Annotated in this window: 51 protein-coding genes (1 of these 51 only partly in view); 34 read left to right on the forward strand and 17 right to left on the reverse strand. The window is 68.6% G+C overall.

All coding sequences use genetic code 11. The features are described 5' to 3' along the window. Window positions 1–380 precede the first annotated feature (380 nt). The 6 genes from BKH20_RS14380 (at window position 381) to BKH20_RS14120 (ending at window position 5,496) form a co-directional block, all read left to right on the forward strand. Window positions 381–1,319 (forward strand): 3'-5' exonuclease, encoded by a 939-nt coding sequence (locus BKH20_RS14380; protein WP_218638164.1) that lies wholly within the window; start codon window positions 381–383, stop codon window positions 1,317–1,319. A gap of 230 nt (window positions 1,320–1,549) precedes the next feature. Then, window positions 1,550–2,167, forward strand: coding sequence for a TetR/AcrR family transcriptional regulator (locus tag BKH20_RS11585; RefSeq protein ID WP_075371842.1), 618 nt, complete (start codon window positions 1,550–1,552; stop codon window positions 2,165–2,167). Window positions 2,168–2,375: 208 nt separating this feature from the next. After that, window positions 2,376–3,209 (forward strand): ABC transporter ATP-binding protein, encoded by an 834-nt coding sequence (locus BKH20_RS11590; RefSeq protein WP_178388603.1) that lies wholly within the window; start codon window positions 2,376–2,378, stop codon window positions 3,207–3,209. Next, complete coding sequence (locus BKH20_RS11595; RefSeq protein WP_075391183.1) at window positions 3,209–3,955, forward strand: ABC transporter permease; 747 nt, start codon at window positions 3,209–3,211, stop codon at window positions 3,953–3,955. The genes BKH20_RS11590 and BKH20_RS11595 overlap by 1 nt, the downstream gene beginning before the upstream one ends. A gap of 87 nt (window positions 3,956–4,042) precedes the next feature. Beyond that, a complete protein-coding gene (locus tag BKH20_RS11600; protein ID WP_075391184.1) occupies window positions 4,043–4,915 on the forward strand; it encodes an EamA family transporter in 873 nt (290 codons plus the stop codon). 158 nt (window positions 4,916–5,073) lie between these two features. Beyond that, window positions 5,074–5,496, forward strand: a complete 423-nt coding sequence (locus tag BKH20_RS14120; protein WP_143225006.1) for a UbiA family prenyltransferase — start codon at window positions 5,074–5,076, stop codon at window positions 5,494–5,496. A 145-nt stretch (window positions 5,497–5,641) separates the two neighbouring features. On the opposite strand, the gene BKH20_RS11605 is transcribed toward BKH20_RS14120, so the two are convergent. Beyond that, the gene (locus BKH20_RS11605) at window positions 5,642–7,192 is read right to left on the reverse strand and encodes an AlbA family DNA-binding domain-containing protein (RefSeq protein ID WP_075391185.1); all 1,551 of its coding nucleotides are present in this window, start codon (window positions 7,190–7,192) and stop codon (window positions 5,642–5,644) included. Between the two features lie 245 nt (window positions 7,193–7,437). Between BKH20_RS11605 and BKH20_RS11615 the strand changes: the two genes are divergently transcribed. From BKH20_RS11615 to BKH20_RS11645, 7 genes are all read left to right on the forward strand, one after another. Next, window positions 7,438–8,661, forward strand: coding sequence for a PhoH family protein (locus BKH20_RS11615; protein WP_430793398.1), 1,224 nt, complete (start codon window positions 7,438–7,440; stop codon window positions 8,659–8,661). Further along, a complete protein-coding gene (gene ybeY / locus BKH20_RS11620; RefSeq protein WP_004565094.1) occupies window positions 8,651–9,109 on the forward strand; it encodes an rRNA maturation RNase YbeY in 459 nt (152 codons plus the stop codon). The genes BKH20_RS11615 and ybeY overlap by 11 nt, the downstream gene beginning before the upstream one ends. A 7-nt stretch (window positions 9,110–9,116) precedes the next feature. After that, window positions 9,117–10,403, forward strand: a complete 1,287-nt coding sequence (locus tag BKH20_RS11625) for a hemolysin family protein (RefSeq protein ID WP_075391188.1) — start codon at window positions 9,117–9,119, stop codon at window positions 10,401–10,403. Further along, complete coding sequence (gene era / locus BKH20_RS11630) at window positions 10,396–11,691, forward strand: GTPase Era (protein ID WP_075391189.1); 1,296 nt, start codon at window positions 10,396–10,398, stop codon at window positions 11,689–11,691. The genes BKH20_RS11625 and era overlap by 8 nt, the downstream gene beginning before the upstream one ends. A gap of 156 nt (window positions 11,692–11,847) precedes the next feature. Further along, entirely contained in the window at window positions 11,848–15,411 is a 3,564-nt protein-coding gene (locus BKH20_RS11635; RefSeq protein WP_075391190.1) for a proline dehydrogenase family protein, read from the forward strand. A 165-nt stretch (window positions 15,412–15,576) separates the two neighbouring features. After that, window positions 15,577–15,816, forward strand: coding sequence for an antitoxin (locus BKH20_RS11640; RefSeq protein WP_070660555.1), 240 nt, complete (start codon window positions 15,577–15,579; stop codon window positions 15,814–15,816). Beyond that, window positions 15,803–16,150, forward strand: coding sequence for a type II toxin-antitoxin system PemK/MazF family toxin (locus BKH20_RS11645; protein ID WP_075391191.1), 348 nt, complete (start codon window positions 15,803–15,805; stop codon window positions 16,148–16,150). Before BKH20_RS11640 ends, BKH20_RS11645 begins: the two co-directional genes overlap by 14 nt. A gap of 7 nt (window positions 16,151–16,157) precedes the next feature. On the opposite strand, the gene BKH20_RS11650 is transcribed toward BKH20_RS11645, so the two are convergent. Genes BKH20_RS11650 through BKH20_RS11660 form a run of 3 tightly spaced genes read right to left on the reverse strand, consistent with a single transcriptional unit; the run spans window position 16,158 to window position 18,072 of the window. After that, on the reverse strand, window positions 16,158–16,382 hold the full coding sequence (locus tag BKH20_RS11650) for a helix-turn-helix transcriptional regulator (protein ID WP_075378154.1): 225 nt from the start codon (window positions 16,380–16,382) through the stop codon (window positions 16,158–16,160). A 2-nt stretch (window positions 16,383–16,384) separates the two neighbouring features. Next, on the reverse strand, window positions 16,385–17,221 hold the full coding sequence (locus tag BKH20_RS11655; RefSeq protein WP_075391192.1) for an ABC transporter permease: 837 nt from the start codon (window positions 17,219–17,221) through the stop codon (window positions 16,385–16,387). Further along, a complete protein-coding gene (locus BKH20_RS11660; RefSeq protein ID WP_075391193.1) occupies window positions 17,218–18,072 on the reverse strand; it encodes an ABC transporter ATP-binding protein in 855 nt (284 codons plus the stop codon). Before BKH20_RS11660 ends, BKH20_RS11655 begins: the two co-directional genes overlap by 4 nt. 382 nt (window positions 18,073–18,454) lie before the next feature. Here BKH20_RS11660 and leuA point away from each other — a divergent pair, with 382 nt between their 5' ends. From leuA to uppS, 3 genes are read left to right on the forward strand one after another with little or no spacing between them, the layout of a single operon-like run. Next, on the forward strand, window positions 18,455–20,236 hold the full coding sequence (gene leuA / locus BKH20_RS11665) for a 2-isopropylmalate synthase (RefSeq protein ID WP_075391194.1): 1,782 nt from the start codon (window positions 18,455–18,457) through the stop codon (window positions 20,234–20,236). A 21-nt stretch (window positions 20,237–20,257) separates the two neighbouring features. Beyond that, window positions 20,258–21,007 (forward strand): DNA repair protein RecO, encoded by a 750-nt coding sequence (gene recO / locus BKH20_RS11670; protein WP_075391195.1) that lies wholly within the window; start codon window positions 20,258–20,260, stop codon window positions 21,005–21,007. Between the two features lie 2 nt (window positions 21,008–21,009). Further along, the gene (gene uppS, locus BKH20_RS11675) at window positions 21,010–21,879 is read left to right on the forward strand and encodes a polyprenyl diphosphate synthase (protein ID WP_075391196.1); all 870 of its coding nucleotides are present in this window, start codon (window positions 21,010–21,012) and stop codon (window positions 21,877–21,879) included. 49 nt (window positions 21,880–21,928) lie between these two features. Here the strand turns inward: uppS and BKH20_RS11680 are convergent, their stop codons facing one another. From BKH20_RS11680 to BKH20_RS11695, 4 genes are all read right to left on the reverse strand, one after another. Beyond that, a complete protein-coding gene (locus BKH20_RS11680) occupies window positions 21,929–22,354 on the reverse strand; it encodes a Fur family transcriptional regulator (RefSeq protein WP_075391197.1) in 426 nt (141 codons plus the stop codon). Further along, on the reverse strand, window positions 22,351–23,241 hold the full coding sequence (locus BKH20_RS11685; protein WP_075391198.1) for a metal ABC transporter permease: 891 nt from the start codon (window positions 23,239–23,241) through the stop codon (window positions 22,351–22,353). The genes BKH20_RS11680 and BKH20_RS11685 overlap by 4 nt, the downstream gene beginning before the upstream one ends. Next, window positions 23,238–24,170 (reverse strand): metal ABC transporter ATP-binding protein, encoded by a 933-nt coding sequence (locus BKH20_RS11690; RefSeq protein WP_075391199.1) that lies wholly within the window; start codon window positions 24,168–24,170, stop codon window positions 23,238–23,240. The genes BKH20_RS11685 and BKH20_RS11690 overlap by 4 nt, the downstream gene beginning before the upstream one ends. Before the next feature lie 73 nt (window positions 24,171–24,243). After that, on the reverse strand, window positions 24,244–25,344 hold the full coding sequence (locus BKH20_RS11695; RefSeq protein ID WP_075391200.1) for a metal ABC transporter substrate-binding protein: 1,101 nt from the start codon (window positions 25,342–25,344) through the stop codon (window positions 24,244–24,246). A 228-nt stretch (window positions 25,345–25,572) separates the two neighbouring features. Here BKH20_RS11695 and BKH20_RS11700 point away from each other — a divergent pair, with 228 nt between their 5' ends. Together BKH20_RS11700 and BKH20_RS11705 are read left to right on the forward strand one after the other, a co-directional pair. Continuing rightward, complete coding sequence (locus tag BKH20_RS11700; RefSeq protein ID WP_075391201.1) at window positions 25,573–26,964, forward strand: glycine--tRNA ligase; 1,392 nt, start codon at window positions 25,573–25,575, stop codon at window positions 26,962–26,964. A gap of 103 nt (window positions 26,965–27,067) precedes the next feature. Beyond that, a complete protein-coding gene (locus tag BKH20_RS11705) occupies window positions 27,068–28,396 on the forward strand; it encodes a YibE/F family protein (RefSeq protein ID WP_075391202.1) in 1,329 nt (442 codons plus the stop codon). Window positions 28,397–28,441: 45 nt separating this feature from the next. On the opposite strand, the gene dusB is transcribed toward BKH20_RS11705, so the two are convergent. Further along, a complete protein-coding gene (dusB, locus tag BKH20_RS11710; protein WP_143225008.1) occupies window positions 28,442–29,746 on the reverse strand; it encodes a tRNA dihydrouridine synthase DusB in 1,305 nt (434 codons plus the stop codon). Between the two features lie 175 nt (window positions 29,747–29,921). Here dusB and BKH20_RS11715 point away from each other — a divergent pair, with 175 nt between their 5' ends. Next, entirely contained in the window at window positions 29,922–30,650 is a 729-nt protein-coding gene (locus BKH20_RS11715) for an SDR family oxidoreductase (RefSeq protein WP_178388604.1), read from the forward strand. A gap of 86 nt (window positions 30,651–30,736) precedes the next feature. Further along, complete coding sequence (locus tag BKH20_RS11720; protein ID WP_081379549.1) at window positions 30,737–31,237, forward strand: SixA phosphatase family protein; 501 nt, start codon at window positions 30,737–30,739, stop codon at window positions 31,235–31,237. A 28-nt stretch (window positions 31,238–31,265) separates the two neighbouring features. Here BKH20_RS11720 and serB read toward each other — a convergent pair whose 3' ends face one another. Both serB and glgC read right to left on the reverse strand, forming a co-directional pair. Continuing rightward, window positions 31,266–31,976: a phosphoserine phosphatase SerB gene (serB, locus tag BKH20_RS11725; protein ID WP_075391204.1), complete on the reverse strand. Its 711-nt coding sequence runs from the start codon at window positions 31,974–31,976 to the stop codon at window positions 31,266–31,268. 98 nt (window positions 31,977–32,074) lie between these two features. Next, window positions 32,075–33,319, reverse strand: a complete 1,245-nt coding sequence (glgC, locus tag BKH20_RS11730) for a glucose-1-phosphate adenylyltransferase (RefSeq protein ID WP_070660596.1) — start codon at window positions 33,317–33,319, stop codon at window positions 32,075–32,077. Window positions 33,320–33,609: 290 nt separating this feature from the next. On the opposite strand from glgC, the gene glgA reads away from it, so the two are divergent. After that, window positions 33,610–34,839, forward strand: coding sequence for a glycogen synthase (gene glgA / locus BKH20_RS11735; protein WP_075391205.1), 1,230 nt, complete (start codon window positions 33,610–33,612; stop codon window positions 34,837–34,839). A gap of 57 nt (window positions 34,840–34,896) precedes the next feature. Here glgA and BKH20_RS11740 read toward each other — a convergent pair whose 3' ends face one another. Next, window positions 34,897–35,631 carry a hypothetical protein gene (locus BKH20_RS11740; RefSeq protein WP_075391206.1) on the reverse strand — a complete coding sequence of 245 codons (735 nt, stop codon included), beginning with the start codon at window positions 35,629–35,631 and terminating at the stop codon, window positions 34,897–34,899. Window positions 35,632–35,752: 121 nt separating this feature from the next. On the opposite strand from BKH20_RS11740, the gene BKH20_RS11745 reads away from it, so the two are divergent. The 4 genes from BKH20_RS11745 to BKH20_RS11760 all read left to right on the forward strand — a co-directional run bounded on the left by BKH20_RS11745 (window position 35,753) and on the right by BKH20_RS11760 (window position 39,516). After that, entirely contained in the window at window positions 35,753–36,574 is an 822-nt protein-coding gene (locus tag BKH20_RS11745; protein WP_075391207.1) for an ABC transporter ATP-binding protein, read from the forward strand. Window positions 36,575–36,680: 106 nt separating this feature from the next. Next, a complete protein-coding gene (locus tag BKH20_RS11750) occupies window positions 36,681–37,148 on the forward strand; it encodes an NfeD family protein (protein ID WP_075391208.1) in 468 nt (155 codons plus the stop codon). Window positions 37,149–37,208: 60 nt separating this feature from the next. Beyond that, window positions 37,209–38,510: an SPFH domain-containing protein gene (locus tag BKH20_RS11755; RefSeq protein ID WP_075391209.1), complete on the forward strand. Its 1,302-nt coding sequence runs from the start codon at window positions 37,209–37,211 to the stop codon at window positions 38,508–38,510. Between the two features lie 145 nt (window positions 38,511–38,655). After that, window positions 38,656–39,516, forward strand: coding sequence for a TrmH family RNA methyltransferase (locus BKH20_RS11760; RefSeq protein WP_075391210.1), 861 nt, complete (start codon window positions 38,656–38,658; stop codon window positions 39,514–39,516). A 146-nt stretch (window positions 39,517–39,662) separates the two neighbouring features. Here the strand turns inward: BKH20_RS11760 and BKH20_RS11765 are convergent, their stop codons facing one another. Continuing rightward, a complete protein-coding gene (locus tag BKH20_RS11765; RefSeq protein ID WP_075391211.1) occupies window positions 39,663–41,804 on the reverse strand; it encodes a glucose PTS transporter subunit IIA in 2,142 nt (713 codons plus the stop codon). 375 nt (window positions 41,805–42,179) lie between these two features. Here BKH20_RS11765 and BKH20_RS11770 point away from each other — a divergent pair, with 375 nt between their 5' ends. The 4 genes from BKH20_RS11770 (at window position 42,180) to BKH20_RS11785 (ending at window position 46,264) form a co-directional block, all read left to right on the forward strand. After that, window positions 42,180–42,836: a hypothetical protein gene (locus tag BKH20_RS11770; RefSeq protein WP_075391212.1), complete on the forward strand. Its 657-nt coding sequence runs from the start codon at window positions 42,180–42,182 to the stop codon at window positions 42,834–42,836. A gap of 48 nt (window positions 42,837–42,884) precedes the next feature. Further along, a complete protein-coding gene (locus BKH20_RS11775) occupies window positions 42,885–44,543 on the forward strand; it encodes an ABC-F family ATP-binding cassette domain-containing protein (RefSeq protein ID WP_178388605.1) in 1,659 nt (552 codons plus the stop codon). Between the two features lie 239 nt (window positions 44,544–44,782). Continuing rightward, window positions 44,783–45,175, forward strand: coding sequence for a HesB/IscA family protein (locus BKH20_RS11780; protein ID WP_075371914.1), 393 nt, complete (start codon window positions 44,783–44,785; stop codon window positions 45,173–45,175). Between the two features lie 39 nt (window positions 45,176–45,214). Next, the gene (locus BKH20_RS11785; RefSeq protein WP_075391214.1) at window positions 45,215–46,264 is read left to right on the forward strand and encodes an FKBP-type peptidyl-prolyl cis-trans isomerase; all 1,050 of its coding nucleotides are present in this window, start codon (window positions 45,215–45,217) and stop codon (window positions 46,262–46,264) included. Between the two features lie 95 nt (window positions 46,265–46,359). On the opposite strand, the gene BKH20_RS11790 is transcribed toward BKH20_RS11785, so the two are convergent. After that, on the reverse strand, window positions 46,360–46,983 hold the full coding sequence (locus tag BKH20_RS11790; protein ID WP_070660647.1) for a superoxide dismutase: 624 nt from the start codon (window positions 46,981–46,983) through the stop codon (window positions 46,360–46,362). A 181-nt stretch (window positions 46,984–47,164) separates the two neighbouring features. Here BKH20_RS11790 and BKH20_RS11795 point away from each other — a divergent pair, with 181 nt between their 5' ends. Then, on the forward strand, window positions 47,165–47,608 hold the full coding sequence (locus tag BKH20_RS11795; protein ID WP_075391215.1) for a hypothetical protein: 444 nt from the start codon (window positions 47,165–47,167) through the stop codon (window positions 47,606–47,608). Between the two features lie 46 nt (window positions 47,609–47,654). Here BKH20_RS11795 and BKH20_RS11800 read toward each other — a convergent pair whose 3' ends face one another. Next, window positions 47,655–49,292, reverse strand: a complete 1,638-nt coding sequence (locus tag BKH20_RS11800) for a DEDD exonuclease domain-containing protein (RefSeq protein WP_075391216.1) — start codon at window positions 49,290–49,292, stop codon at window positions 47,655–47,657. 210 nt (window positions 49,293–49,502) lie between these two features. On the opposite strand from BKH20_RS11800, the gene BKH20_RS11805 reads away from it, so the two are divergent. From BKH20_RS11805 to BKH20_RS11815, 3 genes are all read left to right on the forward strand, one after another. Beyond that, on the forward strand, window positions 49,503–50,381 hold the full coding sequence (locus BKH20_RS11805) for a lysophospholipid acyltransferase family protein (protein WP_075391217.1): 879 nt from the start codon (window positions 49,503–49,505) through the stop codon (window positions 50,379–50,381). A 160-nt stretch (window positions 50,382–50,541) separates the two neighbouring features. Further along, window positions 50,542–51,771 (forward strand): pyrophosphate--fructose-6-phosphate 1-phosphotransferase, encoded by a 1,230-nt coding sequence (locus BKH20_RS11810; RefSeq protein ID WP_075391218.1) that lies wholly within the window; start codon window positions 50,542–50,544, stop codon window positions 51,769–51,771. Between the two features lie 318 nt (window positions 51,772–52,089). After that, the gene (locus BKH20_RS11815; protein ID WP_256693160.1) at window positions 52,090–53,439 is read left to right on the forward strand and encodes a class II 3-deoxy-7-phosphoheptulonate synthase; all 1,350 of its coding nucleotides are present in this window, start codon (window positions 52,090–52,092) and stop codon (window positions 53,437–53,439) included. A 77-nt stretch (window positions 53,440–53,516) separates the two neighbouring features. Here the strand turns inward: BKH20_RS11815 and pknB are convergent, their stop codons facing one another. Both pknB and BKH20_RS11825 read right to left on the reverse strand, forming a co-directional pair. Then, window positions 53,517–55,544 (reverse strand): Stk1 family PASTA domain-containing Ser/Thr kinase, encoded by a 2,028-nt coding sequence (gene pknB / locus BKH20_RS11820; RefSeq protein WP_075391220.1) that lies wholly within the window; start codon window positions 55,542–55,544, stop codon window positions 53,517–53,519. Window positions 55,545–55,643: 99 nt separating this feature from the next. Further along, window positions 55,644–56,804 carry a polyprenyl synthetase family protein gene (locus BKH20_RS11825; protein ID WP_075391221.1) on the reverse strand — a complete coding sequence of 387 codons (1,161 nt, stop codon included), beginning with the start codon at window positions 56,802–56,804 and terminating at the stop codon, window positions 55,644–55,646. Window positions 56,805–57,028: 224 nt separating this feature from the next. On the opposite strand from BKH20_RS11825, the gene BKH20_RS11830 reads away from it, so the two are divergent. Further along, window positions 57,029–57,042, forward strand: the 5' end (the start) of a protein-coding gene (locus tag BKH20_RS11830) for an RNA polymerase sigma factor (protein WP_075391222.1). The gene runs 1,633 nt beyond the window's last position; 14 of the gene's 1,647 nt are visible here — the first part of the coding sequence; its start codon is at window positions 57,029–57,031; its stop codon lies beyond the right edge, outside the window.

The raw sequence follows: 57,042 nt of genomic DNA on the forward strand, positions 1-57,042 counted from the left end.
ACCCCTATGAATAAGCCTCCTTGTTGCATCAGTCTAGTTTTCGTGCGTTTTCCATTCTTGAATCGTGCTACACTGCATATCATGCAGGACTTCCAGGGGTGGAGTCTGTTGTGTTGTGGTGGGAGTTTTGAACGATGGGGTTGCTTAGATTCCTTAAACGTTCGGCTTTGAGGTCTCAAGACCAACCTCAAAGTCAACCAAATTATTCTCTTAAGGGGTGGGTTAATCCTCATTGCAGATTAGGTCAAGCGAGCGATCTGGGTCAGGAGTGGGAAATGCCTTGTTATCGGGGTCGCAACATTTGTGATTGGGTTCCAGAAATATCGCGCGCAAAGCGAGAGAGTGAGTGGGATAGAGCCTTGTCGCTCGCTGTTGGTTGTATGAATGCGATGGCGGACGTTGCGGCACGAAACCCTAGTAATGCAATGGAGTACTATGTTATTCAGGTGGCAATTATTCAACACAAGATGAAGGCCTATGAGGATGAAATCTTGACTATTCAAGATTGGCTTTCTCTAGGTTATCCGGCTCCGCGCGCAGACTACCGTATAAATCTGCAGAAGCGGTTGGCGAAGGCTCAGGAGTTAGTGGCTAAGTCTGAAGGAAGGGATTCGTCTGGGTATCATGAGGAGTGGAAGCAGCTAGTCGAGGCAGGTAGGGCTGGTAGGCTTAAGAGCGCATCTGATTCCTATGTTTCAACAGGGTATTCGAAGGTTCATTCAGGGAGAGATGGTTATTCCAAGTCTTTGAGCCGTCAGTCTAACAGTGGACGATCTCGGACGTCTCTGTGGATTCCCACAACTAAAGAACTTAAAATTAGTTCGTTTGTTGCGGTTGATTTTGAGACCGCTAATCGAAATGCTATCTCTGCTTGTAAAATCGCTATGGTGTTGATGAATGAAGGTAAGGTGACTGATAGATATAGTACTTATCTTAAACCTCCTAGTGATTGTGATTATTTTGAGAATACTCGAATCCATGGGATTGGCAAGAAAGAGGTTTTGTATGCGCCGACTTGGCTGGATGTGTCTGCAGTCGTTTCTCGGTTTATCGGGGATTCTCCAGTGTGGGCGCACAACTCTTCATCTGATTCTAGAGTTTGGCGTGCACTTGATGAATATTATGGAACTCACACTCTCCCGACTCGATTTTATTGTTCTCTTCGGACCTCAAAGAAGATCATTCCCGGACTTGAGAACTATAAGTTACCTACTGTTTTGAGGAAGTGTGATCCATCTTATCGCTTAATCCACCATCGAGCTGAATCTGATGCGGAGGCGTGTGCGCGTATCGTGTGCGCTCTACAGCGATTGACGTAATGGTGATGAGACCACCGAGTCCTCTGGGGAAGTCTTCTCGTCCTGTCGTCTGACCGAGATGCTCGATTTCGTTGTCAGCAGGTGTGGCTCCGCTCTCTATCTTGTAGGTGTCCCTAAGTACCGTTGTCTGCATTGCTGCAGACAGCGCGGCGGATGGGAGGCGTAGCGCGGCTGCTTCCCAATGGGGCGGCTTGCAGGCATGCTCTGTCTATGAGTGAGACGAGTGAGCGATGAGTCCGCGGGGGCGGCGGCCGGCGGGGAGCCCGGACACGCGTGAGGCCATCCTGGCGGCGGCCCGCACCGCCTTCGCCCGCGACGGCTACCAGACCTCCCTGCGCGGCATCGCGCGCGACGCCGGCGTCGACCCTGCCCTGGTCCACCACTACTTCCCGGACCGCGCCACGCTCTTCGCCAAGGCCGTCATCGAGTCGACCGCCGGGGTTGACGCCAACCTCATGCACCGGGCGGCCTCCATCACCGAGCTCGAGCCCGAACGGCTGGGGGAGGGAATCGTGCGCGCCTTCATCGGCCTGTGGGACGACGCGGGCGCGGACCGCTTCACCGCAGTCATCCATGCCGCGCTCGGCCAGGGCAGTGACGTCGAACCTTTCCGTGATTTCATCGCCACCGGGGTTCTCTCGCCGATCGTCACCCACTTCTGTCCTGACCGCCCCCAGCTGCGCGCCCAGCTCATCGCCAGCCAGATCATCGGACTCGGCCTGGCCCGCTGGGTCGCCCGCATGGACCACATCGCCGGCCTCGACATCGAGGCGGTCGCCGCGCTCGTCGGCCCTACCATTCAGCACTACGCCTTCGACGACCTGCCCGACGTCACTGATCCCGTCTGATCATTGAGATCGGCTCGGTCTCCGAGCCGAGTTTTGTCCGTTTGGGACGGCTTTGAAGCTGCGTTTCTGGCCTGGGGCCCAGCTAAGCCACCCTGACCTGCACGGATGGGAACCGCTCTGGCTGAAGGGTTGTTCAAAGTCGTCCCATGTGGACAGTTTCCAGCCCCAGGCTCTGGACAGCGGGTCATCGTCGACCTATATTCATCACATGATGAAAAGCGATGAAGGAGAGGCGCCCCGGGAGTTGGGGGCCGGCAACCGATCGCACGACTCCAGTCGAGACATCACGTCCTGCGCCTCCTCGGCGCAGCCGGCCGTCACCGCGACGGACCTGCGCGTGAGTCGCGGGCGCAAGGAGATCCTCCATGGCCTGGACCTGAACCTGGCGCCCGGCACGATCACCGGTCTGCTCGGTCCCTCGGGCTGCGGCAAGACCACCCTCATGCGCACCGTCGTTGGGGTTCAGCGCTACCGCGGGCAGGTCGAGGTCCTCGGGCACGCCCCCGGTGCCGCCGTCGTGCGCGGCCGAGTCGGTTATGTCACCCAGGACCAGGCCGTCTATACCGACCTGACTGCCCGCCAGAACCTGCGCTACTTCGCCTCCCTAGCCGGTAGCCGGGCCCGCGACTTGGACGAGGTCCTCGACGTTGTCGGGCTGACCGCCCTGGCGGACCGGCCGGTGTCCACCTACTCCGGTGGTGAGGCCGGGCGAGTGAGCCTGGCCTGCGCGCTTGTGGCTGACCCCGACCTGCTTGTCATGGATGAGCCGACCGTCGGTCTGGACCCGGTTACCCGTGAGGAGCTGTGGACCACCTTTCACGCCCTGGCTGAGCGTGGCGCCACCCTCCTGGTCTCCAGTCACGTCATGGACGAGGCCTTCCGCTGCGACCAGGTCCTCCTCATGCGTCAGGGCCGCATCCTGGCCACCACCACGGCCAAGGACCTCCTGGCCAGCACCGGAGCGGACACGGTGGACGCCGCTTTCCTGGCCGTCATCGCCGACTCCGAGAGCCGGCTCGAGCAGAAGGGAGGGCAGCGCTGATGCGCCTGCGCACTTACCTGGCTACCACCCGCCGCATCCTGGCTCAACTGCGTGCCGACCGGCGCACGGTTGGCCTCATTTCGATCGTGCCCGCCGCGCTGCTGACGCTGCTGTACTTCGTCTACCGCGACTACCCCGGTGCGGACCTGCTGTTTAACCACATCGCCGTCTCCATGATGGCGATCCTGCCGATGACGGTCATGTTCCTGGTCACCAGCGTCGCCATGCTGCGCGAGCGCGTGAGCGGCACACTGGAGCGGCTGTGGACCACCCCGATCCACCGGGCTGACCTCCTGTTCGGCTACGCCACCGCCTTCGCGCTGACCGCCGTCATCCAGTCCCTCATCCTGTGCGCCGTAGCCGCCTGGGGCCTGGACGTGGACATCTCCGCCTCCTGGGGGTGGGTGGTGCTCACCGCCCTGGTCGATGCCTTCGTCGGGGTGTCCCTGGGGCTGCTGGTCTCGGCCTTCGCGCGCACCGAGTTCCAGGCCGTCCAGTTCATGCCGGTGGTCATCGCACCCCAGCTGTTCCTGTGCGGACTCCTGGTCAGCCGCGACCAGCTGCCGCGCGCCCTGGAGGTGGTCGGTGACGCCCTGCCCATGAGCTGGGCGGTCGACGCCGTCACCGAGCTCACCACAGCCAGTGAGCCCTCCAGTGATTTTTTCCGATACCTGGCCTACCTGGTCTGCTTCGGCCTGGTGGTCCTGGGGGTGGCGGCCTCCACCGTGCCGCGCAAGACCCGCTGAACCGGGAGGGGCCAGCAACCGCGGGCGCGAGGGTAAGGGCCTTCGTGCCCGCCGTGCCGTGGCGTCGGGCGGGGTTAGGGTTGCCTTATGTGGATTGTCTTTGCCTGCGGCTCAGCGCTTTTTGCCGGCATCACCGCCGTCCTGGCCAAGGAGGGGATCCGCACCACTGACTCGACTGTGGCGACGGCGCTGCGCACTGTCGTGGTGCTGGCGGGCGCCTGGGGCATGGTGTTTATCGTTGGCTCGCAGGCCGAGCTGGCCCACCTCGATGCCCGCAGCACCGGTCTGCTGGTGCTCTCGGGGCTGGCGACCGGGGCCTCCTGGCTGTGCTACTTCAAGGCGCTCCAGCTCGGTAGCGTCAGCAAGGTCGTGCCGATCGATAAGCTGAGCACGGTGCTGACGGTGCTGCTGGCCCTCATGTTCCTGGGGGAGCGGGTGAGCCTTATCGGTGCGCTCGGGGTTGTGCTCATCGCGGTCGGGACATTGTTGATGCTTGACGCCGATGACCTGCGCGGCCTGCCCCGGGCCGTGCGCGACGGTGGGGGCTGGCTGCTCTACGCGCTCGGCTCAGCCTTCTTCGCCGCACTCACCGCGATCCTGGGCAAGGCCGGCATCACTGGGGTGGAGTCCAATCTCGGTACCGCGATCCGCACCGGGGTGGTCCTGGTGATGGCCTGGGTGATGGTGGTCGTCACCGGCAAGCTTCGCGAGGTCCGTACTGTTCCGCGTGGTGAGCTCGGTTTCGTCCTGGCCTCCGGGGCTGCGACCTGTGCCTCCTGGCTCTGCTACTACCGAGCCCTCCAGGACGGCCCCGCCAGCGTGGTCGTCCCCATCGACAAGCTGAGCGTCCTGGTCACCGTCCTCTTCTCCACCCTCGTCCTGCGCGAGGCCGTCAGCAGGCGGTACCTCGTCGGGTTGGCGCTCCTCGTCGGTGGGACTCTGGCGATGCTAAGCCATTGATTTAACCTGTGGTACCTCGGAAAGTGGGGGAGTACGTTAATCGATCGATTCTAGATGCGGCACTTTAAAGTTAAATATAATTCAATCGTAGTTGAGTGATGGTTTTCACGTTGTCGTAGCTTGTTGTGGTTGCGCTTGCGGTTCTATGATCTATTGGTATGAGTGACACTACATCCCCTCAAGGTCCTGACTTAGTCAAAGATGTTGAGCTTGAAGAAAATACGCCCCTTCAAGGTTTTAACTGTAACGAAAATGCTAAGTATAAAAAAATTACCAAAAAGACCGATGAAGTTTTAGAAGATTATGGGTTTCCCTTGCTTTCTGATGATCATGAGAAGGCGCTAGCTGTAGCAACTTCACTGAAATTGAAGCGCGGGTTGCTCTCTTCTCTTGTTAATAGTGTCGTGGCGTCTATTCCGTTTTTTGTCGGATGGATCTTAGGGGGTGGAGGGCTTACTTCCGCTTATTGGTCGTTGTTGGGAGCTCTTGTCTTGGTGTCTCTAGCTGTTACTTTATTTCAGGATAAGGGTTCAAATGAATCTGCGGCTGCCGTTTTGGAAAAGCGCATAGAATCAGATTGAGAGAAGGATGGTTATTCGCTGGGTGAGACAAGCAGGCCTTAGGTTCGATCCAACACAGGTGATTGCTGTGGCTATGTATAACTCTTCTAGTCGTCCTCACCCTCCACAAAGGCTTCTGGTGAGATAACGTCGATGGTGTTGATGTTCACTCGGCATCTCCCAGGGGATGGCTGAGGTAGGTGCGTCCAGCGTCGGTGATTCGGTAACGCTGGAGACGGCTTGTGGGCTTGTCGGGGATCGTTCGTTCAACGAGCCCTGCATCGATCAGGGGATCGAGGTGGCGGCGTACATTGCGTGTCTCGTTACTCAGTCCCAGCCGAGACAGAAGGTCGGTGCGAGTCATCTCGACATCGTTGAGCAGGTAGAGGATCGCGGTCCGATGGTCATCCGCGTTCCTAGTCTCGTGACTTGGTGACTCGACTTGGTGACTCGACTTAGTGACAGACTGCTCCGACTTGGTGACTCGACTTAGTGACTGGCTGCTCCGACTTGGTGACTTAGTGCCTCGACCTAGTGACTCACCGTGTTCCCTGGCATCGGCAGGGTTGTGGCTGAGCACGCGGATCGTGACCCGCACGCGGTCGATGACCTCCTCGATGGTGGGCTCGGGCAAGCCGGCCTGGGCCACCTGCTCGAAGATGCGCTGGATGCCCGTACCCCACTGCTCCATGATCCCGGCTTCGCGGAAGATGCGCGCCAGTGCGGGGTTGCGCAGTCGGGACACCCGCCGCATGGTGTCGACGGTCATGCCGGGGAGGAGTAGCCCGGGGCTGTCGACCTGGACCCGGTCGTCATAGAAACCGATGCGGATCGGGGTACTGCTCTCGGCGTATGAGGCGTGAACGAGGGCGTTGACGATGACCTCGCGGATCGGCTCCACGGGGATGGAGTAGACATCGCGGCGGCGCACTTCTCCGAAGACGGCGGTCTTGTAAGCGTGCTTCAGCAGGAACTCCACGGCCTGGTCAACGGCCAACGGCATCGGTCCATGGATCTCAACCTGGTCGAAGATGTCCGTGCCGTGGGGGCCGCGCAACCGGCCGCACTGAACCCAGGCGGATGGCAGGAAGCGCGTGGGGTCGGGGCAGGCGCTGAGAATCCCGGCGTAGGTAGGAACGATCTGATCTCCTTGCCTCACTACGAGGCCGAGCGCCAGCAGGTTATCCGTGTCGGTGGCGCGGCCGCGCAGCTCGGCCAGAGCGCTCAGATCCAGGTCAGTCAGGGTGGCGCGTGGCTCGGGCAGGTTCTCAAAAGCGATGCCGTGAGCGTTGCGTTCAAGCTCGGCGACCAGTGCCGGATCGGCCTGGCGAGTGGAGCAACCGAGACGCACGTAGACGCCCGCTTCTGGCCCCTGTCGAGTGATGTAGTGGGGGCGTCGGGTACTCAGAGGAACATCGACGACGAGAACAGTCTTGTCGGCGAGCGGGACAAGATCGATGGCGGGAACCAACTGTGGCGAGATCCAGTCATCGATGAGACTGGCGACGCGCTCCCCCTCAGCGAGCGGGTCCTCAACACCGACCACGGTGCCATCATCCGCGATACCGATGACGAGGCGACCACCCGCGGAGTTCGCGAAGGCCGTGATGGTGCGCAGTGGCCCAGTGGGTGAGCTGAGATCCCGCTTGAGCTCCAGAGTCTTGCCTTCGCGGTCTACGAGTCGGCCGTCATTTCCAAGGGTGAGGTAGTCAGTCATACGAATCCTCGAAAGACATTACTGGTGCGGGTGCCGCCCGCGATTCGGGGCCCTGGGCCGACTGCAACAACACTAGCCGATTCGAGACGGAGAGTCGGGATCGGATGTAACGTACCGGAAGAATGTCGAGAGGGCCGGCAGGTCCGGATGACGATGAGGGCGTCATGATGTGGCTGCAGAGCGCGCGCGGCCCAGGGCAACGTGCCCTCGGCGTCTCCGGGGCCGATCATCTAGGATCGACAGTGATGACGACACCGCCCACCGCAGCAGCCGGTTCGCCGGCGATGACCTCCTCAGCCGATAGCCCCTTGAGTCCAGCAGGTTCCGCATCCCCGGCCGTCTCAACAATCGACTCGGCTGCCGCCCACTCCGCTTCCACAACTCTCGACACCGCGGTGGTCCGCACCCTCACCCTGCCCGAGGACGTCGCCCCGGTGACCCTCCTGGGCGCCCGGGACGAGGTGCTGCGCGCCATCGAGAAGGGCTTCACTGACGTCGACATCCACGTGCGCGGCACCGCCGTCACCGTCTCGGGCCCCGTTGCCCGCGTCGACACCGTCGTCGTCCTGCTCTCCGAGCTCATCGACGTCGCCCGCACCGGCACGCCCCTGACCGCGGACGCCGTCGAGCGCGCCGTCGGCCTGTTGGAGACCGCCGCCCGCCCCACCGAGGTTCTCACCGACGACATCCTCACCTCCCACGGCCGCACCATCCGCCCCAAGTCGCTCGGCCAGAAGGCCTACACCGACGCCATCGAGGAATCCACGATCACCTTCGGCATCGGTCCGGCCGGAACCGGCAAGACCTACCTGGCCATGGCCAAGGCCGTCGACGCCCTGGCCCGCAAGCGCGTCTCGCGCATCATCCTCACCCGCCCCGCCGTCGAGGCCGGCGAGAACCTCGGCTTCCTGCCCGGCAGCCTCACCGACAAGATCGACCCCTACCTGCGCCCCCTCTACGACGCCCTCCACGACATGCTCGAGCCCGAGGCCCTGCCCCGCCTCATGGCCGCCGGCACCATCGAGGTCGCGCCCCTGGCCTACATGCGCGGGCGCACCCTCAATGACGCCTTCGTCATCCTCGACGAGGCCCAGAACACCAGCCCCGAGCAGATGAAGATGTTCCTCACCCGCCTCGGCTTCGGCTCGCGCATGGTCGTCACCGGAGACATCTCCCAGGTCGACCTGCCCGGCGGACGCGAGTCCGGCCTCATCGTCGTACGCAAGATCCTCGGCGGCGTCGACGGCATCAGCTTCTGCGAGCTCGGATCGGCCGACGTCGTGCGTCACCGCCTCGTGGGCCGCATCATCGAGGCCTACGCCCGCCACGACGCCGAGGTCGCCGCCCAGGACGCCGCCGCCCGACCCGCCGGACCGCCTGGCCGCAGCGGCCGCAACAGCCAGTACCGTCGGGGGAGCAGCAACCGCCCCGCCCGGCCTTACTCGGAGAGGAACCCGCATGACCACTGAGGTCATCAACGAGACCACCACCGTCATCGACGCCGCCGAGTTCGCGGCCCTCGCCGACCACGTCCTGACCGCCATGCACGTCAGCCCCGCCGCCGAGCTCAACATCATGTTCATCGACCCCGAGCCCATGGAAGAGCTCCACGTGCGCTGGCTCGACCTGCCCGGCCCCACCGACGTCATGAGCTTCCCCATGGACGAGCTGCGCCCCGGCTCAGCCGACTCACCCACCCCCGCCGGCACCCTGGGCGACATCGTCCTGTGCCCGCAGGTCGCCGCCAAGCAGGCCCTGGCCGCCGGCCACTCCGCGGTCGAGGAGATGCTCCTGCTCACCGTTCACGGCATCCTCCACCTCCTGGGCTACGACCACGCCGAGCCCGAGGAGAAGAAGGAGATGTTCGACCTCCAGCGCCGCCTCCTGCTGACCTTCCTGGCCGAGCGCGGCAAGTGAGGCCCGCGTGACCGGCATCCCCACCGCCGCGCTCATCGCCTGCGCGGTGATCGTCCTGGCCCTGGGCGCCCTGCTCTCGGCCGGCGAGTCCGCCCTGCTGCGCTTCACCCGCGCCGCCGCCGACGACCTCATCGAGGAGGGCCGCCGCGGCGCCGCCCGGGTCCGCCACCTCGCCGAGCACCGCACCCGGGTCCTAGGCGCCCTCAGCATCGCCCGCGTCGCCGTCGACATGCTCGCCGCCGTCCTCATCACCCTGGCCGCATCCGGGCTCGTGCGCGCCTGGTGGCAGGTCCTGGCCCTGGCCCTGCTGGCCAACATCATCCTGCTGGGCGTCGTCGTCGGCTTCTCCCCACGCACCTACGGCCGGCGCAACCCCGCCGGCACCCTCCTGGCCCTGGGCGGCCTGCTCACCTGGGTCGACGTCCTGGCCGCTCCCCAGCGCCGCCTCGTCTCCCGCACCCGCCGCCCCGAGTCCGCCCCCACCGACGCCGAGACCCGCGAGGCCGTCAACGAGGACCTGCGCGAGATGATCGACGAGATCGGCGAGACCGACACCATCGAGGACGAGGACCGCGAGATGATGCGCTCGGTCGTCGAGCTCGGCCAGACCCTCGTGCGCGAGGTCATGGTCCCACGCACCGACATGGTCACCATTGACGCCCACAAGCCCGCCTCCGCCGCCATGCGCCTGTTCATCCGCTCCGGCTACTCGCGCGTCCCCGTCATCGGGGAGGACGCCGACGACGTGCGCGGCATCCTCTACCTCAAGGACGTCCTGCGCCGCCTGGCCGCCCACCCCGAGCACGAGGGCCTCGCCGTGGCCGGATTCGTCCGGGACGCCGAGTACGTCCCCGAGATGAAGCCCGCCGACGACCTCCTGCGCGAGATGCAGACCGGCCGCTTCCACATGGCCCTGGCCGTCGACGAGTACGGCGGTATCGCAGGCCTGGTCACCATGGAGGACCTCCTGGAGGAGGTCGTCGGCGAGCTCACCGACGAGCACGACCCCGAGCTGCCCGAGGTCGTCGAAGTCGCCCCCGGCACCTACCGCGTCCCCGCCCGACTCGCCCTGGACGAGCTCGGCGAGCTCTTCGACCTAGAGATCGACGACGACGACGTCGACACCGTCGGCGGCCTGCTCACCAAGGCCATCGGCCGCGTCCCCCTGCCCGGCGCCGCCGGAGACATCCAGGGCGTCCACCTCCAGGCCGAGGAGGCCACCGGCCGCCGCCGCCAGGTCTCCACTATTCTCGCCTCGCGCACTCCCGCCCCCGAAGAGGACACCGATGACTGACACCGCCGACCAGACCACCCCCGAAGCCCGCGACGACCAGTTCCAGGCCCCGGAGGAGGCCCCCGAGGAGCTGGTGGCCGAGCCCCTCGAGATGCCCGCGCCCGGCCCCGCCCCGGCCGGCTTCCGCTTCCCCACCGACGCCGAGCTCATGGACGGCCCCAACCCGCTCACCGACCCCGACGACGACGGCGAGGACGAGCCCGGCGACGAGGACGACGACTCCGACGACACCGACGGCTCCGATGACTCCGGCGCCATCCGGCTGGACGCGGACGGCTTCCCGATCCTGGACGAGGACGACGCGGACGAGAGCGCCGGTACCGCCGACTCTGCGGATTCGGCCCGTGTCGAGATCGTCGTCCCCGACGTCCCCGAGGACTTCCGCGCCGGCTTCGCCTGCATCGTGGGCCGCCCCAACGCCGGCAAGTCCACCCTCACCAACGCCATGGTCGGCGCCAAGATCGCCATCACCTCCGGGCGCCCCCAGACCACCCGCCACAACGTGCGCGGCGTCATCCACAAGGAGAACGCGCAGATCGTCCTGGTCGACACCCCCGGCCTCCACCGCCCCCGCACCCTGCTGGGCAAGCGCCTCAACGACCTGGTGCGTGAGACCCTCACCGACGTCGATGTCGTCGTCTTCTGCATCCCCGCCAACGAGAAGATCGGCCCCGGCGACCGCTTCATCACCCGCGACCTCGCCGAGCTGCGCACCCCCGTGGTGGCCGTGGTCACCAAGGCCGACACCGTCACCCGCGAGGCTCTGGCCGCCCAGCTCCTGGCCGTCAGCGAGCTGGGGGAGTGGGCCGACATCGTCCCGGTCTCAGCCCAGCGCAACGAGCAGATCGACGTCCTCGAGGAGGTCCTCCTCAAGTACATGCCCTTGTCCCCGCCGCTGTACCCCACCGGTGAGATCACCGACGAGCCCCAGCAGGTCATGATCGCCGAGCTCGTGCGCGAGGCCGCCCTGGAGGGCGTGCGCGACGAGCTGCCCCACTCCCTGGCCGTCGTCGTCGACGAGATCGCCGACCCCGACGACGAGCGCGAGGTCGGCCGCATCAAGGGCGCCGGAGGCCGCCTCCAGGTGCGCGTGAGCCTCGTCGTCGAGCGCGACTCCCAGAAGGCCATCATCATCGGCAAGGGCGGACGGCGACTCAAGGAGGTGGGCGTCACCGCCCGCAAGGGCATCGAGAAGCTGCTGGGGCGCAAGGTCTATCTCGACCTGCACGTGCGCACCGCCAAGGACTGGCAGTCCGACCCCAAGGCCCTGGCCCGCCTCGGCTTCTGAACCGCTCCACGCTGTCAGCGCAGCGCTACGGACGGCATCTAGGACCAAGGCAACTTGCAACACCTGCCGACTCGGTCTCCGAATCGGTCGCGTACAAGAGGTGTTGTCACGCACACTTGGAGGGTCCGATGTCACATCGACCTGGAGGCCACACGCATGACGAACAACGCCGTTCCCAGTCAGCCCCGCACCGACGCAGGACGCCGCTGCCCCGACGACCTGTGGGCACTGGGCGAGAAAGCCGTCGCCCGAGCACGCCGGTGGGCTGACGAGTCGGCATCCGAGCCGGTACCGCGCTCGGCCAAGCTCCTTTCCCGCATCCTTTCCGACCCCGAGGGCCTGACCTTCACCACCCGCTTCGTTGACGACGTCGTGCGTCCCACCGACCTCGACGTCGCCAGCAGCGCCCTCAAGCGCCTGTCGGCAGGGCGCACTGACTTCCTGCCGCCCGCCCTGGCCGGAGCCATGGGCCTGGGCTCGACCGCCTCCCGTCTCGCTCCGCGTACCGTCACCGCGGTCGCCCGGAGGGTCTTCCGGGAGATTGTGGGCGACCTCGTCGTCGACGCCACCGACAAGGGACTCGGGCCCGCCCTCGCCCGCCTGCGCAAGGGCGGCAACCGCCTCAACGTCAACCTTCTGGGGGAGGCCGTCCTGGGGGAGAAGGAGGCAGCCCGCCGACTGGCCGAGGTCTCACGCCTGGTCACCCGTGAGGACGTCGACTACGTCTCGGTCAAGGTCTCCGCCGTCACCGGCCCCCACAACCCCTGGGGCTTCGAGGAGGTCGTCGCCCACGGCGTCCAGGCCCTCCTGCCTCTCTACCGCCTGGCCCGAGACCACGGCACCTTCCTCAACCTGGACATGGAGGACTACAAGGACCTCGACCTGACCATCGCGGTCTTCACCGCGATCCTCGACCAGGAGGACATGCGCGGCTACGAGGCCGGCATCGTCCTGCAGGCCTACCTGCCCGACTCCCTGGGCGCCATGCAGCGCCTCCAGGAGTGGGCCGCCAAGCGTGTCGCCTCCGGCGGCTCGCGCATCAAGGTCCGCATCGTCAAGGGCGCCAACCTGTCCATGGAGAAGGTCGACGCCGAGATCCACGGCTGGGAGCTGACCACCTGGCCCTCCAAGCAGGCCACTGACACCAACTACAAGCGCATGCTCTCTTGGGCGATGACGCCCGAGCGCACCCGCAACATCCGCCTGGGCGTGGCCGGCCAGAACCTCTTCGACATCGCCTTCGCCTTCGAGCTGCGCGCCGCACGCGGCGTCGAGGATGACGTCGAGTTCGAGATGCTCTCCGGCATGGCCACCGGTATCCAGGAGGTCGTGCGCCGCGAGACCGGTCACCTCCTGCTGTACGTGCCCGTCGTCGACCCCCACGAGTTCGACGTCGCCATCTCCTACCTGGTGCGCCGACTGGAGGAGAACGCGGCTCCGGAGAACTTCATGTCCGGCGTCTTCGACCTGGCCAGCAACGAGGAGATCTTCGCCCGCGAGCGCGACCGCTTCCTGGCGGCCCTGTCCGACCTCGACCCGGACGCCCCGGTGCCGGTGCCCAACCGCACCCAGAACCGGCTCGCCGAACGGGAGGCGGGTATTCCTGAGGAGAGCGGGACGGTGGCCGATCGGGCCAGGAGGCCCTTCGTCTCCGAGCCCGACTCCGACCCGGCCCTGGCCGCCAACCGCCAGTGGGCCCGGGACATCGCCGCCGCCATCCCGGGCTCCACGCGGGGCGTGGCCGAGGTGGAGGTGGGCATCGCCCGCCTGGCTACCAACGCCGATGTGGACTCGCTGGTGGCCGTGACGGCTGAGGCAGCGGGCGTCTGGCAGTCCCTGGAGCCTGAGGAGCGGGCTGCCGCCCTGCACCGTGTGGGTGACGTCCTGGCCGCCCGGCGCGCCGAGCTCATCGAGGTCGCCGGCTCCGAGGCCGGCAAGACCATCGACCAGTCCGACCCCGAGGTCAGTGAGGCCATCGACTTCTGCCACCACTACGCGGAGTCCTCGCTGCTCCTGCACGATCCGGAGTACATGGTCGGGGCCCGTTTCGCCCCGGTGGGCGTCACCGTGGTCGCCTCGCCCTGGAACTTCCCGGTGGCCATCCCCACCGGGGGAGTGGCTGCGGCCCTGGCGGCCGGCAGCGCCGTCATCCTCAAGCCAGCCCCGCCGGCTCGACGCTGCGCGGCCGAGCTCGTGCGTGCTTTCCACGACGCCGGGATCCCCGAGGACCTCGTGGTGCTCGCTCCATTGGAGGATGGGGAGGTCTCACGCCACCTGGTGACCCACAAGGACGTTGACCGCGTGGTGCTCACCGGCTCCTATGACACGGCCCGACTCTTCCGCTCCTGGAAGCCGGACATGCACCTGCTGGGGGAGACCAGCGGCAAGAACGCCATCATCGTCACCCCCTCGGCCGATCCCGACATCGCCGTGCGCGACGCCGTCTACTCGGCCTTCGCCCACGCCGGCCAGAAGTGCTCGGCCTCCTCCCTGCTGGTCCTGGTCTCCTCAGCCGGAAACTCCGAGCGCATCGCCCGCCAGCTCGTGGACGCCACCGCCTCCCTGAGGGTCAAGCTGCCGCTGTCGCTGGACTCTCAGATGGGGCCGGTCGTCGTGCCCGACGACGAGAAGGCCGTGCGCGGCCTGACCACCCTGGGAGCCGGCGAGCACTGGGTCCTCAAGCCTCGCTACCTCGGTGACGGCCTGTGGACCCCGGGTATCCGCGTCGGGGTCGTGCCCGGCAGCGAGTTCCACCTCACCGAGTACTTCGCGCCGGTCATCGGTGTTATGCGGGTGGACACGCTTCAGGAGGCCATCGAGGCGGTCAACGCCGTCGACTATGGGCTCACCTCCGGGCTCCAGACCCTCGATGCGGCCGAGCTGGCCGTCTGGCTCGACTCGATCCAGGCCGGCAACGTCTACGTCAACCGCGGTATCACCGGGGCCATCGTGCGCCGCCAGCCTTTCGGCGGCTGGAAGCGCTCGGCCATTGGCTCGACGACGAAGGCCGGCGGCCCCTCCTACCTGCTGGGGCTGGGGGACGTCGAGCCCGCAGACGGCCAGGACGCGAAGGAGTCGGTAGGCCAGGACACTGCGGCGCTGGATCCGCGCGTGGCGAGCCTGTGCGATGCCGTCAGCGGCCAGCTGGGTGAGGCCGATCTGGCCGGGCTGCGCCGTGCCCTGGTGGCCGACGCCTCCGCCTGGAGGAGCGCCTACGGCGCCAACCGCGATGTCACGGCTCTGGCCTGCGAGCGCAACGTCCTGCGCTACCGGCCCACTGATGTCCTCGTGCGCGCTGGGGCGGGAACCGAGCTGGCCGACGTCGTGCGCGTCATGGCGGCCGGTGTGCGAGCCGGTGGGTTCGTCAGCCTGTCCGTGGCCAACCGTCTTCCTCAGCCGTTGCAGAACGCGCTGCTGGCCGCCGGCGTCCAGGTGGCGGTCGAGGACCAGGGTGCCTGGGACGCTCGCCTGGCTGAGCTCTCCGTCTCCGGTGGGCTGGGAACGCGCGTGCGCATCCTCGGCCCGCGTGAGGAGACCTCGGCCGCCCGCTGGAGCCAGGCCAGCCGGGTGACCGGCGGGAGCCCCGACATCGCCCTGTACACGGGGGCTGTGACGGCCTGCCCGCACTCCGAGCTGCTGCCCTTCCTGCGTGAGCAGGCGGTGGCCATCACCAGCCACCGCTTCGGCACCCCGCTGGACCTGGCTGAGGGCCTCCTGTAGGCCGGTCGGCGCCGGAACGCAGACACCTCGCCGAACCGAGTAACCGGGTGGTGCCCTCCCTGTCCGGGGAAGGGCACCACCCGGATTCGAGCAACGCCTCCGAGCGGCCTGATGAGGCTCGTTGCTCTCTTGCCCCTGACGATGCTACCTGAGTAGCATACAGGTATGAAGTTAAGCGTGAGCTTGTCGGAGAGTGACCTCATTCTGCTGGACCGATGCGTGGAGCGTGACGGTTTGGCGTCGAGGTCTGCTGGTATTCAGAATGCCATCCGCCTGCTCGGAAAAGCTGATCTTCAGGATGCTTACGCTGAGGCCTGGTCCTCCTGGGATGCCTCTGAGGATGCGACCGTCTGGGATAGTGTGGTTGCTGACGGGATCGATAGAGGTGAGGATGCTACGAGGTGAAATCCGCCTTGTCGATTTCGAGCCGTCTGTTGGCAGTGAGGCAAACAAGCGTCGACCTGCGCTCATAGTAAGTAACGACCATGCCAATGCGGCGGCCGCGCGCCTTGGTCGCGGTGTTGTGACGGTGGTTCCATTGACCAGTTCAACCTCGCGAGTTCTTCCCTTTCAGGTTTTCCTCCCCTTGGAGGCAACTGGCTTGCCCAAGGACTCAAAGGCTCAGGCGGAGCAAGTTCGATCGGTTGCCGTGGAGAGAGTTGGCGAGGTTGTCGGCTGGTTACCCAGTGGCCTGATGAAGCTGGTCAATGAGGCTCTGATTCTGCATCTCTCCTTGTGATGGTGTCTCACGTCAGGCGGGGGAACTCCTCCAGGGAGAAGACCGACTCCACGGGCACATCGAAGTAGCGGGCGATGCGCAGGGCCAGGTGCAGCGAGGGGGCGTACTCCCCGCGCTCGAGGTAGCCCACTGTCTGGTAGTGGACGCCGAGGGCCTCGGCCAGCTCTCGGCGACTCACCCGCCGGTCGGTACGCAGGACCGCGATCCGGTTGTGGACGACGTCGTCGGACATCGTCACAGACCGGCCTGGGAGCGAATGGTGGACTGCATGCGCGCCAGACTACCGATCGTCTCCTTGCGGAAGCTGCGCCGCACAATGAACGAGGCCCCCGCGAAGCCGAGAACCGTCCATGCCGCCAGGACCCCGACGGCGAGCACCGGTGAGAAGGATCGGCCCACCTCCCACGAGGGGTCGCCCACCAGTGCCCAGCGGGTCAAGTGCCCCGACCAGTAGGTCGGCAGCGTCAGCTGAACCGCCTGCAGCCAGGAGGGGAGCCGGTCCATGGGCATGAAGAAACCGCTCGTTCCGATAAGGGCGAACATGGGCAGGTAGGAGGCCATGAAGCTGTAGACGCCGCGGACGAAGGCACCCACGAGGAAGCCCAGCGGGGCAGTCGCAACGGCCGACAGCACCATAAGCGGCAGGCAGGCCAGCACCTGGGACGTACTCAGGGGCAGCGCCTCAACGAACAAGGCTCCCCCGAGAAGAATCGCGCCCTGGAAGACGAGGGTCTGAGTGATCGAGGACATCGTCTTACCGATCGCCCACGTCAGCGGGCCGTGGGGCAGGACGCGCACCCGCAGCAGGGCTCCACCGATACGGTCGACGTAGGCCTCGCTGGCGATCTGGAAGGTGATGAAGCAGCTGATCGTGCCAATGCTGCTGGCCAGGAACATGGAGCCGAAGGCCGCGTGGGCCGCGGTTGCGACCTGGCTGTTCTTGCCGACGATCACGATGGCGCTCACGGAGACCAGCAATGCGATGCCCGACCCGACGACGCCTGCTCGCAGGTCCAGGGCGGCCTGGCGACGGGCCGCCCGTAGAACTGCCAGAAAAGTGTGAGTGCTCATGACTGGGGCTCCTTGCTGCTGACGAGGGAGAGGTAGGTCTCCTCCAGAGTGGGGCGGGTAATGGTGAGCCCGGTGATGGCGTCGAGGTCGAGCTCCTTGACGAAGCGCTCGGGGCAGTGGGTTGTGTGGACGTGGCGGGTGCCGTCCTGGACCCAGGTGATCTCGGCGCCGCGATCGAGGCGCTCGCGCAGCGCCGTCACCGTGCCGTCGGCGAGGAACCGTCCCTCGTTCATGATGAGCACGCGGGAGGCCAGATGCTCGGCCTCAGCCAGGTCGTGGGTGGTCATGACGATGGTGGCGTCGTCGTCGACCCGGGCCAGAACGAGATCGTGCAGTCGCGCCTTGGAGACCGGGTCCAGTCCGGTCGTCGGCTCATCCAGGACGAGGAGCTCGGGTGAGGCCATGAGGGCGGCCGCGAAGTCAATGGTGCGTCGCTGCCCGCCGGAGAGCCTCGACAACCGGGAGTCGGCCTTCTCGCTGAGGCCGACGGCGTCGAGTACCTCGTTGACGCTGCTCACCCGGCTCGCCGCCGTCAGCTGGACTGAGCGGATCCACTCCAGCTGGTCCCGCACCCTCCACTTGGCATGGTCGGTCCAGCTCTGCTGGACCAGCCCGACCCTCGCCCAGAAGTCGGCACCCGCCCGGCGCGGATCGGTGCCGAGCACGCGCACCCTGCCGGCGGTCGGAGTCAGAGAGCCCAGCAGGTTCTCCACGAGGGTCGTCTTGCCGACGCCGTTGGGGCCGAGCAGGCAGACGACCTCTCCGGCCTCCACCGACAGGTCGATGCCGTGCAGCACCGGGGTGTCCGCGTAGGAGAACTCGAGGTTCTCCGTGGTGATGACTGGAGCCATCGCACAAACCCTCCTGAGTAGAACCGCAACTATATGTAGTATGTATACTACATCATGGTGTTGGTGTGCGTCAGAGTGCGAGACATGGCCCGCGGGGGAGCCCCTTCATCCTCTGTCTCACTCTGCGGTCCCATGCGACCCCCTTACCTGACGATGGGTCCTCATCGGGGTAGGGTCTACGCCGTGCGAGCGACTCCAGGCCACCAGGTGAGCCTCCTGCTTAGTCGCCGCGGCGGGGCCTGACAGGCCGGCACCCCGACCGCGGCTGACTCGTCCTGCTCGGCCACGTCCTTGATCGTGCCCCCGGATTCCCTCAGAGCCCCTCAGCTCCTGGAGGAATCGCCGTCGGAACCACGAAGCATCTGATCCCAGGAGAAACCCGATGCGCAACGCCCGCCCCGCCCCCCAGCAGCCCTCCGGTATGCCGTTCGCCAAGTACCGGCCCTTCCTCGACGTCGTCTCCATCGACCTGCCCGACCGCACCTGGCCGGATAAGCGCATCACCACCGCCCCCCGGTGGCTGAGCACCGACCTGCGTGACGGCAACCAGTCCCTCATCGAGCCCATGGGCCCCCAGGCCAAGCGCGCTATCTTCGATTTGCTCGTGACCATGGGCTTCAAGGAGATCGAGATCGGCTTCCCGGCTGCCTCCCAGACCGACTACGACTTCGTGCGCTCCCTGGTGGACGACGGCGCGATCCCCGAGGACGTCACCATCTCGGTGCTCACCCAGTCGCGCGGTGAGCTCATCGACCGCACCCTGGACGCCTGCGTCGGCATCCCGCGGGCCACAGTCCACCTCTACAACGCCCTGTCGCCCCTGTTCCGCAACGTCGTCTTCCGCATGGACCGCGACCAGATCCGCGAGCTCGCCGTCGACGGCACCCGCCAGATCATGGCCCGCGCCGAGAAGGTCCTCGACGAGGACACGATCTTCGGCTTCGAGTACTCCCCGGAGATCTTCGTGGACACCGAGCTCGACTACAGCCTGGAGGTCTGCCAGGCGGTTATGGACGTGTGGGAGCCCGAGGGGGACCGCGAGATCATCCTCAACCTGCCCGCCACCGTCGAGCGCGCCACCCCCAACGTCTACGCCGACCAGATCGAGTGGATGAGCCGCCACCTGCCTCGGCGCGAGTCCGTGTGCCTGTCCCTGCACAACCACAACGACCGCGGCTCGGGCGTGGCCGCCGCCGAGTTCGGCCTCATGGCCGGTGCCGACCGTGTTGAGGGCTGCCTGTTCGGCCACGGCGAGCGCACCGGCAACGTGGACCTGGTGACCCTGGCCCTCAACCTCTTCAGCCAGGGCGTGGACCCCATGCTCGACCTGTCCGACATCGGCGAGGTCCGCCGCACCGTCGAGCGGGCCACCGGCATGGACGTGCCCCCGCGCACCCCTTACGCCGGCGAGCTCGTCTACACCTCCTTCTCCGGCTCCCACCAGGACGCCATCAAGAAGGGCTTCGCCGCGCGCAGCACTCAGGTCAACGCCAAGAAGGCCGAGGGGCTGACCGACGTCGAGGCGGAGATCGCCGTCCCCTGGGCCATGCCCTACCTGCCCATCGACCCCCACGACGTGGGCCGCTCCTACGAGGCCGTCGTGCGCGTCAACTCCCAGTCCGGCAAGGGCGGGGTCGCCTACCTGCTGGGCACCACCCGCAAGCTCGAGCTGCCGCGCCGCCTCCAGATCGAGTTCTCCCGCATCGTCCAGCGCCACACCGACACCTACGGCGGCGAGGTCGACGGCGCCCGCCTGTGGTCGATCTTCGCCGACGAGTACCTGCCCGCCGCGGCCGCCCCCGAGGCCGATCTCAGCCGCTGGGGCCGCTTCGAGCTGCGCGGCGCCACCCTGACCTCCGCCGGTGACGACGAGGACTCCACCCTCACCGTCACCCTGGTCGACGGCGGAGCGGAGAAGCACCTGACCGCCGCCGGCAACGGCCCCCTGGACGCCTTCGTCACCGCCCTGGAGAGCACGGGCCTGAGCGTGCGGATCCTCGACTACGTCGAGCACGCTCTGAGTGAGGGGCGCGACGCGAAGGCCGCCAGCTACGTCGAGTGCGAGGTTGACGGCCAGGTCCTGTGGGGCGTGGGCATCGACCCCTCCATCACCACCTCCTCCTTCAAGGCCGTCATCTCCGCCCTCAATCGCGCCCTGCGCTGAGGGGCGTGAGAGACTGCGCCCGTGACGAGCAGGCTGTACCGGGATGAGGCGATCATCCTGCGCACCTACAAGCTGGGCGAGGCCGACCGCATCATCGTGATGCTCACCCGCCACCACGGCCAGGTGCGCGCCGTGGCCAAGGGGGTGCGCCGCATCACCTCCCGCTTCGGTGCCCGTCTGGAGCCCTTCTCCATGACCGATGTCCAGCTCCACGCCGGACGCAGCCTCGACGTCGTCACCCAGGCTGAGATCATCGACCCCTTCGGGCGGGCCGTGAGTGCCGACTACGCCATGTTCACCTGCGCCTCGACCATGGTGGAGACCGCCGAGCGGCTCAGCGCCGACGACGGTGACCTGGGCACCGAGGCCAGCCCCCAGCAGTACCTGCTGCTGGCCGGGGCCCTGGCCGCCATGTCCCACCGGCGCCACGCCCCCGGACTCATCCTGGACTCCTACCTGCTGCGGGCTCTGGCCCTGGGGGGCTGGGCGCCCTCGTGCTACGACTGCGCCCGGTGCGGCGTCCCCGGACCGCACCGGGCCTTCCACGTGCAGGCCGGTGGCGCGGTGTGCGAGTCCTGCCGCTCGGCCGGCGCCGTCGAGGTCGAGCCGGCCACGATGGCGCTCCTGGGCGCCCTGCTCTCCGGCGACTGGGCCGTGGCCGACGCCTCCGGCCAGCGCGAGCGGTCCCAGGCCTCCGGACTCGTCTCGGCCTACACGACCTGGTACCTGGAGCGGCGCCTGCGCTCCCTCGCACTGGTGGAAAGGGCATAACCATGACAGACGTCGCCAGAGACATGACGGTTGAGGCCGCCCCACCCCTGCACCGACCCGGCCTGACCCCGCCCGTGCTGCCGGCCGCCTCCCTGCCCCAGCACGTCGCCGTCGTCATGGACGGCAACGGGCGCTGGGCCAACGCCCGCGGCCTGCCCCGCACCGAGGGCCACCGGGTGGGGGAGGCCAATATGCTCGACGTCGCCGCCGGCGCCATCGAGATCGGAGTGAAAGAGCTGAGCGTCTACGCCTTCTCCACCGAGAACTGGCGGCGCTCACCCGGCGAGGTCCGCTTCATCATGGGGTTCGCCCGCAAGGTCCTGCGCGTCCAGCGCGATGTCCTCAACTCCTGGAACGTCAGGCTGCGCTGGGTCGGACGCACCCCGCGCCTGTGGAAGTCCGTTCTGCGTGAGCTGCGTGAGGCCGAGCGCGTCACCGCCGACAACACGGGCCTGGTCCTCAACCTGTGCATCAACTACGGCGGGCGGGCCGAGATCGCCGACGCCACCCGAGCCATCGCCGAGGACGTTGCCGCCGGCCGCCTCAAGGCCTCCTCCATCAACGAGAAGACCATCCAGCGTTACCTCTACTCACCCACCATGCGGGACGTGGATCTGTTCATCCGCACCGGCGACGAGCAGCGCACCTCCAACTTCCTTATGTGGTCCTCCTCCTACGCCGAGCTCTACTTCTCACCCCTGGCCTGGCCGGACTTCAATCGCACCGAGCTGTGGAAGGCCTGCGAGGCCTACGCCGGGCGCGAGCGCCGCTACGGCGGGGCCGTGGACAAGGTGCTGCACGAGGAGCCCACCGGCGCCGAGGACCCGGAGGGCGATGAGGCTGACGAGTCTCCGCGCCCCGACGCTCAGTAGCCAGTCGCCTGGCACAAGCCGGCTCGGGCACCGGGCCGATCAGACCTGTTCAGTCCTGTGAGGCGTCCTGGGCCGAGCAGGTGGAGCACAGGCCGAAGAACTCCGCCGTGTGCTTCATCTGGGTGAAGCCCTGCTGGGTCGAGACCCGCCCAATCCACTCCTCCAGCTCGCCGCCGGACACCTCCACGGTGTAGCCGCAGCGGCGGCACACGATGTGGTGGTGGTGCTCCTGCTTCTCACAGGCCCGGTAGAGGACCTCGCCCTCGGCGCTGCGCACCTGGTCCACCGCGCCGGACTCCGCCAGGGTCTGCAAGTTGCGGTAGACGGTGGCCAGCCCCACCTTGGTGCCCTCAGCCTCCAGGGCGGAGTGGATCTGCTGGGCCGAGCGGAACTCGTCGGTGCGGGCGAGGATGTCGGCAACGGCGGCGCGCTGGCGTGTGGCGCGGGGGCGCTGCGCCGTGCTGCTTGCGCTCATGATCTGCCTCCTGAGGTGATGTGGTGCCGTCGGGAGCGGCTGACGAGCTGCAGCAGTCCGGACAGGAGGGCGACGACGGCGTAGCCCCCTACTAGGAGTACCACGATCATGGCGCCGGGAGAGGCCGCCACCAGATAGGTGATCGTCAGACCTGACACGCAGGCCACCACGCCCAGCCCCATTGCCAGGTACATGGTGCGGGCGAAGGAGTGCGAGACGAGCTGGGCGATGGCCACCGGCACGATCATAACCGCTGAGACCAGCAGGGCGCCCACCACCCGCATGGACACGGAGACCGTCAGCGCCGCCACCACCGCCACCAGCACGTTGAGGGCACCGGTGGGCAGCCCGCAGGCGTGGGCGAACTCCTCGTCGTGGCACAGCGCGAACAGCGGGCCGCGCAGCCCCAGCCCCACCAGGAGCACCAATGTGGCCAGGGCGATGGTGAACCAGGCGTCGGAGACCGAGACCGTGGAGATCGAGCCGAACAGGTAGGAGTTGAGATTCGTCGTCGTCCCGCCGGCGACGCGAATGAGGATGACACCCCCGGCGATGCCCCCGTAGAACAGGATCGCCAGGGCCACGTCTCCCCGGGTACGGCCGTTGGCGCGAATGACCTCGATCATCACGGCTCCCAGCACGCTGATGATGATCGCCCCGGGCACGGCCCAGGCGTCGTGGGGAGTGACGTTGGCGGCGGCCCCGGCCAGCCACCCCAGGGCGATCCCGGTCAGGGCGATGTGCCCGATCCCGTCGCCCAGCAGCGCCAGGCCCCGCTGAACCAGGTAGGTGCCCACCACGGGGGCGGCCAGCCCCACCAGGACCGCCACGATGAAGGCGCGCTGGATGAGGGGGCTGGCGAGCATGTCGGAGACGAACTCGATCATGGGCGGGTGCTCCTACCGGGATGAGGGCGCGTTTCAGGCAGACGGTGGTCGAGGACGGGGGCGTGGTGAGCCGGAGGGCCGCCGGCGTCCGGGTGGTGGTGATCGCCACCGTCGCCGCTGTGAGCGCGGTGCGGGTCACCCTGCGGCGTGCTGGCCCCGCTGTCGCGAAGATGAGCGACCTCGTCGGCCGGGCCGTCGGCGACGAGCCGGCCGTCCTGCAGGAGGATCGCCCGCTGGACGACGTCGGCGAGCTCGCTCATCTCGTGCAGGACCGTCACCAGGGTCAGCCCCTGCGCGCGCAGCCCCTGGAGGATCTCGGCCAGGGACTCGCGGCTGGCGCGGTCGATGCCGGCCAGGGGCTCATCAAGGATGAGCAGCTCGGGGGAGCGGACCAGGGCCCGGGCGATGAGGACCCGCTGGGCCTGCCCACCGGAGAAGACCTGGACGTGGTCCGCGGCCCGGTGGGCCAGGCCGACGGCGTCGAGCGCGGCCATGGCCTTCCGCTTGGCGCTCCGCCCCCGATCGGCCCAGGGACGGCGCGGCCCCAGAAGCCCGGAGCGCACCACCTCCAGGGCGGTGGCCGGGACGCCGGAGCCGGCACCGATCCGCTGGGGAACGTAGCCGACGCGCTCCCAGGGGACCCTGCGGCGGTGCGAGGTGGGGGTGCCCAGTACCTCGATGCTGCCGCCGGACAGGGGCACCAGGCCCAGAACGGCCTTGACGAGGGTGGACTTGCCCGAGCCGTTGGAGCCCAGGATCGCCACGGACTCGCCGCCGCCCACGGCCAGGCTCACGTCGTCCAGGATGAGGGAGGAGCCCAGGACGACGCTGAGCTCGCGGACCCTGATGGCGAGCGCGGACGACGCCGCCCGGGGTGAGCCGGACGGCGTCGTCGCAGACGCTGGTGAAGGTGAAGATGATGAGGTCATACGGTTGTGATCATGCCAATCTGAGTGGACGTCACCTGCTCGGGATCCCGGGCTTGGCGGCTCGGGCTCGAGGCTACTTGCACACCATGGCGGACTTGAGCCGGTCCAGGTTGGTGGTCATGGCGTCGGTGTAGTCGCCTCGCTCGGGCTTGGACTCCAGGGGACTGAGGACGCTGGTCTCCGCCCCGGTCTCCGCAGCGATCGCCTTGGCGGGGGTGTCGGAGACCAGCTCCTCGGTGAAGATCGTCTTGACCCCCGTCTTCTCGACCACCGACTTGATGTTGGCCATCTCGGCGGGGCTGGGCTCGGCCTCCGGGTCGATGCCGGAGATGGAGGCCTGGGTCAGGCCGTAGCGCTCGGCCATGTAGCCGAAGGCGGCGTGGGAGGTGATGAAGGTCTTGTGCTGGCAGCTGGTCAGGCCCTGCTTGTACTGGTTGTCCAGGTTGGTCAGCGCCGTCTTGAGCTTGTCCAGGCCCGCCTTGTAGTCGTTGGCGTTGGCCGGGTCGATCTGGGCGAAGGAGGCCTCAAGGGCCTCGGCCACCTTGATCATGCGGTCCGGGTCGAGCCAGAAGTGCGGGTCGAGGTCGCCGTCGTGCCCCTGATCGCCCTCGGCGTGGCCGTGCTCATCGTGACTGTGCTCGCCGTGCTCGTCGTGCTCCGCCTCGCCGGCCTGTGCGGTGGCGGCGGCACTGGCCGTGGCGGAGGCACCGTCCGCGGCCTCCTCGCCGTGCTCGTGCTCCTCCTCAACCCCCTCGTGGTGGACGAGGTTGGCCGGCTTGCTCAGGTCCACCACGGTGGGTCCGGAGCCGACCTCCTTGACCGCCTTGTCCAGGGAGGGCTGGAAGCCGGGGACGTAGGCGATGAGGTCGGCCTTGCCCAGCTCGGCGGTCTCCTTGCCGGAGAGCTCGAAGTCGTGCGGCTCGACGTTGGAGGGGGTCACGGTGGAGACCTTGACGAGCTTGCCGCCGATGGCCTCGGCCAGGAACTGGATCGGGTAGAAGGACGTGGAGACCGTCAGGGTCTTGCCCGGGGCGATCGTGTGCGGTGCCGAGGCACTCGAGGAGCTCTCGCTCTTCAGGGCGCTGCACGCGCTCATGCCGGCAGCCAGCATCAGGGTGGCTCCGAGCGCCACGACGCGGTGGAGATGACGGGAACGAGCCTGTGAAACATTCATGCGAATCATTCTCATACTCTGGCGGTCCTGCGTCAAACTTGGGGCGAGTCCGCGCGAGCGCTGCTGAGAGCCGGCTTGAACGGAGGTCCGGCGAGCCTGCCCGGCGCGTGGGCGCGCATCCGTGGTGCGACGGGCCCCTCACCAACGCTCGGCGCCTGTCCGCCTAGACTGTTCCTACTCGTCCCCACCAACCAGGCGGGACCACGACTACTCCTGAAGGAGCATCCGTTGGCATCCACCCCTTCACGCCTCGACGCCGTCATCAACCTCGCCAAGCGGCGCGGGTTCGTCTTCCCCTGCGGCGAGATCTACGGCGGAACCCGCTCGGCCTGGGACTACGGGCCGCTGGGCGTCGAGCTCAAGGAGAACATCAAGCGCCAGTGGTGGCAGTACATGGTCCGCTCGCGCGACGACGTCGTCGGGCTGGACTCCTCCGTCATCCTGCCGCGTGAGACCTGGGTCGCCTCCGGTCACGTCGGCGCCTTCACCGACCCGCTCGTGGAGTCCCTGCACACCCACAAGCGCTACCGCGCTGACCAGCTCGTCGAGGAATACGCCGCCCGCAAGGGCCTCGACCCCGAGACCGTCACCCTCGACATGGTTCCCGACCCCGTCACCGGCCAGCCGGGCTCCTGGACCGAGCCGCGCGAGTTCTCCGGCCTGCTCAAGACCTACCTGGGGCCGGTCGACGACGAGTCCGGCCTGCACTACCTGCGCCCCGAGACCGCCCAGGGCATCTTCATCAACTTCGCCAACGTCATGAGCGCGGCCCGCAAGAAGCCGCCCTTCGGCATCGGCCAGGTGGGCAAGTCCTTCCGCAACGAGATCACGCCGGGCAACTTCATCTTCCGCACCCGCGAGTTCGAGCAGATGGAGCTGGAGTTCTTCTGCGAGCCGGGCACCGACGAGGAGTGGCACCAGTACTGGATCGACTACCGCAAGGCCTGGTACACCGACCTGGGCATCAGTGAGGACAACCTGCGCCTCTACGAGCACCCCGCCGAGAAGCTCTCCCACTACTCCAAGCGCACCGTGGACCTGGAGTACCGCTTCGGCTTCGCCGGCTCGGAGTGGGGCGAGCTCGAGGGTATCGCCAACCGCACCGACTTCGACCTGTCCACCCACGCCGAGCACTCCGGCAAGGACCTGTCCTACTTCGACCAGACCCGCTCCGAGCGCTGGACCCCCTACGTCATCGAGCCCTCCGCCGGCCTGACCCGCTCGCTCATGGCCTTCCTCGTAGAGGCCTACACCGAGGACGAGGCCCCCAACACCAAGGGAGGGGTGGACAAGCGCATCGTGCTCAAGCTCGATGCGCGCATCGCCCCGGTCAAGGCCGCCGTCCTGCCGCTGAGCCGTAAGGAGGAGCTGACCGGCCCGGCCAAGGAGCTGGCCGCACGCCTGCGCCGCTCCTGGAACGTGGAGTACGACGACGCCGGCGCGGTCGGCCGTCGCTACCGCCGCCAGGACGAGGTCGGCACGCCCTTCTGCCTGACCTACGACTTCGACTCGCCTGAGGACGGGGCGGTCACCGTGCGCGAGCGCGACACGATGACCCAGGAGCGCATCCCGCTCGAGGGTGTCGAGCGTTACCTGGCTGAGCGCCTCATCGGCTGCTGAGCCGCGCCGGACAGTCCGGCAGTCTCGCTGACCCGGCCACCATCCGGGTCCCGCCCCGTGTCCCTGGCTCACGTCAGGGACACGGGGCGGGCATGATGGGACGGTGAGCACCAACTCGACCTCCCCGAGCAACGAGTCCGTCCCCTCCGAGAGCCTTCCCGAGCCGCCGGTCGAGGAGGGGCGGGACAGCAGGAGCCACAACCGTCATAGCCGCAGCGGCCACAGTCACTCCCACTCCGGGCCCCTGGACCTGGATGCGGGGGAGGCCCGCCGGGTGCGGATCGTGCTCGGTGCCATCGTCGGTGCCCTGGTGCTGGCCACCGTCGTCGGACTGTTCGTGCTCTGGCCGGGCAAGAGCTCACTCATCGGCTCGCGCTCCTTCACCGCCGAGGGCGGCTCGGTGGGCAAGGCCACCATCACCTCCACGGACCTGTCGGGCTGTCAGAGCTCGGTGAGCGCCCTGACGGAGGTCAACGGCGTCAAGCCCGAGGAGTTCGCCAAGGGTCACGTGTGCGCCCGCATCACTGAGGGGGAGGGCAAGGGCCTGGTGATGCCGGTCCAGCTGGTGGGCGAGCCCCGCAGGCTCGCCCACGCCGGTGACCGGCTCGTCGTCCTCTACTCGCCCCAGGCCATCCTGTCCGGCTCCCCCTACTCCTTCATCGACTACCAGCGCCAGCTCCCGGTCGGCGCCCTGGCGGTCGTCTACCTGGTGCTCGTCGTCGCCGTGGCCGGGCGCAAGGGTGTCCTGAGCGTCCTGGGCCTGCTGGTGGCCACCGGCGTGCTCGCCTTCTTCATGATCCCGGCGCTCCTGTCCGGCTCCCACCCGCTGGCGGTGACCCTGGTCGGATCGATGGCGATGATGCTGGCGGCCGTCTACGTGGCCCACGGCGTGTCCATCCGCACCACGACCGCCCTGCTGGGAACGACGGCCGGCATCGTGCTGACCGTGCTGCTCGCCCTGTGGGGGACCGGAGCGGCCCACCTGACCGGCGACGTCGACGAGACCGCCCGCCTGCTGGCCTCGCGCACGCACATCGATCTGCAGACGCTGCTGACCTGCGGCATGGTCATCGCCGGGCTCGGCGTCCTCAACGACGTCACCATCACCCAGGCCTCCTCGGTGTGGGAGCTGCACGCCGCCAACCCGCTGCTGTCGCGTACGCGCCTGTTCACCGGCGGGATGAGGATCGGCCGGGACCACATCGCCTCAACCGTCTACACCCTGGCCTTCGCCTACGCCGGCACGGCGCTGCCGCTCATCCTGGCCGCCGCCCTCATGGACCGGGCCGTGCTGGACACCATGCTCTCAGGCGAGATCGCCGAGGAGATCGTGCGCACCCTCATCTCCTCCATCGGCCTGGTCCTGGCGATCCCGGCGACCACGGCGATCGCGGCGGCCCTGTGCCGCGTCACCCCGGTCCTCGACGAGTAGACGGGTAACCGGTGACCGGCCTCAAGGACCCGCGGTGCCGCTGTCTCAGCCGCCGGAGACGTCGGACTCGGCCTGGCTGAGCATCTCGCGGTGGGCCGCATCCAGGGCGGGGGAGTCCAGCCAACCGTCAGGCAGACGGGGAGTCTTGGGGCTGCCGGCCCGCCCCCGGGGACCCTCGACGATGTCACCGGGGTAGTCCACGACCTCGGGCAGGCGCGAGCGCATCCGCTCCAGGCCGGCGTCGAGCTCGTCCAGGGTCCGGATCCCCATGAGGTCAGCGCGCGCCGCGCCGCCGACCGGGTAGCCCTTGAGGTACCAGCCCACGTGCTTGCGCAGATCACGCACCCCCCGGTCCTCACCCATCTCCTCAGCCAGCATGCGCCCGTGGCGGCGGATCACCTCGATGACGGCGTCCAGGTCCGGTCGGGTGCGCGCCGGCGAGCCGTGCATGGCCGACACGATGTCGGCGAACAGCCAGGGCCGCCCCTGGCAGCCGCGACCCACGACGACGCCGTCGCAGCCGGTGACCTCCAGCATGCGCACCGCGTCGTCGCCCAGCCAGATGTCCCCGTTGCCGAGCACCGGCAGGTCGGTGGCCTCCTTGAGGCGGGCGATCTCCTCCCAACGGGCCTGACCCGAGTAGTGCTGGCGCGCGCTGCGGGCGTGCAGGGCCACGGCCGCGATCCCGGCGTTGTCGGCGGCCCGGGCGGCGTCGAGGAAGGTCTCGTGCTCCTCGTCAATGCCCAGACGCATCTTCATGGTCACCGGCACCTGCCTCGCCCGCCCGACGGCGCGGGCGGCGGCCTCACTGGCGCGCACCGCCTCGGTGAGGATCGCCGCCAGCAGGTCGCGCTTCCACGGCAGCGCCGCCCCACCGCCCTTGCGGGTCACCTTGGGCACCGGGCAGCCGAAGTTCAAGTCGATGTGGTCGGCCAGATCCTCCTCCACCAGGATCCGCACCGCGGCCCCCACCGTGGCCGGGTCGACCCCGTAGAGCTGGATGGAACGCACCCTCTCGGCCGGGTCGGTGCGCACCATCGCCAGGGTGCGCTCATTGCGCTCCACCAGGGCGCGGGTGGTGACCATCTCCGTGACGTACAGGCCCGCCGGGGCCAGCATGCCGCCGTCGGGCGCGGACAGCGGGCCGGGGGAGGAGGGCCTCAGCGACTCCGGCAGGGCCGCCTCGGCCATCTCCCGGCACAGGCGGCGGAAGGAGGCGTTGGTGACTCCGGCCATGGGGGCGAGCTCGACGGGTGTGGGCACCACCAACGGTCCGATGCGCAGTGGCGCGGGCGCGCGGCCCGAGGCGCAGGCGTCGGGGAGGCGGGGGGAGGTCTCACTCGTCGTCACCCCGACATGCTGACACACGGCGGGTGCCAGGGCCGTGACCGGCCCCGCCCTGCGGCCCGGAACAGACACAGGTATAGACCACTTGTGAAGGAAGTAACAGGGACGGATCGGTATCGGCGTATGTCGAATCGCTGATGGCGAGTGCTGATGCGCGTTACCTTGTGTGCTTGTGCTGATGAACGAAGAGACCGAGCCGTCGATATCACGTTCCGTCGTCGTGACCGGAGCCTCCCGGGGGATCGGGGAGGCGGTTGCGAAGGCGTTCCTGGCACAGGGCGACCGGGTGGCGGGCCTGTCCCGCTCCGGTGAGGCCCCCGACGGCGCCCTGGCCCTGGCCGCCGACGTCACCGACCCCGACGCCCTGGCCCAGGCCCTGACCGCCGCCACCGAGGCGCACGGCCCCATCGAGGTCCTCGTGGCCTCGGCCGGCATCAACCGGGAGTCACTGGCGGCCCGCACCTCCTCCCAGATGTGGGACGAGGTCATCTCCGCGGACCTGACCGGCACCTTCAACACCGTGCGCGCCGTGACACCGGCCATGATGCGGGCCCGCAAGGGGCGCATCGTCCTGGTCTCCTCGGCCATCGCCGCACGCGGAGGCGTGGGTCTGTCCGCCTACGGCGCCGCCAAGGGCGGTGTGGAGGGACTGACCCGCTCCCTGGCCCGCGAGCTCGCACCGCGCGGCATCACCGTCAACGCCGTCGCCCCCGGCTTCGTCACCACGGCGATGACCGCCTCCCTGCCCGACCGCATCCGCACCGCCTACCTCGAGCAGATCCCCCTGGGGCGCTTCGCCGACGTCACCGACATCGCCGGCCCCGTCCTCTTCCTGGCCTCACCCGCGGCTGCCTACGTCACCGGCGCGATCCTCGGCGTCGACGGCGGCCTGGGCATGGGGCGCTAGGCGCACGGCGGGTCGCGAGATGTCGCCGGGGACCGTATCCGGGCGGTGCCGTGGTGCCGTAGGGTAGAGCTGTGACAACGGATCCCATGCGCCGGCTCGTGCTCGTCCGACACTCCAAGGCCTCTCACGACGCCGTCACCGACCTGGAACGTCCTCTGACCCCCAAGGGCACCGCGCTGGCCGACCTGCTGGCCAAGGAGCTGCGCAAGCGCCTGGAGACCACCGACCTGCTGCTGGTCTCCCCGGCGGCTCGGGCCCGCGAGACCGCCCGCCCCATCCGCGACCGCCTCGAGCCCACCGACACCCTCGTGCGCGAGGAGATCTACAACCTGGGCCCCAACGGCATCCTCAGGGTTCTGGCCGAGGAGGGTGCGCAGGCCAGGACGGTCGTCGTCGTCGGCCACGAGCCCACGATCTCCGTACTGGCCCACATCCTCCACGACACCGACGACGACCTGGCCTCCCAGATCTCCTTCGGGGTGCCCACGGCCACCGCCGTCATCATCGACGTCCCCGGCACCTGGGCGGACCTGGAGCCCAGGAGTGCCCGCATCCGGGAGATCTTCACCGCCCGCAAGCGCGACTGAGGCCGGCCCTGCGAACAACCGCAGCCGGTCAGCCCCCGATCAGCTGTAGGACGGCACGCAGGTCACGCACGTGGATGGCCGCATCGGCCTGCTCGACGACCACCGGCTTGGCGCAGAACGCCACCCCCAGCCCCGCGGCCTCCAGCATGCCCAGGTCGTTGGCCCCGTCACCCACCGCGATGGTGCGCTCCATGGGCACACCGTCCTGCCGGGCCCAGGCGAGCAGGCAGCGGACCTTCTCCTGACGGTCCACGATCCGCCCCAGCACCCGACCGGTGAGACGGCCCTCGACCACCTCCAGGCGGTTGGCCGCCACGTGATCAATGCCCAGCCGCTTGGCCAGAGGCACCACGACCTCCTCGAAACCGCCCGAGACGACCCCCACCCGGCAGCCGCGTGCGTGCAGCGCCTCAATGAGCTCGGCCGCCCCCATGGTGGGACGCACCTCGGCGAGGACCTGTGCGAAGACCCCCTGGGGGACTCCGGCCAGCGTCGCCACCCGCTCGCGCAGGGAGGCCGCGAAGTCCAGCTCCCCGCGCATCGCCCGGGCCGTGACCTCGGCGACCCGCTCACGGGTCCCGGCGCGCTCGGCGATGAGCTCGATGACCTCCTGCTCGATGAGGGTGGAGTCCACGTCCATGACCAGCAGGCCGGGGCCCTCAGTCACTAAAGGGCCCTCGCTCAGCGCCCCGCTGAGGTCCGCGGAGTGGCCGGCACGGTGTCGGGAGGTGTCGCTCATGGCGCCATGCTAGTGGGCGAGCCGGCATGCGAGTACGGCTGCACCGTCGCCCGGAAGCTCGGGCGACGGCGCGCACTGCAAAGGCGGTGAGCCTACGGTCAGCGGGTGACGAGCTGACCCTTGGCCACCACCGTGATGCCGGACTCGGTCACGGTGAAGCCCCGCTCGCGGTCGTGCTCGGGATCGATCCCCACCATGGCGCCCTCCTCGACCTTCACGTACTTGTCCAGGATCGCGCGGTTGACCACGGTGTTGCGGCCCACCTCGGCCCCGTCCATGAGGACGGACTCGCGCACCGAGGACCAGGAGTTGACGCGCACACCGGGGGACAGGACCGAGGAGATCACCTCACCACCGGAGACGATGACCCCCGGTGAGACGATCGAGTCGACCGCGTGCCCCAGGCGCTCGTGGTGGCCGTAGACGAACTTGGCCGGTGGCATCGCGGCCTGGTAGCCGGCGAACAGCGGCCAGCGGTCGTTGTACAGGTTGAACACGGGGGTCACCGAGATGAGGTCCTGGTGCGCCTCGAAGAAGGCGTCCACGGTACCCACGTCGCGCCAGTAGTCGCGGTCGCGCTCGGAGGAGCCCGGGACGTCGTTGTCCTTGAAGTCGTAGACGCCGGCCGCCCCCTGGTTGACGAACCAGGGCACGATGCTGCCACCCATGTCGTGCTTGGAGGTCTCATCGGCGGCGTCGACCGTCACGGCCTCCAGGAGTGCGTCGGCGTTCATGATGTAGTTGCCCATCGAGGCCAGGACCTCATCGGGGGAGTCCGGCAGACCGGGGGTCTCCTTGGGCTTCTCGACGAAGGCCTTGATCCTGCCGCGGTCGGACGGATCGGTCTCGATGACGCCGAACTGGTCCGCCAGGGACCGCGGCTGACGGATGCCCGCGACGGTGCAGGGCAGACCGGAGGCGATGTGGTGCTCCAGCATCTGGGAGAAGTCCATGCGGTAGATGTTGTCCGCACCGGTGATGACCACATAGTCCGGGCGCTCGTCGTCGAGCAGGTTGAGGGACTGGTAGATCGCGTCGGCGCTCCCCAGGAACCAGTGCTTGCCCACGCGCTGCTGGGCCGGCACCGGCGCGATGTAGTTGCCCAGCATGTCGGACATGCGCCACGTCTTGGAGATGTGACGGTCCAGCGAGTGGGACTTGTACTGGGTGAGCACCACGACCTTGAGGAAGCCGGAGTTGATCATGTTGGACAGGGAGAAGTCGATGAGGCGGTAGATACCGCCGAAGGGCACGGCCGGCTTGGCGCGGTCGACGGTCAGGGGCATGAGGCGCTTGCCCTCGCCACCGGCGAGGACGATTGCGAGAACACGAGGTTGAGCCATGTGGCCCACCTTACGTTGCTTGAGAGGCTTATGGGGCCAAACAGATCACAATTCGGGTCGCTCCCGTGTCGGCTCCCGAGTCAACCCGGACCTTTGATCTACACATGCCCCCGCTCAGGGGACCGACGGGACCGTACATGCGAATCGGTGGAAACCACCGGCGCTGAACGGTCCCACCGGGGCCCGTGTGCGTATAACGTCGGGTGTGGCGCCCGCCGCACCGCAGGCGCCCGTCCTGCGCCGAGGAAGGCGCGGTCAGTCCATCCATCAGACAGAGGAGAGGCACACCCATGAGGGTCGACCTGCTGACCAAGGAGTACCCACCCTTTATCTACGGCGGCGCCGGAGTCCACGTCAACGAGCTCGCCAAGGTCCTGCGCCCCCTGGCCGACGTCCGCGTCCACGCCTTCGGCGGCCCCCGCGAGCCCGGCACCGAGGGCGCCGACGACGGCGTCACCGGCTACCCCGAGATCGCCGAGCTCGACGGCGCCAACGCCGCCCTGCGCACCTTCGGAGTCGACCTGGAGATGGCCCAGGGCACCGAGGGAACCGACCTCGTCCACTCCCACACCTGGTACGCCAACCTCGCCGGACACCTGGCCGGCCTGCTCCACGGCGTCCCCCACGTCGTCAGTGCCCACTCCCTGGAGCCCCTGCGCCCCTGGAAGGCCGAGCAGCTCGGCGGCGGCTACGCCCTGTCCTCCTGGGCGGAGAAGACCGCCTACGAGGCCGCCTCCGGGATCATCGCGGTCTCCAACGGCATGCGTGAGGACATCCTGCGCTGCTACCCGGCCGTTGACCCCGAGCGAGTCAAGGTCGTCCACAACGGCATCGACCTCGAGGCCTGGAAGCGCCCGCAGGGCCAGGAGGCCGACGCCGCGGCCTCCGCCACCCTCAAGCGCCTCGGCATTGACCCCGACCGCCCCACCGTCGTCTTCGTCGGACGCATCACCCGTCAGAAGGGCCTTCCCCACCTGCTGCGCGCCTGCGAGCAGCTGCCCGCCGACGTCCAGGTCATCCTGTGCGCCGGCGCCCCCGACACCCCCGAGATCAAGGCCGAGGTCGAGGGCCTCGTGGCCCGCCTGCGCGAGAAGCGCACCGGAGTGGTCTGGATCGAGGAGATGCTGCCGCGCCCCGAGCTCATCGCCGTGCTGGCCGCCTCCGACGTCTTCGTGTGCCCCTCGGTATACGAGCCCCTGGGCATCGTCAACCTCGAGGCCATGGCCGTGGGACTGCCGGTTGTCGGATCAGCCACCGGCGGCATCCCCGACGTCATCGTCGACGGCGAGACCGGCCTCCTGGTGCCCATCGAGCAGGTCCAGGACGGCACCGGCACCCCCATCGACCCGGCCCGCTTCGAGGCCGACCTGGCCGAGCGCCTCACCACCCTGGTCACCGACACCGAGGCCGCCAGGACCATGGGGCAGGCCGCTCGACGCCGCGTCGAGGAGCACTTCGCCTGGGAGGCCATCGCCCAGCGCACCATGGACGTCTACAACTGGGTCCTGGCCCAGGGCTGAGCCGGACGGCTCCCGCTCGGTGACCCCACCGATACGCCACCGAGTGGCGCGCCCCCTCTACCGGGCCCACCACTCGGTGGCCGCAGCGGCGCCGTGACGCGCCACCGCCAGCAGTGGACGCAGGACGTCGGCCCGCCGCCGCGCCTGCAGGGCGGTCGTGGCCGCGCCGTCGTCGTCCAGGGCCAGCTCGCACATCCCCGCCAGCCGCAAGGAGCGCTCCAACAGCTCCCGATCACGGCGCTTCAGCCACGGCGGCATGAGCCGCGGATCCACCACCGCGGTGAGCAGGTCATTGAGGGCGTCGGCCAGCTCCGGGCGCTCACGGGCCAGGTCGAGCTCGATGAGCGCCTCGATGGCCTCCTCGGTGGCGGTGTGCACCTGCCGGCGGGCGTGCGCCGCATCCAGCGGGGGCAGCGTGCCGCCCATGGGCTCGGCGCGCCAGGTCACCGAGGTTCCGGAGTCCTCAGGAACCAGCAGCACCCGGCCGGCTGTCCCCTCCAGCACGACGCCCTCCTCGATGTCGGGCAGGAGCCCCCAGGTGCCGGTGCCGCCGGCCGGTGAGGGCAGGACCGCGCTCACCCGGCTCAGCGGGCGGGCGGCGGTGAGCCACTGCGCCAGGCTGACGCGTCCTGGATCGTCGGCGGCGCTCGGCGTGTCCGAGCCTCCGGTGACGACGCTGTCGATGACGTCATGGGCGCCGTCGGGGCCTTCCACGAGTGACAGGCCGTGGGAGGAGGGCGATGGTGCCCACAGGGCCAGTACGATGCTGACAGGCGGGTTGAGGGGATCCATGGGGGCCAACCATAGTGAATGGCAGCGAGATGGGCCCCGGAGGAGAGCGGGCCGCAGACGGGTCGCGGCTCTTGCTGCGCATCTGCCCGGCGTGAACTCGGCGCCACGATAGGATCACCCCATGACCAGTGTCCTGCACCTCGACGACGTCTCGCTGCACCGCGGCAGTCACCAGATTCTCAGCCACGTCAGCTGGAGCGTGGAAGAGGGTCAGCACTGGGTGCTGCTGGGGTCCAACGGCGCGGGCAAGACCACGATCGCCAGGATCGCCTCGGCCAGACTCTTCCCCTCCTCCGGCACGGTGGACATCCTTTCCGAGCGGCTGGGGCGCGTGGACGTCTCCGAGCTCCACCCCCGTATCGGCCTGTTGTCGTCGGCCCTGGCCGCCGATGTCCAGAGCGGCGAGAAGGTGCTCGGTGTGGTCCTGTCGGCCTCCTACGGGCGCATCGGACGCTGGCGCGAGGAGTACGACGACGTCGACGTCGAGCGCGCTCACGCCCTGCTGGGCGCCCTGGGGGGCGCTCACCTGGTCGACCGGCCGTGGGGAACACTGTCGTCGGGGGAGCGCAAGCGCGTCGAGCTGGCTCGCGCTCTCATGCCGGACCCGGAGATGCTCTTCCTGGACGAGCCGGCCTCGGGTCTGGACCTGGCCGGCCGTGAACAGCTCCTGGCGGCGCTCACCGAGATCATCTCCTCGCCCGACTCGCCCTCCATGGTCCTGGTGACTCACCACCTGGAGGAGATCCCGGAGGGCTTCACCCACGCGCTCACGCTGCGCGAGGGCAAGGTCGTGGGCGCCGGCCCGCTCAATGAAGTCCTCACCGCGGACACGATCAGCACGACCTTCGGCATGGAGCTGGAGGTCACCCATGACCGCGGCCGCTACTCCGCCAGGGGGCGCCCGGCCGGCCATGGCAGGCGCGTCGCCGAGGCCAGGGGCTGACCACCGGTTCCGGGCGAGAAGGCCGCCTTGGACTGTATCGATCCCTGATCGGCCCTGCCCGGTATACGATCACATCCTCACCAACCGCGTTCATCAGGAGGTTCTCATGGAATGGCTGCTCTGGGTCGGAGGGGCGTTGCTCCTCATCGTCATCGAGACGATGACAGCCGACCTCACCTTCCTCATGATCGCCGGCGGCGCGCTGGGAGGAGGCCTGACATCCTTCCTCGGCGGGCCCGTGTGGGCGCAGGTCGTGGTCTTCGCCTGCGTCTCCACCCTGCTTCTGTTCGCCGTGCGTCCCTGGGCCAAGCGCCGCCTGGCGGCCGCCACCCCGCAGATGAAGACCAACGTCGACGCCCTCATCGGTCGGTCTGCCGTCACCATTACTCCTGTTGACCGTGAAGGCGGGCGGGTGCGCCTGGGCGGTGAGGAGTGGAGCGCCCGTCTGGCTCCCTCCGCCCAAGGGGGTGAGCCTCGCCTGGAGGCCGGGGTGGGTGTGACCGTGACTCAGATCGACGGGGCCGTGGCCGTGGTCGCCCCGGTGACGGCCTCCGCCGCTGCGCCCGCATCCTGACGTTCCCGGCGTCGGCCCCAACCATTCTGACCATCCGTTCAACCCTGCAGGAGGAACCTCGTGCCCTTCGTCTCCATCATCTTGCTTCTCGTGGCCGTGCTGGTCATCATCGTCATCTTCCGGGCGGTGCGGATCGTCAAGCAGAGCACTGCGATCATCGTTGAGCGCCTGGGGCGCTTCCAGGCGGCTTACGGCGCTGGAATGCACTTCCTGGTGCCCTTCATCGACCGGGTGCGCAACATCATGGACCTGCGTGAGCAGGTCGTCTCCTTCCCGCCTCAGCCGGTCATCACCTCCGACAACCTCGTCGTGAGCATCGACTCGGTGGTCTACTACCAGATCACCGACCCCATGCGCGCCACCTACGAGATCTCCAACTATCTGCAGGCCATTGAGCAGCTGACGGTCACCACGCTGCGCAACGTCGTCGGCTCGATGGACCTGGAGCAGACGCTGACCAGCCGTGACCAGATCAACGGCCAGCTGCGTGGCGTCCTGGACCAGGCCACCGGCCGTTGGGGCATCCGCGTCAACAGCGTGGAGCTGAAGTCCATTGACCCGCCGGCCTCCATTCAGGGCTCCATGGAGCAGCAGATGCGCGCCGAGCGTGACCGCCGTGCCGCGATCCTGACGGCTGAGGGTGTCAAGCAGTCCCAGATCCTCACGGCCGAGGGTGACAAGCAGTCCGCGATCCTGCGCGCCGAGGGCCAGGCGCAGTCCGCGATCCTCAAGGCTCAGGGTGAGTCGCGCGCCATCCTCCAGGTCTTCGACGCCATCCACCGCGGTAACGCCGACTCCAAGCTGCTGGCCTACCAGTACCTCCAGACCCTGCCCAAGATCGCCAACGGCTCCTCCTCCAAGATGTGGATCGTGCCTACCGAGTTCACGGCGGCGCTCGACGGCATCGCCGGCGCCCTGGGCGGTGGCAAGGACGGCGGCCCCGGCGGCGGTGTGAACGACTCCGACGACGACGCCGCTCGTCCCGGTGTCGACCTTTCGGGCAGCGAGCTCGACCTGGGCATCGCCTCGGACCTGGCCAGCACCAGTCTCCAGGCCCCCGAGGAGGCCCTCGCCCAGGCCCGTGGCGAGGTCGAGTCGGCCTCCCAGGAGGCCAGTGAGGAGCCCGCATCCAAGGCAGGCGTCTCCCCGAAGGCTCCCGCGGATAAGGCCGACGGCGGGGCCACGGTGAGTGTCCCGACCTCCGACGGCGTCGAGGGGACTCACACCGCGCACGGAAACCACGTGGCCGACCCCGAGGAGGTCCAGCCCGGTTCCGTGCCCCCGCGCGGTGGTTACGGCATCCAGGCCCAACCCGGCTACGGCACGCCTCCCGGCGCGCCCCAGGGTCCCTACGGAGCCTGAGCCGGCTTCCTTGACGCCCGTTGGGAACCACAGGGCCCCAGGGCACTCGCTGCGGCGGGAGGAGTGGGCGATCCACGATGATCGGCCTATTCTTCCCGCCGTACTGCTGTACTGAACGGGTTAAGCCCCAGAAGGTGACGAAGCGATGATCATTGAGCTGTCCGACGGCGCCGATGAGCGCCTGGCGGACTACACCAGGCTGACGGACGTGGCGCTGCGCCGTCGGCTGGAGACCCAGCGGGGCCTGTACATGGCCGAGTCCTCCAAGGTCATCACACGCGCCGTGGCCGCCGGGCACGCCCCGCGCTCCTTCCTCATGGCCCCGCGCCACCTCGATGAGATGCGGCCGGTCATCGCCTCCGCGGCCGGCTGCGGGGGCAGCGACGACGGCGGTGAGGTCCCCGTATTCGTCGCCCCCGAGGAGGTCCTGGAGTCCATCACGGGCTTCCACCTGCACCGCGGTGCGCTGGCCGCCATGAACCGGCCCGAGCTCGCCGGTGTTCCCGAGCTGCTGTCGGCCGCCCGCGGGGGAGCGGGGGCCAGGAGAGTCGCGATCCTGGAGGACCTGGTGGACCACACGAACGTGGGGGCGGCCTTCCGCAGTGCGGCCGCCCTGGGGATCGACGCCGTCCTGGTCACTCCGCGCTGCGCGGACCCCCTCTACCGGCGCAGCGTGCGCGTCTCCATGGGCACCGTCTTCCAGGTCCCCTGGACCCGGATCGAGCACTGGCCCGCCATGGACGAGCTCCACGAGCAGGGCTTCACCGTGGCCGCCCTGGCACTGTCGGACACCTCCGTGACCCTGGACGAGTTCGCGGCCTCACCGGCCTGTACGGCCCCGGACTCGCGGGTCGCCGTCATCCTGGGCACGGAGGGCGACGGGCTGTCCCACCGGACCATCACCGCAGCCGACGAGGTGGTGCGCATCCCCATGGCCGGGGGAGTGGACTCCCTCAACGTGGCGGCAGCGGCCGCCGTGGCCTTCTGGGCGCTGCGTCTGCCCTGACCTGAACCCGCAACGTCCGGGGCCGCCGGTGAACACCGGACGAACAGCAGGTGAGCAACACGGTGGGGGCCGGATCCGTCCGTCGACGGATCCGGCCCCCACCGTTATGTCTGCAGCCGATCAGGTCGGCGGCGTCAGGTCAAGGCTCAGGCCTCAGGTGCGGTGACCTTGATGAGGGCCTCGCCGGGCTCCACCGAGTCGCCGCCGACGACCTCGACCGAGGCGAAGGAGGCGGTGTTGGTGACGAGCACTGGCGTGGTCAGCGGGTAGCCGGCCTGCTCGATGACGGAGCGGTCCACGCGGACGAGCTCCTGGCCCGCGCTGACGCGGTCGCCCTGGGAGACCTTGACGTCGAAGCCCTTGCCCTCCAGGTTGACGGTGTCCAGACCCACGTGGATGAGGATCTCCACGCCGCTGTCCAGGGTGATGCCGAAGGCGTGCCCCGAGGACGGGGCCACGACGACGGTGCCGTCGGCCGGAGCCGTGACGACGATGTCGCCCTGGGGCTCCAGACCCACGCCCTGACCGACGGCGCCCGAGGAGAACACCGGGTCGGGGACCTTGTCCAGGTCCATGGTCGTGGCCTTGAGCGGTGAGGCGATCTCAGTGACCGCGCCGGGAACGAGAGCCGGCTTGGGAGTGGGGGCCTTCGCAGTCCGGTCACCCTCCTCCACGGGCGCAGCCGCCGCAGCGGCGGCCTTGGGTGCCTCAGAGGCCTCGGTCGGAGCGGAGGCAGTGGCGCTGCCGGTCTTGGCGGTGCCCGCTGCGGCGAGCGCCTCGGCCCGCTCCTCCTTGGTGCGGTAGCCGAAGGTGACGATGAGGAAGAAGGAGGTGGCGAAGGCCGCGGCGACGGCGATGCCGTAGAGCCACATGGGGTTGAAGACCGGGATGGTCAGCAGCGAGGTGAAGGCGAAGGTCGTGGTCGTGACACCGTTGATGCCTCCCAGCATGCTGCCGATGCCCTCGACGAGGCCGCCGACGGCACAGCCGACGAGCATGAACGGGTAGATGCGCTTGAAGCGCAGGTGGATACCGTAGAGGCTCGGCTCGGAGATACCACCGAGCAGGCCGGCGAAAAGAGCACCGGTGGCGGTCTGGCGCATCTCGTTGTCCTTGTCGCGGATGGACCACACGAGGACGGCGGCGGTGGCGCCGAAGCAGGCGAAGTTCCAGGCGCCCATGGGACCCTGGATGAAGTCGGTGTGGTGCGTGGCCTCGGAGGCGATATTGGCCAGCATGAGGGCGTTGAGCGGCCAGTGCAGGCCCAGCGGCACCAGGAAGGGGTAGACCATGGGGATGAGGATCGCGAAGATGATCGGGGCGTGAGAGTTCAGCCAGAACAGGGCCGTGCCCAGGCCGGTACCGATCCACACGCCCAGGGGGCCGATGAGGAAGGCCGTCACCGGCATCATGATGACGAAGGACAGGAAGGGCACGAAGACCATCTGCACGTTGGACGGAACGATCTTGACCAGTCCCTTGTAGACCAGGGCCAGGATGGCCACCATCATGAGGGGGACGAAGACCTGACCGCCGTAGTCGTTGAGCTGCATAGGAATGCCCGCGACATGCGCGACACACAGGTCCTTGTCCAACGTGGCGTTGTGGACGCAGTCAATCACGCCCTTCTTCTGGAGCACCTTGTCGCTCAGGAAAATGTACTCCGGCGTGAGCAGCGCTGCCATGATTGCTGTGCCGACCCAGGGGTCGATCTTGAGCTTCTTGGAGGCGTTGTAGGCCACCATGATCGGCAGGAAGTAGAAGACGCTGCGGAACATGGCATCGACGAACAGCAGCGTGACCGGCTTGTCCGCGTTCTCCGCGTGGGTGTTGATGAGGCCGAAGGCCTCAAAGATCGCCTCACCCGCGATAATGAGGGAGGCGCCCAGCAGCACCGGCAGCAGGGGGCGGAAGGAGTCGGACAGGTACTCGAAGAAGGCGTCGACGTAGGCGTTCTTGCCGCGGGCCTTGGCCCGGACAGCGGCCTTGACGTCGGCGTCGGACTGGCCTGGGCCGGAGGAGCCGCCCTGGCTCTTCATGGCCGGCAGGTTGTTGATCTCGTCGTACACGCTCTGCACGGCACCACCGATGACGATCTGGTAGCGGTCCCCGGACTGGGGGACGGCGCCCATGACGCCCGGGATGGCCTCGACGGCCGCCTTGTCGATGCCGGACGCGTCCTTGAGCTCGAAGCGCAGTCGGGTGGCGCAGTGGGTGAAATGGATGATGTTGTCGGCGCCGCCCACGGCGTCGAGGATTGCCTCAGGGGTTGAGGTCGTGGTTGCCATTCGGGCCCTTTCCTACTGAGCGAGGGTGACGCGGACGGTGGACGCACCCCAGTGCGCTCCGAGTCCCCGACGAGCTCGCTCTCGGTGGTGGGATCTGACACCTCCTGCGCCACGTGGGCGCGAAGAAGGTGGTTGAGGACGAGGGTACTGTCTTATGGCTCAGAACTAAAAGGGAACAGCCCGTCTGGATGGCGCCGCTGCCCTTCTCAAGACGGCCAGTGGCCGCGAATCTGCGCGACCCCGGTATCCACCGCCAGGTGTTTGCGCAGTTGAGGAGGGTTGTGCGCACAGGCGCTCAGGCCAGTGGGTGCATCGGCGGAGCGGGTTCTGCACGCTCGAGGAGCACCGACCCCGCCTCAAGCGAAGGAGCTCGACATGAGTGCGCAGGCCTCCCTGGCCGCACAGCCCGCATTGCCGGTCCTACCGAACATCCCGGTTCGCCCGCCCACCACGACTCCGCCTCCCGCCCCGTCCCCGACCGCCGTGCCCGATTCGCCGCGCCTCTACGGTCCACCCGGGTGGACGGTGCGTATCGGCCTGTGGCGCCTGCTTGAGCCGTGGCTCGATGCTCCGCGCTGCCTGCCGGGGGAGAGTCCACTGCGACTGGATGCCCTGGGCGCCCCGGTGAGCGACTACGTGCCCTTCCGCGGGATGGACGCCGCCACGGCGGCCGACCTGCTGTGCCGGCTGCCGGGTGCGGCACTGAGCGACCGTCAGAACCTCGCCCCGAGCCTCAAGACGTTGCTGACCGCCTGCGCTGGGGCGGACGGGCAGGTGCGCTTGTGCGGATACGGCATTGGTCCCCAGCGGGAGGACGAGCGTCTGAGCGTCGAGGCCCTGTGGGTCGCCGACGCCGACCTGCAGGGCTACGAGGTCCTCTCCGAGCACAGCCGGGACTGCCAGTGCTCCGCGCTGTGGGAGCGGGTCAAGGAGCGCTACGAGCTCGACACCGGGTGCGTGCCCGACGACATCGTGCGCACCCGCCCAGAGTGGGCCGGCGGCGCCGTCGGCTGGTGGATGTGGTGGGACTGATAGGTCCGTTGCGGCGGGCAGCACCGGCGGGCCCGTACCATGGCGCGCGTGATCAATGTCCAGGACCTCACCATGCGTATCGGTGCCCGCCAGCTCGTCGCTCACGCTGGCTTCCGGGTCGACAAGGGGATGCGCATCGGCCTCGTGGGCCGTAACGGCGCCGGCAAGACCACCATGACCAAGCTGCTTGCTGCCGCCTCCGTGGCCCAGGGCGCCGGCCGCGCCGTCAACGACGCCGATGAGCGCCACGGGCTGGAGGCCGTCGAGCACGAGGGCACGATCACCTGCACGAGCTCGGTGGGCTACCTGCCCCAGGACACCAAGGTCGGGGACCTCAGCGAGATCGCCCGGGACCGGATCCTCTCCGCCCGCGGCATCGACGCGCTCCTGGCCCGCCTCCGCAAGGCCGAGGAGCGCATCGCCGTCACCGAGGGGGAGGCCCAGGCCAAGGCCCTGGACCGCTATACGCGCCTGGACCACGAGTTCACCATGGCCGGCGGCTATGCCGCCGCCTCCGAGGCCGCCCGCATCAGCGCCGCCCTGGGCCTGCCCGACCGCATCCTGGACCAGCCCATCGGCACCCTCTCCGGTGGTCAGCGCCGTCGGGTCGAGCTCTCCCGGGTCCTGTTCCAGCAGCCCGACACGCTCCTGCTCGACGAGCCCACCAACCACCTCGACCACGACTCGATCCTGTGGCTGCGCGACCACCTGCGCACCTACTCCGGGGGCTTCATCGTCATCAGCCACGACGTCGAGCTCCTGCGCGACACCGTCAACCAGGTCATGTACCTCGACGCCGGCCGCGGGGTCCTCGACGTCTACCACCTGGGCTGGGACGCCTACCTCAAGCAGCGCGCCGACGACGAGCACCGACGCCGTCGGGAGCGCGCCAACGCCGAGAAGAAGGCCGCCGCCCTGCGCGCCCAGGGGGAGAAGATGCGGGCCAAGGCCACCAAGGCCGTGGCCGCCCAGCAGATGCTCAAACGGGCCGAGCGCCTCATGGCCGACTTGGAGGACGAGACCGCTGTGGAGAAGGTCGCCCACCTGCGCTTCCCCGACCCCGCCCCCTGCGGCAAGACCCCGCTGCGCGCCGCCGGGCTGTCCAAGGCCTACGGTTCACTGGAGGTCTTCGCCGGCGTGGACCTGGCCATCGACCGTGGCAGCCGGGTCGTGGTCCTGGGCCTCAACGGCGCCGGCAAGACCACGCTCCTGCGCCTGCTCGGCGGGGTGGAGGAGCCCGACTCCGGTGAGGTCATCGCCGGCCACGGCCTCAAGATCGGCTACTACGCCCAGGAGCACGAGACCATCGACACCGCGGCGAGCGTCGTGGAGAACCTGCGCCGCGCCGCCCCCGGCATGGACGACACCCAGGTGCGCAGCGTCCTGGGCTCCTTCCTCTTCTCGGGCGCGGACGCCGACAAGCCCGCCCGGGTCCTGTCCGGCGGGGAGAAGACCCGCCTGGCCCTGGCCATGCTCGTGGTCTCCAGCGCCAACGTCCTCCTGCTCGACGAGCCGACGAACAACCTCGACCCCGCCAGCCGCGAGGAGATCCTCGGGGCGCTGGGCACCTTCGCCGGTGCCGTCGTCCTGGTCACTCACGACGAGGGCGCCGTCGAGGCCCTCAACCCGGACCGGGTCCTCCTGCTGCCCGACGGCGACGAGGACCTGTGGGGGCCGGAGTACCTCGAGCTGGTGGCCCTGGCCTGAGGGTGAGACCGTCACCCTCCCTCACGGCCCTGGGCGATGCCGTCGGACACAGTGAGTCCCCTCACCCCGGCTCCGCGGCGGGGACCGCGTAGGGTTGTCACCAGGAACAAGGCGTCCGGATGGAGTGTTGGCTCCAGTGGATCCTGAGGGCTCCCGTCATGAGGGCCGCGGCAGGACCTTCAGCGGTGCCACCCGGAGCGCCGCAGACGAACGTAGGCATACCAGACCAGGAGATGACCATGGCAGAGACCGCCCTGACCGACACCACTGACACCCAGACCCCCGAGCACGAGGTCATCCTCACCGAGACCGCCGCCGCGAAGGTCGCCAGCCTCCTGGCCCAGGAGGGGCGCGACGACCTGCGCCTGCGCGTGGCCGTCCAGCCCGGCGGCTGCTCCGGTTTGGTCTACCAGCTCTACTTCGATGAGCGTCTCCTGGACGGTGACGCCGTGCGTGCCTTCCCCACCGGCAGTGACGAGATGTCCAGCGTTGAGGTGGTTGTCGACCGCATGAGCGTGCCCTACCTGTCGGGCGCCACCATCGACTTCGCCGACACCATCGAGAAGCAGGGCTTCACTATCGACAACCCCAACGCCGCCGGAAGCTGCGCCTGCGGCGAGTCCTTCCACTGATCCCTCCCGCGCAGGCCCTCCCTCACGCAAGGAGCTCATGTGCGCCGCACATCCCTGACCCTGACCGCCTTGGCTGCGGCCGCCTGCCTCGCGCTGGCCGGCTGCTCGGGGGCGTCCAAGAACACCTCTGCCACGTCGTCGGCCTCCAGGGCCGCGGCTTCCGAGACACCGGTGCCGGCGGCCACAGCGCCCGTGGACTGCTCCACTGTGACGATCGACTCCGACTCCGAGTCGCTGCCGGCCATCGGTGGTGACGCAGGCAAGCAACCCACTGCGACCTGGAAGGAGGGCGCGCAGGCGCCTAAGAACCTCACTGTCAAGACGCTGACGAAGGGCAACGGGGCCGAGATCGACGCCGCCGGCGTGGTCAAGGCCAACTACACGGGCTGGCAGTGGGACGGCACCGATCCCTTCGACACCTCCTTCAAGAGCGGTGCTCCGGTGACCTTCCCGCTGGGCAACGTGATCCAGGGGTGGAAGTGCGGCCTGGCCGGCCACCACGTGGGTGACCGGGTCGTCATGTCGATCCCCCCGGAGCTGGCCTACGGCAACAAGGCGGCCCAGGACGCTCAGGCCGCCCAGGCCGGCGGCGCCCAGCAGGGGCAGCAGAAGCCGGCCGGGACGCTCGTGTTCGTCGTCGAGATCGTCGACGGCGTCAGCGGCAAGATCTCCGGCGGCTCGGCCTCGGCCACGATGGAGGGCGAGGAGGCCGTCAGTCAGCGCGGCATCACAGTCAGTGGGGAGCTCGGCCAACCGGCGAAGCTCTCCATCGGGGCCGACGCCACCCAGCCGACCAAGGCCGAGGTCATCGTACTGGCCCGCGGCTCCGGTCCGGCCATCAAGGAGAGCTCCACGGCCGTGATGAACATTGCCGGAAACTACTGGGACGGCTCCCACCCCTCCAACACCTGGGAGCAGCACGCCGCCGAGCCGATCAACATGGTTCAGGCACAGCAGTCCTTGCCGGGACTGATCGGCGTGCCGGAGGGCTCCCGGATCGTGGTGCTCATGCCTCCGATCCAGGCAACGGGGCAGCAGCAGGGTGTCCCGGCGTCGGCCTATGTCATGGACGTTGAGAAGGTCCTCTAGCAAGACTGCTCGGCACCTACCGGACATGGCTGTGGCCCGCACCCCGTGAAGGGACGCGGGCCACAAGCCTGTGCGGCGCGTGTCCGGGCTGAGTGTCAGCGAACGATGAGGCCCTGGGTCTTGGCGACGGCGTCGGCCAGGCGCTCGGAGACGTCCTGCCAGTTGGCGATGTTCCAGACGGCCTTGACGTAGTCGGCCTTGACGTTGAGGTAGTCGAGGTAGAAGGCGTGCTCCCACATGTCCACCATGAACAGCGGGATGGTGCCCACGGGCACGTTGCCCTGCTGGTCGAAGAGCTGGAAGGTGACCAGCTTTCCGGAGAGGGAGTCGTAGGCGAGCACGGCCCAGCCCGAGCCCTGAATGCCCAGGGCCGTGGCGGTGAACTGCGCCTGGAACTTCTCGAAGGAGCCGAAGGAGTCCTTGATGGCCTCGGCGAGCTCGCCCTCGGGCTGGCCGCCGCCGTTGGGGGAGAGGTTCTTCCAGAAAATGGAGTGGTTGGTGTGGCCGCCCAGGTTGAAGGCCAGGTTCTTCTCCCACAGGTTGATGGCGGCCAGGTCGCCGGCCTCGCGGGCGGCGGCCAGGGCCTCCAGGGCGGCGTTCGCACCGGCGACGTAGGCGGCGTGGTGCTTGTCGTGGTGGAGCTCCATGATCTTGCCGGAGATGTGGGGCTCCAGGGCGGCGTAGTCGTAGGGGAGGTCGGGAAGGGTGTACACGGCCATCAAGGACTGCCTTTCGGTGGGTGGAGGTGGCTTCAGTCCCGTCTCAACAGGGCTCGTTAGGACTGAAGTCCTGGACATGGCTCATGCTAGACGCGGCGCTGGAAGAGGGATAGTGAGCCTGCGTGTGATTACACTGACCGCGGAAACACTGCCGTCCGTACCCGTCCACGAAGGATCCGCTATGACCGACCAGGCTGCTTCCGCCCGCCTCGAGCTTCTCGTCTTCTCCAACGACGCCACCGTGCGCCAAGAGGTCATCGACGGTGTCGGACGCCGACCGGCCAAGGGCCTGCCACTGGTGAGCTGGACCGAGGCGGCCACCGCCGAGGGCGTACGCATGGCCATCAAGGACCGCGAGAAGGAGGACCAGCCGCCCTTCGACGCACTGGTCCTGGACGCCGAGGCCAAGAAGCTCGGCGGCATGGGGCTGGCCCACGAGCTGTTCATCGAGCTCGACGAGCGCCCCGCCGTCGTCCTGCTGACCGCCCGCCCTCAGGACGACTGGCTGGCCGCCTGGGCCAAGGCGGAGGTCGTCGTGCCCCGCCCCCTGGACCCGCTGAGCCTCCAGGAAGGCGTCGCCAAGGCCCTCACCGCCCGCCGCGGCACCGTCACCCCCGCGGGCTGAGCCGGGCGCCGGCCGCGCGGAGGCGACCTGCTCACGTGCGGCGTCGTCACTCCTGCGAGGCCAGGACCTTGCGGTGGCGGGCAGCCGCACCGATCGGCCACGTGAGCACCGCGGGATCGCCGTCGACCTCCACGATGCGGGCGCCCTCGTCCAGGACCCAGTCGGCCAGCAGGCTCGTCTCCTCAATGCTCGCCACCTCACCGACGCGGCCGGGCCGCTCAACAACCCGGGCGCTGGCGCGCAGCAGCTCGACGGCGGGGCGCGGGTCTGCGCCCGGCGCGGTCGTCATGGAGCCGGCCAGCACGCCCCAGCGCACCACCACCAGCTCCCAGCCGCCGACCTCGCGCCGGCGGGCCGCCATGAGATGCGGGCAGGCCAGCAGGGGCCGCACCCGCTCGGCCCGATCCACCGCGCGCAGCAGGCAGCGCAGGCGGCCCGTCCAGGTCCCGGCCTCCTCATAACGCTCGGCCCGAGACAGCGCCGCGATGCGCTCCAGCAGGGGAGAGGCCACCAGGTCGACCTCGCCCGACAGGCAGGCCAGCACCTCGGCCGGCTCAGCCGGGACGTCGTCGTGGCGCACCCGCCGCAGCTCGCGCCCGTCCCAGCGGCCCAGACGCAGCACCGACTCGGCGGCCCGCAGGGCCTCCTGGCCCCTGCCGCGTGAGGCGAAGGGGCCCACCGCATGGCCGACCTCCTCCGTGGGCAGCACGGTGGTCAGCGCCAACCGCGGCTCGGCCCCCGGGCCCGAGCCCTGGGTCAGGTGAAGCCAGGGGCGGCGGCGCGGGGCCCGGGAGCGGCGGTTGACCGGCGGGTCGAGCTCGGCGATCATCCGCAGCTCGCGCACCCGCGCCTCAATGAGCGTGGGGGTGGCGATGTGCCGCACGCTCACGGTGGTGTCCAGCATCTGGGCCACCTGGCGGCGCTTCTCCGCGGCGGTGAAGTAGGAGCGCACCCGGCGTCTGAGGTCCACGGCGCTGCCCACGTAGAGCACCTGGTCGGCCGCCGAGCGGAACTGGTAGACGCCGGGGCAGCTGGGCAGGGAGTCGGCCAGGCGGCTCTTGGCCCGGCGCCTGGCCGGAACCGGGTCGGAGGCGGTGGCCAGGTCCTCCAGGTGCGTGACGCCGAGCGGTGCCATGACCTCCAGGGCGGCGTGCAGCACGTCCACGGTGGCGCGCGCGTCGTCCAGTGCCCGGTGCGTGGGACGGGTCTGGGAGCCCACGAAGGCGGCCAGCGTCCCCAGCTTGTGGTTGGGCACCTCGCTGCGGGTCCAGGCCTTGCGGGCCAGCGCCAGCGTGTCCAGCACGCGGGGCTCGGGCCACTCCAGGTCTAGGGCCGCCGCGGCGCCACGCAGGTGACCGACGTCGAAGCGGGCGTTGTGAGCCACGAGGACGACGTCGTCGGCCAGCAGATCCACCCAGGACAGGAAGGCCTCCACGCAGGTGCGCACGCCGGGGGCGCCGGCCACCATGGCGTTCGTGATGCCGGTGAGCATGGTGATCTGGGCAGGGATGGCGACGCCGGGGTTGACCAGGGTGGAGAACTCCGCCAGCACCTGCCCGCCACGCACCTTGACGGCCCCGATCTCGGTCAGAGAGCGAGCGCCCGGCGCCCCGCCGGTGGTCTCCAGGTCCACCACGACGAAGGTCGCCCGCTCCAGGGGCGTGCCCATGTCGGCGAAGGACACCTGGGTCCCGATGGTGCTTACGGTCGCAGGCTAGAGGATGGCAGTGACATGCATCCTCGCCGGCAGTCGGGAAGTCGGTGCGAGCAGGGTGGGAAGCACCCTAGAATCATCCTCATACCCGAGCGGCACCGCCGGCTCCGGTGCCGTCCGTCTCCGATGGTGCAGGACCGTGTGGTGGCCGCCCAGCCAGCAGTTCACAGGAGGCCCCGCGTGGGATACGGACCCATCAAGGCAACAGTCGGCCCGGCCCTGGAGATGCTCTATCAGCCCTGGATCCGTGGCGAGGAGAACATTCCCGCCGAGGGCGCGGCGATCCTGGCCTCCAACCACCTGGCGGTCATCGACTCCTTCTTCCTGCCGCTGCTGGTGGACCGCGAGGTCGCCTTCATCGGCAAGGCCGACTACTTCACCGGCAAGGGCGTCAAGGGCTGGGCGGTGAAGAACTTCATGAAGACCGTGGGCACGATTCCCGTGGACCGCTCCGGCGGCAAGGCCTCCCAGGCGGCGCTCCAGGCCGGCATCGACCGCCTGCGCTCGGGGCACCTCTTCGGCATCTACCCCGAGGGCACGCGCAGCCCCGACGGACGCCTCTACCGCGGCAAGACCGGCGTGGCCCGCATCGCTCTGGCCACCGGCGCCCCCGTGGTGCCCGTGGCGATGATCGGCTCCAACCTGGCTCAGCCGATCGGCAAGTCCATCCCCTCCACCCGCCACCGTGTGGGCATCGTCATCGGTGAGCCGCTGGACTTCTCCCGCTACAAGGGCCTGGAGAACGACCGCTTCGTGCTGCGCTCTATCACCGACGAGATCATGTACGCCCTCATGGCCCTCTCCGGCCAGGAGTACGTGGACCTCTACGCCGCCGACGTCAAGAAGGCCATGGACTCGGAGAAGAAGACCGCCGACGAGGTCGTCACCGAGATGCTCGCTGTCCAGGCGCAGGCCCGCCCCTCGGTGGCCCCCGTGGCCGCGCCCGGCGGTCGCCCCGCCCCCGAGGTCTCCGTGCCCGAGCCGCCCGAGGACAAGAGCGGCAAGGACAAGAAGAAGGACAAGACCTCCGACGACGAGCCCGAGCCCAGTGCCGAGTAAGGGCTTTGGGGACTGGGCGACTATCCCGGCCTCCTGATTCTGTCCAGTTGGTCCCTGTCAGCGGCTACCGATGACACGTAGACTGACGCCCGGTGCGGCCCGAGCCGCCCGATCCGGCCGGGGCACAGACCCCGAGTACCCACAACCCGAAAGGTTCCCGATGTCGATTCGTCGCGTCGCCCTGCTCACCGCTGGCGGTTTCGCCCCCTGTCTGTCCGCCGCCGTCGGCGACCTCATCGAGCGCTACACGCAGGTCGCTCCCGAGGTCGAGATCATCGCCTACCAGTACGGCTACCACGGCCTGCTCACCGGCAACTACATCGTCATTGACGACGAGGGCCGCAAGAACGCAGGCATCCTGCGCGACTTCGGCGGGTCCCCGATCGGTAACTCCCGCGTCAAGCTCACCAACGCCAAGAACCTCGTCGAGCGCGGCCTGGTGAAGGAGGGCGTCAACCCCTTGGAGTTCGCCGCCGAGCAGCTGCGCAAGGACGGCGTCGACGTCCTGCACACCATCGGTGGCGACGACACCAACACCACCGCCGCTGACCTGGCCGCCTACCTCCACGAGAACGACTACGAGCTCACGGTCGTCGGCCTGCCCAAGACCATCGATAACGACGTGGTTCCGATCCGCCAGTCCCTGGGCGCCTGGACCGCGGCCGACGAGGGCGCCGGCTTCGCCTTCAACGTCATCGGCGAGCACCGCTCCAACCCCCGCATGCTCATCGTCCACGAGTGCATGGGCCGCAACTGCGGCTACCTCACCGCCGAGACCGCCCGCCGCTACCACGACCTGCTCCAGACCAAGCAGTGGGCCCCCTCCCTCGGCCTGACCAAGGAGCGCTGGGACGTCCACGCCGTCTTCCTCCCTGAGGTGAAGCTCGACATTGCCGCCGAGGCCGAGCGCCTCAAGGCCATCATGGACGAGCAGGGCAACGTCAACATCTTCCTGTCCGAGGGCGCCGGCGTCCCCGAGATCATCGCGGAGATGGAAGCCGCCGGCCAGGAGGTCCAGCGCGACCCCTTCGGCCACGTCAAGCTCGACACCATCAACCCCGGCCAGTGGTTCGCCAAGCAGTTCGCCGAGCTCATCGGCGCTGAGAAGGTCATGGTCCAGAAGTCCGGCTACTACTCGCGCGCCGCCCACGCCAACGCCGAGGACCTCGCCCTCATCAAGAAGATGTGCGACCTGGCCGTCGACTGCGCCCTGCGCGGCGAGTCCGGCGTCATCGGCCAGGACGAGGAGAACAACGACGAGCTCACCGCGATCGCCTTCCCGCGCATCGCCGGTGCCAAGCCCTTCGACATCACCCAGGCCTGGTTCACCGACCTCATGGCCGACCTGGGCCAGAAGGTCGAGCCCGCCGAGGCCACCCCCGAGCACTGAGACTGAGCCCGCACCCTTGCCGCGGCCGGTGCCGTCCTCGTGACGGCGCCGGCCGCTCCTCTGTGCCCGTCTGTGCCCTGGAAGATGATGCCGGAGGCCCCATGTGTCACGTTTGGCGACTATTCAACCCGCCCGCTGCACTTCTGGAACGGCGGCCTTCGTATCCGTGCAGGTCAGGGCGTTGTAACCAGTCCGTGCGCGCTCTGTTGCAGCCCTAAAAGTCGCCCGTAGTGACAGAATTCGTCTCCCAACCCCCGTGTTTCGCGATGCGGCGCCGATCCCGGGCAATCTCCCGACTGGCTTATGCTGACGGGCGTGATGAACGAGCTCTCCGCCGCCCGTACGGGCGTCCAGGCCCCCGCATGGCGCCACCTGCCCGCCCTCCAGCAGCCCGCCTACCCCGATGAGGCGGCGCTGGCCGACGTGGTGGCGGACCTGCGCCGCCGGCCCCCGCTCGTCTTCGCCGGAGAGGTCGACTCCCTGCGAGGCCTCATCGCCCAGGCCAGCACCGGGGACGCCTTCGTCCTCATGGGTGGGGACTGCGCCGAGTCCTTCACCCACAACACGGCCGACAACATCCGCCTCAAGGTCCAGACCATCCTCCAGATGGCCGCGGTCCTCACCTACGGCGCCTCCACGCCCGTGGTCAAGATCGGCCGCATGGCCGGCCAGTACGCCAAGCCCCGCAGCTCGGACACCGAGACCCGCGGCGAGGTCACCCTGCCCGCCTTCCGCGGCGACTCCGTCAACGGCCACGAGTTCACTCCCGAGGCCCGCATCCCCGACCCCACGCGCATGCTGGACGCCTACCTGCGCTCGGGCACCACCCTCAACCTCATCCGCGCCTTCACGATGGGCGGCTACGCGGACCTGCGCGAGGTCCACTCCTGGAACCGCGGCTTCACCGCCAACCCCGCCTACAAGCGCTTCGAGTCCTTCGCCGACGAGATCGACCGGGCCATGCGCTTCATGGAGGCCGCCGGCGTGGACTTCGAGGCCCTGCGCCAGGTCGATTTCTACGCCGCCCACGAGGCCCTCCTCCTGGAGTACGAGGACGCCATGATCCGCGAGGACTCCCGCACCGGGCGCCTCTACGACACCTCCGCCCACATGCTCTGGGTGGGGGAGCGCACCCGCGAGGCCGACGGCGCCCACGTCGCCATCCTCGCCGGCGTCCACAACCCCGTGGGCGTCAAGGTCGGCCCCACCACGTCCCCCGACGACATTGCCCGGCTCATGGACCGTCTCAACCCCGAGGGCCTGCCCGGACGCCTGTCCCTCATCACCCGCATGGGCGCCGACCGCATCCGTGAGGCCCTGCCGCCGCTGGTGGAGGCGGTGCGCGCCGACGGACGCCCCGTCACCTGGATCACCGACCCCATGCACGGCAACACCATCACCTCCGACAACGGCTACAAGACCCGCCGCTTCGAGACGATCCTCGACGAGATCCGTGGCTTCTTCGAGGTGCACCGCTCCCTGGGCACTGCCCCGGGCGGCATCCACGTCGAGCTCACCGGCGACGACGTCACCGAGGTCCTCGGCGGCGGCGAGCACATTGACGAGGCAGGCCTGGCCGAGCACTACGAGACCCTCGTCGACCCGCGCCTCAACCACCAGCAGTCACTCGAGGTCGCCTTCGAGATCGCCGAGATGCTCAAGGGTTGAGAACCCCGCTAAGAAGCCCGCCCCGCGGGGTGGTGAAGCGTGGCCCGGTCCGCTGAAGCGGAACCGGGCCACGTTCGTCAGAAGATGTTGATGGTGACTTTGGAGCCCGGCTTGACGCTGGAGCCCGGTGCGGGGTCGGTGGAGCGCACCGTCCCGAAGGGGCCACCCAGGCGCTTGTTGACCTCCACCTTGAGCCCGGCGTCCTCCAGGGCCTTCTTGGCCTCGTCCTGGCTCTTGCCGGTCACGTCGGGGACCGTCACCTTCTCCGGTCCCTTGGAGACGGTCAGGTCCACCGAGTCACCCTTGTAGTAGCCCGAGGCCCCGGCGATGGGGGAGGAGGAGATGACGTTCCCCTTGGCCACGGAGTCGGAGTAGCCCTTGCTGACCTTGCCCTTCTTCAGGCCGGCGTTCTCCAGGGCCTTCTTGGCCTCGTCCTCGCTCAGGCCGGTCACGTCGGGGATCGTGGCCGGCTCCTTACCCTTGGAGACCACGATCGAGACCTTCTCGGTGTGCTTGATGACCTTGCCGGCCTTGGGGTCGCAGGAGACGACCTTGCCCGACTCCACGCTGGCGGAGTACTCCTCGGTGACGTCCCCCAGGGTCAGGCCGGCCGCTGTGATCGCGGCTGTGGCCTGGTCCTTGGTCTTCCCGACGACGTCGGGAACGGTCTTGGTCTCCACGCCTCGGGAGACGGTGGCGGTGACGGCCTGGCCGAGCCCTACCTTCTGGCCCGTCTTCGGCTGGCAGGAGACGATGCTGCCGGCCGGGACCGTGTCGGAGTAGGCGCGCTCGGGCGTGCCCCAGTCGAGCCCCTGCTTCTCCAGGGTGAGCTGCGCCTGGTCCTCAGACATGCCGACGATGTTGGGGACGGGAACTCTTCTGCCGGGACCGGCCGTTAGGTACCAGGTGGCGCTCGCCCCGGTTCCGGCCACGGCCAGCAGTCCGATGATGACCGCACGACGGCGGATGAAGTTGCCGGTGCCCTTCTTCGGGGCGGGGACGGCAGTGGTCTTCTGGGCGTCGGCCGCCAGGGCCTTGCGGGAGAGCGCACGTGTTCTCCCCTTGGAGTCCGGGCCGATGGAACCGATGGGAAGGGAGACGGTGCGCATCCCGGCGTGCGGCGAGGCGTCCTCGACGGAGGAGTCGTCGGCGTCGTCCTGGGGCTCGTTGTCGATGGCTGAGCGGGCGGCCTGAGCATTGGCTGTCATGACCTGCTGGGTGCGGATGGAGCCGGTCCCGCCCCCGCGGCGCACGGAGAGCTCGGACTCGGTGAGCTCGTCGACGACGTTGCGCAGCAGCGCCAGCGCCTCGTCGGCGTCGGCCGGGCGCTCCTGCGGCTCACGGCGCGTCATGGTGGCCACGAGCTCGTCGACGTCGGCCGGCATGTCGGGCACCAGCTTGGAGGGCAGGGAAACGTCCTCGTGGACGTTGCGGAAGGCGATCTGAATGGGGGAGTCTGCGGTGAAGGGCTGCTGGCCGGTGAGGAGTTCGTAGAGAACCACCCCGGCAGAGAAGACGTCGGCGCGAGAGGTGGACTCCCCGGAGGTGATGAGCTCGGGCGCCAGGTAGGCGACCGTGCCCAGCACGTTGCCCGTCGTCGTCTGCGTCACCTCCGTGACCGCCCGGGCCAGGCCGAAGTCGGCCACCTTGGCCACCGAGCCGTCCGAGGGCAGCAGGACGTTCTCCGGCTTGATGTCGCGGTGGACCAGGCCGGCCCGGTGGGCCGCGCCGAGCGGACGCAGCAGCTGGGCCACCAGGCCCAGGGCCTCCTTGACCGACAACGGCCCTGCCGCAATGAGGTCACGCAGCGTGGGCCCCTCGACGTACTCCATGACGAGGTAGGCGACCCCGTCGAGGCTGCCCTGGTCGAAGACGGCCACCACGCCCGGGTTGGACAGGCGTGCCGCGGCCCTCGCCTCACGGCGGAAGCGTGAGACGAAGTCGGGGGAGTCGGCCAGGTGGGCGTGCATGAGCTTGAGCGCCACGGTCCGGTCCAGGCGACGGTCATAGGCGCGGTAGACGGTGGCCATCCCGCCACGCGCTAGGCGGTCGACGATCTCGTAGCGAGAGTCGACCAACCGACCAATGAGGGGATCTGTCACCACGCCGCGATTCTACGATGCCGGTCGGGTGGTGACAGCCGCCGGCCGGATCAGGCGGGTAGTACTGCCCGCCTGGCGGGGTGCCCTGTTTCCTGCACCGGATCAGGAGACTCGGTGTGTCAGCAGGTCCGCCAGCACCGCCAGGTCCTCCAGGGATGCGGTGCTCACCACGCCCTCGTTCCCGAGTCGTTCCAGCGCCTGGTTCCCGGCGTCGCGGTGCGCGGCAATGATCTCCTCGTGGGCGGCTCGCGCGCCGCAGTCCTCGATGAGAGCGGTGACCTCGCTGATCTGCTCCTCCGTGGCCTCGGGGTTGGCCAGGACGCTGCCAAGCAGGTGCCGGCCGGCCTCGTCGCAGCGCCCCCAGGTCAGGGCCAGCAGCACCGTGCGCTTGCCCTCGCGCAGATCGTCTCCGGCGGGTTTGCCGGTGGTCTGCGGTGAGCCGAAGACCCCCAGCTCGTCGTCGCGCAGCTGGAAGGCGATACCGACGTCCTCGCCGAAGGCGGCCAGGTGCTCGGCGGTGGTCCCGCTCGGGTCCAGGCCGGCCAGGAGGGCGCCAATGAGCAGCGGGTGACGCACCGAGTAGCGGGCCGACTTATGCCGCACGACCGACAGGGCGTCGCCCTGCATGCGCCTGGCCGCAGCGCCCGGCTCCCGGTCCCAGGGCAGGGGCAGGTTCTCGCTGCGCACGTCGAGGAACTGGCCCAGGGCCACCTCGGTGGTCATGGCGTCGAAAGCGGACCTGGCGTACCGCACCGCACTGCTTCCGGCCTTGCTGGAGGCGCGCGACGGCGCCAGCGCGCTCATCTGCTCGCCGGCCAGCGACAGCAGGAGGTCGCCGAGCAGGATGGCGCCATTGGCCCCGAAGGTCTGCGGGCGTCCCAGCCAGCCCCGGGCCTCGTGGTCTCGAGCGAAGACGCGGTGCGCCGCGGGCAGGCCCCGCCGAGTGTCGGCACCGTCCATGAGGTCGTCGTGGACCAGGGCACTGGCCTGGTAGAGCTCCAGGGCCGCACCCAGGTGGACGGCGTCGGAACCGGTCAGGCACTCGGCTCGCTGCTCCGGGGTGCTCAGGATCGCGCAGCCGACGGCCCCCAGGACGGCCCGCATGCGTTTACCTCCGCTCAGGACGCTCCCGGCGGCCTCGAGCAGCTCCGGGGTGGCCTGGCCCAGGTCCTCCCAGCGCCGGTGGCAGTCCTCCAGGACCTGAGTCAAGCGGTGCTCGACGGCGGGACGGACACGGCCCAGGGCCGCAGGCAGCGCACTCATGACCGCCAGAGTAGTCCCAGCTCAGACGTCAGGAGGGGTGGTGACTCCCCCGGTGGCGGGTTTGCTGCGGCGCGACGCGAGTGCGAACAAGGTGAGGTCATACTAAGTCGTCTGTGCGGAGATCCTGAGGAATAAACGCTACAATTCGGGGGTTGTCTGCTGTGCCGGGTCGGGTTCCCATACCCCGTCACCGGCTGTCCGCCCGCCCACGCGAAAGGAACTCCGTGGCTTCTTCCAC

Origin of the sequence: Actinomyces oris (genome assembly GCF_001937445.1) — a bacterium.
In the GTDB taxonomy this organism is placed as follows: Bacteria; Actinomycetota; Actinomycetes; order Actinomycetales; family Actinomycetaceae; genus Actinomyces; species Actinomyces acetigenes.

Bases quoted from the DNA above. Each gene is read 5' to 3' on its own strand.
- uppS (WP_075391196.1), top strand. From the start codon at position 21,010: ATGACAGACGTCGCCAGAGACATGACGGTTGAGGCCGCCCCACCCCTG.
- BKH20_RS11810 (WP_075391218.1), top strand. From the start codon at position 50,542: ATGTCGATTCGTCGCGTCGCCCTGCTCACCGCTGGCGGTTTCGCCCCC.
- BKH20_RS11780 (WP_075371914.1), top strand. From the start codon at position 44,783: ATGGCAGAGACCGCCCTGACCGACACCACTGACACCCAGACCCCCGAG.
- BKH20_RS11615 (WP_430793398.1), top strand. From the start codon at position 7,438: ATGACGACACCGCCCACCGCAGCAGCCGGTTCGCCGGCGATGACCTCC.
- BKH20_RS11660 (WP_075391193.1), bottom strand. From the start codon at position 18,072: ATGGCTCCAGTCATCACCACGGAGAACCTCGAGTTCTCCTACGCGGAC.
- BKH20_RS11715 (WP_178388604.1), top strand. From the start codon at position 29,922: ATGAACGAAGAGACCGAGCCGTCGATATCACGTTCCGTCGTCGTGACC.
- BKH20_RS11745 (WP_075391207.1), top strand. From the start codon at position 35,753: ATGACCAGTGTCCTGCACCTCGACGACGTCTCGCTGCACCGCGGCAGT.
- BKH20_RS11640 (WP_070660555.1), top strand. From the start codon at position 15,577: ATGAAGTTAAGCGTGAGCTTGTCGGAGAGTGACCTCATTCTGCTGGAC.
- BKH20_RS11765 (WP_075391211.1), bottom strand. From the start codon at position 41,804: ATGGCAACCACGACCTCAACCCCTGAGGCAATCCTCGACGCCGTGGGC.
- BKH20_RS11795 (WP_075391215.1), top strand. From the start codon at position 47,165: ATGACCGACCAGGCTGCTTCCGCCCGCCTCGAGCTTCTCGTCTTCTCC.
- BKH20_RS11650 (WP_075378154.1), bottom strand. From the start codon at position 16,382: ATGTCCGACGACGTCGTCCACAACCGGATCGCGGTCCTGCGTACCGAC.
- BKH20_RS11595 (WP_075391183.1), top strand. From the start codon at position 3,209: ATGCGCCTGCGCACTTACCTGGCTACCACCCGCCGCATCCTGGCTCAA.
- BKH20_RS11825 (WP_075391221.1), bottom strand. From the start codon at position 56,804: ATGAGTGCGCTGCCTGCGGCCCTGGGCCGTGTCCGTCCCGCCGTCGAG.
- BKH20_RS11770 (WP_075391212.1), top strand. From the start codon at position 42,180: ATGAGTGCGCAGGCCTCCCTGGCCGCACAGCCCGCATTGCCGGTCCTA.
- BKH20_RS11790 (WP_070660647.1), bottom strand. From the start codon at position 46,983: ATGGCCGTGTACACCCTTCCCGACCTCCCCTACGACTACGCCGCCCTG.
- BKH20_RS11680 (WP_075391197.1), bottom strand. From the start codon at position 22,354: ATGAGCGCAAGCAGCACGGCGCAGCGCCCCCGCGCCACACGCCAGCGC.
- BKH20_RS11645 (WP_075391191.1), top strand. From the start codon at position 15,803: ATGCTACGAGGTGAAATCCGCCTTGTCGATTTCGAGCCGTCTGTTGGC.
- BKH20_RS11720 (WP_081379549.1), top strand. From the start codon at position 30,737: ATGCGCCGGCTCGTGCTCGTCCGACACTCCAAGGCCTCTCACGACGCC.
- BKH20_RS11760 (WP_075391210.1), top strand. From the start codon at position 38,656: ATGATCATTGAGCTGTCCGACGGCGCCGATGAGCGCCTGGCGGACTAC.
- BKH20_RS11695 (WP_075391200.1), bottom strand. From the start codon at position 25,344: ATGAATGTTTCACAGGCTCGTTCCCGTCATCTCCACCGCGTCGTGGCG.
- BKH20_RS11635 (WP_075391190.1), top strand. From the start codon at position 11,848: ATGACGAACAACGCCGTTCCCAGTCAGCCCCGCACCGACGCAGGACGC.
- BKH20_RS14120 (WP_143225006.1), top strand. From the start codon at position 5,074: ATGAGTGACACTACATCCCCTCAAGGTCCTGACTTAGTCAAAGATGTT.
- BKH20_RS11585 (WP_075371842.1), top strand. From the start codon at position 1,550: ATGAGTCCGCGGGGGCGGCGGCCGGCGGGGAGCCCGGACACGCGTGAG.
- BKH20_RS11750 (WP_075391208.1), top strand. From the start codon at position 36,681: ATGGAATGGCTGCTCTGGGTCGGAGGGGCGTTGCTCCTCATCGTCATC.
- BKH20_RS11815 (WP_256693160.1), top strand. From the start codon at position 52,090: ATGAACGAGCTCTCCGCCGCCCGTACGGGCGTCCAGGCCCCCGCATGG.
- BKH20_RS14380 (WP_218638164.1), top strand. From the start codon at position 381: ATGAATGCGATGGCGGACGTTGCGGCACGAAACCCTAGTAATGCAATG.
- BKH20_RS11685 (WP_075391198.1), bottom strand. From the start codon at position 23,241: ATGATCGAGTTCGTCTCCGACATGCTCGCCAGCCCCCTCATCCAGCGC.
- BKH20_RS11655 (WP_075391192.1), bottom strand. From the start codon at position 17,221: ATGAGCACTCACACTTTTCTGGCAGTTCTACGGGCGGCCCGTCGCCAG.
- glgA (WP_075391205.1), top strand. From the start codon at position 33,610: ATGAGGGTCGACCTGCTGACCAAGGAGTACCCACCCTTTATCTACGGC.
- BKH20_RS11600 (WP_075391184.1), top strand. From the start codon at position 4,043: ATGTGGATTGTCTTTGCCTGCGGCTCAGCGCTTTTTGCCGGCATCACC.
- BKH20_RS11690 (WP_075391199.1), bottom strand. From the start codon at position 24,170: ATGACCTCATCATCTTCACCTTCACCAGCGTCTGCGACGACGCCGTCC.
- glgC (WP_070660596.1), bottom strand. From the start codon at position 33,319: ATGGCTCAACCTCGTGTTCTCGCAATCGTCCTCGCCGGTGGCGAGGGC.
- leuA (WP_075391194.1), top strand. From the start codon at position 18,455: ATGCGCAACGCCCGCCCCGCCCCCCAGCAGCCCTCCGGTATGCCGTTC.
- BKH20_RS11605 (WP_075391185.1), bottom strand. From the start codon at position 7,192: ATGACTGACTACCTCACCCTTGGAAATGACGGCCGACTCGTAGACCGC.
- serB (WP_075391204.1), bottom strand. From the start codon at position 31,976: ATGAGCGACACCTCCCGACACCGTGCCGGCCACTCCGCGGACCTCAGC.
- ybeY (WP_004565094.1), top strand. From the start codon at position 8,651: ATGACCACTGAGGTCATCAACGAGACCACCACCGTCATCGACGCCGCC.
- BKH20_RS11590 (WP_178388603.1), top strand. From the start codon at position 2,376: ATGATGAAAAGCGATGAAGGAGAGGCGCCCCGGGAGTTGGGGGCCGGC.
- era (WP_075391189.1), top strand. From the start codon at position 10,396: ATGACTGACACCGCCGACCAGACCACCCCCGAAGCCCGCGACGACCAG.
- BKH20_RS11740 (WP_075391206.1), bottom strand. From the start codon at position 35,631: ATGGATCCCCTCAACCCGCCTGTCAGCATCGTACTGGCCCTGTGGGCA.